Source organism: Enterobacter sp. 50793107 (assembly GCF_001463365.1).
GTDB lineage: Bacteria > Pseudomonadota > Gammaproteobacteria > Enterobacterales > Enterobacteriaceae > Enterobacter > Enterobacter cloacae.
In genome coordinates, this window is record NZ_LNII01000027.1 from 1 (window position 1) to 55,213 (window position 55,213).

Below are 55,213 nucleotides of genomic sequence, written 5' to 3' on the forward strand. Positions count from 1 at the left end.
GGGTTATTATTGGCATTTTCAAATTAGCGCAAAGAATATGTCATGTTGCGCGAACAGGATATATTTTGCGCGTAGTGAGATTTTTCCTAAAAAAGAATTATCTTTGTCATACCCTAAAATTTGGTATCAAAATATGGCAGAGGTTTAAGGATTAATCTTATATAATAAGATTTCTCTGACAAAGGAATGGATCTGATTCAATGAAAAAAGTCATGTCAATAGCGCTTCTGGTGGTTGCCGTTGGGGCTGTTGTAGGTATGAACGTTAACTGGAGTGGCGAACCGGATTATATTCAGTCAGCGGAAGCTCGGGTCGGTTCTTATTTAACCAGCGACTACGGACGCGTGGCGTGTAATAGCAAGCAAATTGATGACGAGCGTTGGGAATTAGGGTGTACCAATCCGTCGAAAAGTAAAACATTCCAGTTTGCTGTTTTCTCAGCAGATAAAGCACCGTATGGCGTCTCGCGTCCATTCTATCTGGAAGCGATTAACGATGATGCAAAACAGAGCGCGGAACAGGGCCTGATGCGCTACCTGCAAATTAATACCAAAGCGGGTTAATGGCTCTGTTTAGCTTTTGTTGAGTTCAGGCATGTTAGGTTGTTATTGATCCGCTGCCCGGCATGGAGTGTCGGGACGTAGACATGAAAATACAAATCTATCCATGCAAGCATTTACCGCCAGATTATGGCGGTTTTTTTTTGCCTGCGAACCGGCCATCAGCGTGGCGGGCGGGCAAACTGTTTACGGTACTGGGCAGGGGAAAGCGCGAACTGCTGGCGGAAATGGTGACGCAGGGTCGCTGCCTGACCAAATCCGGTTTGTTCAGCAATGCTGTCGATGCTGAGACGGCTGCTCTCAAGATAATCTTTCGCCCGTAACAGTCGTTCATTAAGCAGCCAGCGCGCAGGCGTGGTGCCTGTGGCAGCCTGAAAGCGGCGCAGAAAGGTGCGCTGGCTCATGCCGACGCGACGCGCCAGCGAATCCACGCTGTGAGAAATGCTCAGGTGATTGTGCAGGAAGTCGAACAACTGTCCCAGACGCTGGCTCTCCCGCAGCTGTGCCACCGGGCGACTCAACTGCTGCGGCTGGGAGCCATCCCGGTGGGGAGGAATGACCAGACGGCGCGCGACGCTGTTGGCGGTTTCCATACCGTAATCCCGTCGCACCACGTGCAAACAGAGATCGATGCCTGCCGCGCTTCCTGCAGAGGTCAGAATATCGCCTTCATCCTGATACAACACATCCTCGACCACGCCGATCGCCGGATAACGGGCTTTCAGCGCCTCAATATAGCGCCAGTGGGTGGTGGCTTTACGCCCGTTCAGCAGACCCGACGCGGCCAGAACAAACACCCCGGAACAGATAGAAAGCAGCTGGCAACCGCGCGCATTGGCCCGGCGTAAGGCCTCGCAGAGCGCCGCGGGAACAGGCGCATCCATCCCTCGCCAGCCCGGCACAACGATCAGGTCTGCCGATTCCAGCAGATCAAGCCCACCGTCGGTCAGGATGCGGATCCCACCGGTTGCCCGAAGCTCACCGTCATCAATGCCCGCCACCGCAAAACGATACCATTCGTCGCCCAGCTCGGGACGTGGCAAACCGAAGATTTCCACCGCCACGCCAAATTCAAAGGTACACAAACCGTCATAGGCCAGTACCACCACCAGCGGGCGGGAAACCTGTCTTAAGTTTGTCATCTTTTTGCTGTTTTCTGGCATAAGCGGACGCATTCACGTGATCAATTTCTGGATAGAGTAGTGTTAACACAAACGCCAAAGATGAGGAAGGATCATGAGTTATGTTACTGAATTTCCGGCTGCCGAGCCGCAGGAAGCCGTTACCCATTTTCTGCGTCGCCTGAGCGTCGAAACGGACTGTGCCGATGTGCACCATGCGCTGACGAATAACGAGCAGGACTTTGTGTTGCTGCATGTTGTCGGGAAACCTGAGCAGTTTGCCCGTCGTCATGTGCCCGGCGCGATACATATGCCCTGGAGCCAGATCACCGAGGCGCGCATGGCGCAGTGGCCGGCCGATACGCTGTTCGTGGTGTACTGCGCGGGGCCGCATTGTAACGGCGCGGACAGAGCCGCGCTGAAGCTGGCGCGTCTCGGATTGCCGGTGAAAATCATGATTGGCGGCATCACCGGCTGGAAGGACGAACAGTACGCGTTCGCCAGTAGCGAAACCGCTGCCGTGCTGTGAACATGAATAAATTTCAACTGTCGTGAAATTTTCTCGTTTGCCGGGATACAGCAGGTATGTCATCTTTTTTGGACATTTAGACATCCAGAAGTCTAAAACTTCAAGAGATGAATTATCACTGCTGGCAATTATCGCCGGCAGACAGAGGAGATTTCCATGCAGCGACAGCACGCACCATACCGCGCCGATGTAGTCGGCAGTTTTTTACGCCCGGATGCCATCAAACTGGCTCGCCAGCAGTTTGCCCGCGGTGAGATTGATGCCGGGCAGCTTCGCGCGGTGGAAGATGACGCGATCCGCCAGGTGGTCGAACAGCAGTGCGCCTGCGGCCTGCACGTGGTCACCGACGGTGAGTTCCGTCGCGCCTGGTGGCACTTCGATTTCTTCGATGGTCTGCAGGGGGTTGAGCGTTACGATTCACAGCAGGGCATTCAGTTCAACGGCGTGCAGACCAAAGCGCACGGCGTGCGCGTCACCGGCAAGCTGGGCTTTGGCGATCATCCGATGCTGGAAGACTTCCGCTACCTGAAAAGCATCAGCGGCAACGCGCAGCCGAAAATGACCATTCCCAGCCCGAGTGTGCTGCACTTCCGCGGCGGTCGCAAAGACATTGATGCGACGGTCTATCCGGATCTGAATGACTATTTTGACGATCTGGCCACCACCTGGCGCGACGCCATCCGGGCCTTTTATGATGCAGGCTGTCGCTATCTGCAGCTGGATGATACCGTCTGGGCCTACCTCTGTTCGGATGACCAGCGTCGTCAGATCCGCGAGCGCGGGGAAGATGCCGATGAGCTGGCGCGTACCTATGCCCGCGTGCTGAACAAGGCGCTGGAAGGAAAACCAGACGATTTGACCATCGGTCTGCATGTCTGTCGCGGTAACTTCCGCTCCACCTGGATTTCCGAAGGCGGCTATGAGCCGGTGGCCCAGGTGCTGTTCGGCACGGTGAACGTCGATGCCTTCTTCCTGGAGTACGACAATGACCGTAGCGGTGATTTCGCACCGCTGCGCTTTGTCCGCCCGGGCAAGCAGCAGGTGGTACTTGGGCTGATCACCACCAAAAATGGCGAGCTGGAAAACCCTGAAGGGGTGAAGGCGCGCCTGGAGGAGGCGGCCAGATACGTGGCAAAAGAGCAGATCTGCCTCAGTCCGCAGTGCGGTTTTGCCTCCACCGAAGAGGGCAACACCCTGAGTGAAGCCCAGCAGTGGGACAAAGTGCGTCTGGTCACACAGATCGCCAGCGAAGTCTGGTAATCCCGTCGTCACAGCGCTGCATTATAAAAGTGCAGCGCTGTACCATTCTGAGTCGTTCTCTTTACATCCCGCGTTACACATCCTGCAATAGCACGTTATTCATCCTGGCATCCTTTTTGCTCCTGTTTCGCTGAGACATTTTTCCGCGTCCATGCCGTAACGGACGTCTTCGCACAGCGTTCTTTTTCAGGAGTGAAAATATGCACCGTCGTACATTATTAAAAGCCTTCGCGTTGTCTGCGTCAGTCGTTGCTATGGGGATGAGTTTTGGCGCACAGGCGGCCGATACCATCAAAGTGGGGATTATGCATTCGCTCTCCGGCACGATGGCGATCTCAGAAACGCCCCTGAAAGATGTCGCCCTGATGACGATTGACGAGATCAACGCCAAAGGCGGGGTGCTGGGTAAAAAACTGGAGCCAGTGGTGGTTGACCCGGCCTCTAACTGGCCGCTGTTTGCCGAAAAAGCGCGTCAGCTGCTGAGCCAGGATAAAGTGGCCGTGGTGTTTGGCTGCTGGACCTCGGTGTCACGTAAATCCGTACTGCCGGTATTTGAGGAGCTGAACGGTCTGCTGTTCTATCCGGTGCAATACGAAGGCGAAGAGATGTCGCCGAACGTCTTCTATACCGGTGCGGCGCCAAACCAGCAGGCCATTCCGGCGGTGGAATACCTGATGAGCGAAGACGGCGGTAGCGCTAAACGCTTCTTCCTGTTGGGCACGGATTACGTCTACCCGCGAACCACCAACAAGATCCTGCGCGCCTTCCTGCACTCTAAAGGCGTGGAAGACAAAGATATCGAAGAGGTCTATACCCCGTTCGGGCACAGTGATTACCAGACCATTGTCGCCAACATCAAGAAATTCTCCGCAGGCGGTAAAACCGCGGTGGTCTCCACCATCAACGGGGATTCTAACGTCCCGTTCTACAAAGAACTGGCTAACCAGGGGCTGAAAGCAACCGATGTCCCGGTGGTGGCGTTCTCCGTTGGCGAAGAGGAGCTGCGCGGGATTGACACCAAACCGCTGGTCGGCAACCTGGCCGCGTGGAACTACTTCGAGTCCGTTGATAACCCGACCAACCAGGCCTTCGTGGCGGACTATAAAGCCTATGCCAAAGCCCATAAGCTGCCTAAAGCCGATACCGTAGTCACCAACGACCCGATGGAAGCCACCTATGTCGGGATCCACATGTGGGCGCAGGCGGTAGAGAAAGCAGGCACCACCGACGTGGATAAAGTGCGCGCGGCCATGGCCGGACAGTCCTTTAAGGCACCCTCCGGCTTTACGCTCACCATGGATGCCACCAACCATCACCTGCATAAGCCGGTCATGATCGGTGAAATCGAAGGTAACGGTCAGTTTAACGTGGTCTGGCAGACGGAAGAGCCGGTACGCGCCCAGCCGTGGAGCCCGTTCATCGCCGGGAATGATAAAAAGCCCGATCAGCCGATGAAGACCGCCAGCAACTAAGCCATTACTGCAGGGAGAAAAGTCATGAACGCCATGCGCATGATGATCGCTATTGTATGGCTTACCGGACTGCTGCCAGGGATGGCGCAGGCATCGGATGCCGATCAATTTGTTGCCGCCAGACGCAGCCAGCAGGCGGATATGCTGACCCGCTGGGCTCTCGCGCCGGATGCCGCAAGACTGCCGTTACTGCAGGCGCTGCAAAACGAAAATCTGTTTGCCGACAGCCAGAAACATGCCTTTGCGCGACGCAATGGCGAGATGGTGGCGCTGGGAGATTTCCCTGCTGCAGAAGGGCAAACCAAAGCAGTACGCCTGACCAACCGTCTGCGGGTGCTGGCCGCCACGGCCAACGCTACGCATCAGCTTATCAGTGACAACGTCACGCAGCGGCGTGCCGCCGCGCGCCAGTTACAGCGGGATGCGCAGCCGGAAATGATCGGCCTCCTGCAAACGCGGGTAAGCAGTGAAACGGACGATGTGGCGCGCCAGTCGCTGCTGCTGGCGCTGGCTAATCTCCAGCTCGCCAGCCCACAGGCTGACGTGCGTCTTCAGGCTATTGAACGGCTCGGGCAATCTGACGACCCGGACGTGCCATCCCGACTCATGCCATATATCCAGACGCAAACCGAACCGGATGCCCGCGTGCGTGCCGCCGCCGGGGAGAGCCTGAGCCAAATTCAGCACCGTCTGATGTGGGGCGATCTCCTCGGGCAGGCGTTTATGGGGCTGTCGCTGGGCTCGGTCCTGCTGCTGGCGGCGCTGGGACTGGCAATTACCTATGGGCTGCTGGGTGTCATCAACATGGCGCACGGCGAGATGCTGATGCTTGGGGCGTACGCCACGTGGATGGTTCAGCAGATCATGGCCAGCGTCACGCCTCAGTGGCTGGCGCTGTATCCGGTCGTCGCGCTGCCTGTCGCCTTCTGCCTGACCGCAGGCATCGGGATGATCCTTGAACGCACGGTGATCCGCCATCTCTATGGTCGTCCGCTGGAGACATTACTCGCCACCTGGGGTATCAGCCTGATGCTGATTCAGCTGGTACGCATGACGTTTGGCGCACAAAACCTGGAGGTGGCAAACCCGGCCTGGCTGTCAGGCGGGGTGCAGGTGTTTGCCAACCTGACGCTACCGTGGAACCGCATTGTGGTATTGGGCTTTGTGCTAATGGTGCTGTTCTTCACCTGGCTGGTCCTGAATAAAACCCGTCTCGGCCTGAACGTGCGTGCGGTAACGCAAAACCGCAGCATGGCGGCCTGCTGCGGGGTGCCGACCGGGCGTGTCGATATGCTGGCGTTTGGTCTGGGCTCCGGCATCGCCGGTTTAGGCGGCGTGGCGCTCTCCCAGCTGGGCAACGTCGGGCCGGAACTGGGCCAGGGTTACATTATCGACTCCTTCCTGGTGGTGGTTCTTGGTGGCGTCGGACAGCTGGCGGGGAGCGTGGCGGCGGCGTTTGGCCTTGGGATCTTCAACAAAATTCTTGAGCCGCAGATGGGGGCCGTGCTGGGCAAAATCGTCATTCTGGTGGCCATCATTCTGTTTATTCAGAAACGTCCGCAGGGATTGTTTGCGCTGAAAGGGAGGGTCACTGACTGATGAGCCAGCCACTTACCTTAAAACTGGCGCGAAAAGCGCCACGCACAACGCAGATTGCAGGCAGCCTGCTGGTGGCGTGTTTGCTGATATTGCCGTTCTTTGCGATGTTGCCCGCCACCCATCCGCTGGCGCTGTCGACCTGGATGCTGACGCTGCTCGGCAAAATCCTGTGCTACGCCATCGTTGCGGTGGCGCTCGATCTGGTATGGGGATATGCCGGTATGCTCTCGCTGGGCCACGGGATCTTCTTCGCGCTGGGCGGATACGCCATGGGGATGTACCTGATGCGCGAGGCCGCGGGCGATGGGCTGCCCGCATTTATGTCGTTTCTCTCCTGGAGCGAACTGCCGTGGTTCTGGTGGGGAACCCAGCACTTTGCCTGGGCGCTGGTACTGATTGCGATGGTGCCGGGGCTGCTGGCGCTGGTGTTTGGCTGGTTTGCCTTTCGCTCAAAAATCAAAGGCGTTTATTTCTCGATCATGACGCAGGCGCTGACGTACGCGGGAATGTTGCTGTTCTTTCGCAACGAAACCGGGTTTGGTGGCAATAACGGTTTTACCGGTTTTACCACGTTGCTGGGATTCTCCATCACCGCGACCACGACCCGTATCGCGCTGTTTCTGGCGACCGTCATGTTGCTGCTCCTCACGCTTGGCATCGGCTTTGCCCTCGCCAGAAGCAAGTTTGGCCGTATTCTCACCGCCGTGCGCGACGCTGAAAACCGCCTGACGTTTTGCGGCTACGATCCGAAGGGATTTAAGCTGCTGGTATGGACGCTTTCCGCCATGCTGTGTGGCCTGGCAGGGGCGCTCTATGTGCCGCAGGTCGGGATTATTAACCCCGGTGAAATGTCGCCGACCAACTCCATTGAGGCCGCCATCTGGGTGGCGCTGGGCGGCCGCGGCACGCTGGTTGGCCCGGTCATTGGCGCGGCGCTGGTGAACGGCGCGAAGAGTTTCTTCACCGTCGCAATGCCGGAATACTGGCAGCTGTTTCTCGGGCTGATTTTTATCGCGGTAACGCTGTTTTTACCGCGTGGCGTCTACGGCCTGTTTCGTAAGGGAGAGAAATAATGCAGCCAGCCGAAGGATTATTCACTCGCCAGCTGCCCGGGGATCGCTATCGCGAGCAGACGGACCCGGTGCTGCAGCTGGATAAGATCAACGTTAACTTCGATGGGTTTCAGGCGCTGACGGATCTCACGCTGAACATCGGCGTGGGGGAGTTGCGCTGCGTGATTGGCCCAAACGGCGCGGGAAAAACCACGCTGATGGACGTGATCACCGGCAAAACGCGGCCAAAAAGCGGTAAAGCCATTTATGACCAGTCGGTAGATCTGACCCAGCTTGAGCCAGCCGCCATTGCGCGCCAGGGGATTGGCCGCAAGTTTCAGAAACCGACGGTATTTGAGGCGCTGACGGTATGGGAAAACCTTGAGATCGCCATGAAAACCGACAAGTCCGTCTGGGCAAGCCTGCGGGCCAAACTCAACGGCGAACAGCGCGATCGTATTGATGAGATGCTGGTCCTGCTGCGGCTCGCCGGTGAACGCGACCGCCGCGCCGGACTGCTTTCGCACGGACAAAAACAGTTCCTCGAGATCGGAATGCTGCTGGTCCAGGATCCGCATCTGCTGTTGCTGGACGAACCCGCCGCCGGGATGACGGACGCGGAGACCGAGTACACCGCCGAGCTTTTCCGGACCCTGGCAGGCAAGCACTCGTTGATGGTGGTTGAACATGACATGGGGTTTGTTGAAACCATTGCCGATCGCGTGACCGTACTGCATCAGGGACAGGTGCTGGCAGAAGGCTCGCTGCGCGAGGTACAGGCCAACGAGCAGGTAATTGAAGTCTATCTTGGACGCTAAGGAGCCTTGATGTTACAGGTTAACGAACTGAATCAATACTACGGTGGAAGTCATATTCTGCGCGGCGTGAGCTTTGAGGCCATCACCGGCGAAGTGACCTGCCTGCTGGGGCGCAATGGCGTGGGTAAAACCACGCTGCTGAAGTGTCTGATGGGGCTGATCCCTGCGAAAACGGGTGAGGTTATCTGGCAGGGGAAAAAGATCACCCACAGCAAGCCGCACCAGCGGGTGCAGTCTGGCGTGGCGTATGTACCGCAGGGACGTGAGATTTTTCCGCGCTTAACCGTGGAAGAGAATCTGCTCATGGGGCTCTCGCGCTTCTCAGCCCGCGAAGCAAAACATGTCCCGGAGGAAATCTGGCAGCTTTTCCCGGTATTAAAAGAGATGAAGCATCGACGCGGAGGCGATCTCTCTGGCGGACAACAGCAGCAGCTGGCGATAGGTCGCGCCCTGGCGAGCCGTCCGCAGCTGCTGATCCTCGATGAACCTACCGAAGGCATTCAGCCCTCGGTAATCAAAGAGATTGGCCACGTGATCCGCCAGCTTGCAGACCGGGGGGACATGGCGATCCTGCTTGTGGAGCAGTTTTATGACTTTGCGGCAGCGCTGGCAGACAGCTATCTGCTCATGTCTCGCGGCACCATTATCCAGCGAGGACGGGGAGAAAACATGGAGCAGGAGGGCGTTCGCGGACAGGTTGCGATCTGAAATGTTATAATATAACATTCTCATTCTTATAAAAACGGAGTGAGGATACTGTTGTGGCTGCACATATTGGAAAATTTGCGATGACTCTGGGGGCGCTGCTGGTCAGCGGCCAGCTGTTTGCCCACTCACACGGTCACCAGATGACCGAAGCGGAGCAAAAGGCGGCAAACGGCGTGTTTGCGGACAAAGATGTTAAGGACCGGAAACTGTCCGACTGGGACGGCACCTGGCAGTCCGTTTATCCCTTCCTGCTGGATGGCTCGCTGGATCCGGTCTTCAGAAAGAAGGCGCAGAAGGACAATAAAACGTTCGACGAGATCAAAGCCTATTACCGCACGGGGTACGCCACCGATGTGGAGGCTATCGGCATCGAAAATAACGTCATGGAATTCCACAAAGGTAAAGAGGTCAGCCGCTGTCAGTATGATTACAGCGGCTACAAAATTCTGACCTACGCGTCAGGCAAAAAAGGTGTTCGCTATCTGTTTGAGTGTAAGGACGCGGGCAGCAAGGCACCGAAGTTTGTTCAGTTCAGCGACCACACCATTGCGCCAAAAGCCTCATCCCACTTCCACATCTTTATGGGCAATACCTCCCACGAGGCACTGCTGAAAGAGATGGATAACTGGCCGACCTATTATCCAAACGAGATGTACAAAGAGCAGGTGGTGGAGGAGATGTTGCACCACTAGGCTGTTGCTGTTGCCGGGTGGCGGCTACGCCTTACCCGGCCTGCGATCAGGGTTTTGTAGGTCGGGTAAGCGCAGCGCTACCCGACACGCAATCTTCACGCTTCACGCTCATTCCACGCAGGATCATCAGCCAGGCAATGACGATAGCCGCCATCATAATCATAAACAGCGACCAGTGCGGCAAATGGGTCAGGATGATGCCGGTGATCATCGGGTTGGCCGCCGCGCCGAGCCAGCCCAGCGCCTGAGCGGAGAAGTAGCTTGCTTTCATACCCGGCGGGGCGATGTTATCGATCAGCATATATTCACCCGGTGCATAAATAATCTCACCCAGCGTAAAGATGGCGGCGGCGATGCCCCAGTAAATCAGGTTTTCTCCGGAGATCATAAAGCCACCCAACCCCACGATAAAAAACAGGGTGGCGGCCGTCATCAACGGGCGAATATTGCTGGCAGAGATTTTGCGTCCGAGTGCGTACTGCAGCGTTACCACCACGGCGGCGTTGACGGGCAGAACCACGGCGACCACCTTTTCGGCGAAATCACTGTCTGCATGCGCGGCCAGGACATACTGCGAAATACAGCTCGCGAACGACCCGCCGACGTATGACGCGAGCAGGCCAGAGAGCGTATACCAGAACAGCGCGCGGTCTTTCAGCAAAACCGACGGCTGCCACGTTGCCTTCTGCTCCGCGGTATCTAACGCAATGCTTTTTTGCACAAAGAAGTGGATAAACCCCAGCGGCAGGGCGGCACAGAACGCGGCCAGCCAGAACGGCAGCTGCAGGCTGTACATCACCAGAAACGTGCCAAGAGGCGGCCCGATCGTCCAGCCGATGTTCAAAAAACTGTAGTTCAGCGAAAAAACGCGGGCTTTTTCACTGGAGGTCAGCACGTCGGAGAACCAGGCTTTCAGCACCGTCGAGAAAACAGAATAGGCACAGTTGATTAACGAAAAGAACAGCACCACCAGCGTGACGTTATTGACCAGCGGGATCGCCACAAAACCGGCGATAAACGCCACAATCGCGATCAGCATGTAGCGCTTTTTATCGAACTTATCGGCCAGAATGCCAAACCCCAGGCTGAATACCACGCCGATGGTCAAGGCAATAGTCAGGGCATAACCAATATTCTCGACGCTCATGTTAAACACGCGCGTGAGATAAATAGTCATAAACGGCAGCGTAGCGCCACGACCGATGGTTAATAACAATGACGATGCCAGCAGCGCTGCGGTTGAACGCCTGAGAGATGGTTTCATATTCCTGCCCGACAAATGCTTATGCTTTTTTATAGTGTGTCCTAAAAGGAGTATCACGACATAAGAGGCTTGTATAGCGCCCAATTTATCCGTAAGTGCTTCAACTGCCTGCCAGAATTAATGATCTTCTCGCGACGCACTTTTTTCTGTTACCTTGAAGTGTTAACAAATTATTAATAAATCAGGGGCAGGGTATGACGCGTAAAGACGGATTGCTGGCACTGCTGGTGGTCATCGTATGGGGACTTAATTTTGTGGTCATCAAAGTGGGGTTGCATAACATGCCCCCGCTGATGTTGGCCGGTTTGCGCTTTATGCTGGTCGCCTTCCCGGCACTGTTTTTTGTTGCCCGCCCGAAAATCCCGCTAACGCTCCTGCTGGGTTATGGCCTGACCATCAGCTTTGGCCAGTTTGCATTTCTGTTCTGCGCCATTAAGTTCGGTATGCCTGCCGGTCTTGCCTCGCTGGTGCTGCAGGCGCAGGCGTTCTTCACCATCATTCTTGGTGCGTTTGTTTTTGGCGAGCGTTTACAGGGCAAACAGCTGGCGGGGATCACTCTGGCCGTGTTTGGCGTGCTGGTGCTGATCGAGGCCAGCCTGAACGGCCAGCATGTGGCGTTGCTGGGCTTTATGCTGACGCTGGCAGCGGGGCTGAGCTGGGCCTGCGGCAATATTTTCAACAAGCTGATTATGCAGCATGAAACACGCCCGCAGGTCATGTCGCTGGTGGTCTGGAGCGCGCTGATCCCGATTGTGCCGTTTATGGTGGCCTCGCTGATTTTTGATGGCCCGGCGGTGATGCTGACGAGTCTGGTTGAAATCGATCTCACCACTATTCTTTCACTGGTCTACCTGGCGTTTGTCGCCACCATTATCGGGTACGGGATCTGGGGTTCTCTGCTGGGGCGCTACGAAACCTGGCGCGTGGCGCCGTTATCACTGCTGGTGCCGGTTGTCGGGCTGGCGAGCGCTGCGATTTTGCTGGACGAAAAGCTGAGTGCATTACAGCTGCTCGGCGCGGTGCTGATCATGGCCGGGCTGTATATCAACGTGTTTGGCTTACGCGTGCGCCGGGCGGCGCGAGTGCGGAATTAGGGCAGAAAAAAGCCCCGCATCGGCGGGGCAAAACGAATCAGAAGCCGTGCTGATTATAATAAGGCACGCCTAATTCGTCGGATTTATCGCTACCAGACCCCATGTGGTTGAAATCATAAGGGGACTGGCTATGTGCTGACGGCAAAATCATCGTGTCATGATTATTTTGCTGCGTTGCACGAGGGGGTTGCTCCGCGAAGGTCTGGCTGGAAAAGAGCACCAGCAAGGCGAGGGCGGCGGAGGCGGTAACGTTCATGATTTCCTCGGTTACGTCTTTACAGGCGATGATTAACTACAATGTTTTAGCGGATAAAGGTATCGGGATTCACCCGGCACGCTGGTGATACGATACTTATGAGGCGGCACGTCGAAGTAGTTCTTAAACGTACGCGTCAGGGTCTGTTGCGATTCAAACCCGTATCGCTCCGCCAGATAAAGGATCGGTTCATTACTTTCTTTCAGTTTTTGGGCAATTTCCGTCAGCTTGCGGCTGCGAATATATTGACCTAATGAATGACCGGTCTCTTTTTTAAACATCCGTTGCAGGTGCCATTTGGAGTAACCTGAACGCTCTGACACTTTTTCAAGGGAGAGCGGCGATTCCAGGTTATCTTCGATCCAGTCCAAAATGCTATGAATAGTGATAGCGTCAGTATTGCGTCTGGACATCGTCATACCTCTTTTTCTGTTTACGGCAGTATTTTCTTAAGCAAAAGCTCAAGCGTTGCCACTTCCTCTGCCGTTAAGTTTTTTGTTAGTTCCTGATGCAGTGTTTGTCCTACTAATTGATGACATTGTTCACACATATCCGCACCGTCGCTGGTGAGTGTCACCAGGACGCCGCGCTTGTCATTCGGGTTAGGGCTTCGTTCTATCCATCCTTTACAGACGAGACGATCCAGCATGCGGGTCAGCGCGCCCAGATCGACAGAGAGCACCTTTTTTAACTCAACCGGGGTGATACACACCTGGCAGCGAATGGAGCACAGCACTTTAAACTGCGTTGCGGTGATATCCAGCGGCGACAGATAGTCATTCAGCAGGCGGTCTTTTTCTGATTAACCAGATGAATAAGACGACCCAGCGGAACAACGTCGTTGAAGATATCACTGGTGCTTTTCACAATGGTTGCCCTGGCAAGTAGTTTAATCACGGCAGATATTATTGCTCAGGCAAGTATAAGTCAACTGAATGGATCTGCGGATGCCACGAATTGCTAAAACGTTTCATGAACTTTTGTTGAGGTCTTTCAAATCATACAGATAACGCAGGGTTATCGTTCCTTTATGAAAATAATCGTTACGTTGCGTGAATGGCTCAATGTCACACTTTCACCCTATAATTGCGGTGATAAACATGGATAAGGACAACGACGCACTATGTTGGATTTGATAAAAGCAATTGGTCTTGGGCTGGTGGTATTGCTGCCGTTGGCCAACCCGTTAACGACGGTAGCGCTTTTCCTCGGGCTGGCAGGGAATATGAACAGCGCAGAGCGCAATCATCAGTCGATGATGGCCTCAGTGTATGTGTTCGCCATCATGATGGTGGCTTACTACGCCGGTCAGCTGGTGATGAATACCTTCGGGATCTCCATCCCGGGTCTGCGTATCGCCGGGGGGCTGATTGTGGCCTTTATCGGTTTCCGCATGCTGTTTCCGGCGCAAAAAGCGCATGAATCGCCTGAAGCGAAGAGCAAATCCGAAGAGCTGGAGACCGAACCGAGTGCGAATATCGCCTTTGTACCGCTAGCCATGCCGAGCACGGCAGGGCCAGGGACCATTGCGATGATCATCAGTTCTGCCTCAACGGTACGTGACGGCACTACGTTTCCGGACTGGGTCGTGACCGTAGCGCCACCGCTGATATTTGCACTGATCGGCATTATTGTGTGGGCATCATTGCGCAGTTCCGGGGCAATTATGCGCTGGGTCGGCAAAGGCGGTATCGAGGCGATTTCCCGTCTGATGGGGTTCTTGCTGGTATGTATGGGCGTGCAGTTTATTATTAACGGCGTGCTGGAGATTATTAAGACTTACCACTGAGGTCATTGCCGGGTGGCGGGGCTGACGTTATTACGGGTTTGTAGGCCGGGTAAGCGCAGCGCCACCCGGCACAAACAGACGTCACCCGTGCTGCCCCTGTTCCTCCAGCGCCACCGGCCATTTACGGAAGATCAACACCGACCAGATAAGCGCCACCAGTGCCGGAATGGCCCCCAGATAGCCAATCGCCGACATGGACACGTGCAGAATCACCTGATTGCCCACCAGCGCACCCGCGCCAATGCCCAGGTTAAAAATGCCCGAGAACAGCGACATCGCCACGTCTGTGGCATCCGGTGCGAGGGCCAGCACTTTCACCTGCATCCCGAGACCGATAATCATGATCGCCACACCCCAGAACAGGCTGAGGATTGCCAGCTGGCTTTCACTGCCCGCGGCGGGCATCAGCAGCAGCAGACACGCCAGAAGCAAACCGATGGCGCTGCTCACCAGCGCTGAAGCGTGCTGATTGCCAAGCTTGCCGAAAAGAATACTGCCAATAATGCCCGCCCCGCCAAGGAGCAGCAGGAGAAGGGTGGCAAAATTGCCGCTAAAGCCGGCCACCACCTGAACGAACGGCTCGATATAGCTGTAAGCCGTATAGTGGGCGGTGACTACAATTACGGTAAGCAGATAAATGCTCAGCAGCGCCGGGCGACGCATCAACAGCGGCAGGCTTTTCAGCGAGCCGGAATGTTCGCTTGGCAGCTTCGGCAGCAGTTTTACCAGACATACCAGGGTAACCAGCGCTCCCATGCCAATGGCGAAGAACGTGGTACGCCAGCCGAAGTATTGCCCCACGATACGGCCAATCGGCAGGCCCAGCACCATCGCCAGCGCGGTCCCGGTGGCAATCAGGCTCAGCGCCTGGGCGCGTTTCCCCGCCGGTGCCAGCCGGATAGCCAGCGACGCGGTAATCGACCAGAAAACGGCATGCGCAAAGGCGATCCCGACGCGGCTTAACACCAGCACCGTAAAATTCCACGCCAGGAACGACAGCACGTGGCTGGCGATAAACAACGCAAACAGCCCGATCAGTAGCTTACGCCGCTCCATCTGGCTGGTAAGCAGCATAAACGGCAGCGACATCAACGCCACCACCCAGGCGTAAATGGTCAACATAATGCCCACCTGCGCCGTTTCCATCTGGAAACTCTCTGCGATGTCAGACAACAGCCCAACCGGAACAAATTCAGTGGTGTTGAAAATAAACGCGGCAATAGCCAGCGTGACCACGCGTAGCCACGCAACCCTGCGGGAAACTGTGTTCGTTGTCATAGGGATGTCGGAGATTCGTTGCAAAAGAAGAGGAGACGATCTTAAAGCCTTGCACGGCGAAAACTCAACCATTATGTGATGCAGATCTCAATATTTACCTTATGAAAGCGGTAGCCGGAGGCAGGGTTTTCATTGAATATAAAAGAACACTCCAACAAAAACAGGCGGTAAGACAGTGCAGGAGATTGATTTTTATCTGGTCGATGCGTTTAGCAATGTGTCATTTGGCGGAAATCCGGCTGCCGTTTGCCCGCTCAAGGCGTGGCTGCCGGACGAAACGTTACTGAAAATGGCGCAACAGCATAATCAGTCGGAAACCGCATTTTTCGTCTGTACGAAAGGGGGCATTGAGCTACGCTGGTTTACCACGCTGACCGAAGTTAATCTTTGCGGTCACGCCACGCTTGCTGCGGCGTACGTTCTGTTCAATGAGCTGGACTATCCTGACTCGCGGATCCACTTCGAAACAGCCTCTGGCCGCCTGACGGTGAGCCGGGAGGGGGAGTGGCTGACGCTGGATTTCCCGGCATGTCCCACGCATGAAGAGACGCCTCCGCCGGAGATGCTCGCGGCGCTCGGTATCCGCCGCTACGTTGAAGCCCGCAAAGGCCGCGCATGGGTGGTGGTGCTGGAAGATCGCCAGCAGGTTGAAGCACTCGCACCGACAATTTCAGCCATGACGCCTGGCGAACATAAGGTTGCCGTTACGGCGCGGGGCGACGGGGATTACGATTTCGTCAGCCGCTTTTTCTCCCCCGGCGTTGCCGTCTGGGAAGATCCGGTGACCGGCTCTGCACATACCATGCTCATTCCTTACTGGAGCGAAAAATTGGGTAAAACGACGATGTTTGCCCGTCAGGTTTCCGCGCGGGGCGGCGACGTGCGGTGCGAGCTAAAAGGCTCGCGCGTGCTGATGAGCGGACAGGCGTCATGCTATTTGAAAGGCACAGTTTTTCTGCGCTAGATACCTATAACAACAGAGGAAAAGACAATGCAGGAAATTGATTTTTATCTGGTGGATGCCTTCAGCGACAGGGCGTTTGGCGGCAATGCAGCGGCGGTATGCCCGCTGGAGGAGTGGCTTTCGGATGAGACGCTGCTCAAAATGGCGCAACAGCATAACCAGTCTGAGACGGCGTTTTTCGTACGCACCGACACCGGGTTCGAGCTGCGCTGGTTTACCACGCTGCATGAAATCAACCTCTGCGGCCACGCGACGCTGGCAGCGTCCCACGTGATTTTCGAATACCTCGATTATCCGCATACCGAAATCACCTTCACCACGCGCTTCGTGGGTGAGTTGACGGTGAAACGCAGCGGCGACTGGCTGACGCTCAATTTCCCTGCGTGGTCGACCGAGGTGGTCGACAATCCCCCTCCGGGCCTGTTCAGCGCGCTGGGGATAGACCAGGCTAAAGAGGTCCGCGTCGGACGGGATTTCATGGTGGTACTGGAGAGCCAGCAACAGGTGGAGGCCTTAACCCCGGATATTGCAGCGATGGCACCGCTCGGGAAAATGGTCTGCGTGACGGCACCAGGAGAGGAGTATGACTTCGTCAGCCGCTTCTTCTGCCCGGGCGAAGGGGTACCGGAAGATCCGGTCACCGGATCCACGCACAGCATGCTGATACCGTACTGGAGCGAGAAGCTGGGCAAAACGTCGATGAACGCCCGCCAGGTTTCATACCGTGGCGGGGATCTGCGCTGCGAACTGAAGGGCGACCGTGTGCTGATTGGCGGCCAGGCGACGCTCTATCTGAAAGGGCGTATCTTCCTGCGCTAGCTGAGCGAGGCGCCGCCGCATATCACCATCTCCTGGCCCGTGATGGCGGCGGCTTCATCGCTGAGCAAGAAATTCACCAGTCCCGCGACCTCTTCTGGCGTGATAAGACGGCCGATGGGCGGACAGGTAGGCGGTGAACTTTCTCGCCCCGGTGCGCTAAGCATCGGCGTTTGGGTGGCGCCCGGCGCGACCACGTTCGCGGTGATCCCACGCGGGGCCAGTTCCGCCGCCCAGCTTCTGACCATCCCAGTCATCGCCGCCTTGGTGGCAACATACTGTGAACGACCTGCCGCCCCGCGGGAGGTTCTGCTGCCAATCGCCACAAATCGTCCACCGGCGGCCATAGCGGGCGCGAAATGGTTAAACAGGGCTTCGCAGGCCTGGACGTGCAGTTGCCACAGTGACGCGCTAACCCTGCTTTCCAGTTGCCCCAGTGGGGCGGCGGCCATCATCCCGGCGGCGTGGATCACCGCCTGCGGTGTCGCGATGGCGTGCAGGGCGCTGTTCAGTGCATCAGGGTCGGTGATATCCACGCGTAACCCCGTAAAGCCAGGGGTATCCGGCATCACGGCGCGGCGGCTGAGTCCGGTGACCTGCCAGCCTTCCGCCAGTAAACGCTTAACGATGGCCTCACCAATTCCGGAGCTGGCTCCGGTCACGACGGCGTGACGCATGTCAGACCTCCAGCATTGAACGAGGAACTTTAAACACCGCTTTGCGCACGGTCATCGGCGCGCCGCTGGCGCACAGCGCCTGGTGTGGTTCTCCGGGAGAAAAGACCACAAAGTCACCCGCGCCAAGGCGGATCCCGACGCTGTGTGCCGATGAGCTGGCAATGAACAGGTCCGCTTTACGCTCTTCGTCATCCGGCTTGCCAACAGGGCGCGCGCCGGCATAGATGAGTTCTTCTCCCGCCAGCACAACCTGAATATCCGCCCACTGGTGATGGTACTCCGTATGCCGCTCCGCGCGCGGCTGCGTCTGCGCCGGACCAATCTGGCAAAACCAGGGGGCATTGTCCGGCTGCCAGCGGCCGTCATCGCGTTCGCTAAGCGCCTGCAGCGTGCAGTCCGGGCGGGACAGCAGGGCATACAACACCGGCGGTAACCCTGCCAGCGGCAGGGCGTCGAGATGTCCAATAATCATGCTGACTCCTTGACCCACTCGGGCGTCACCCGCACGTATTTTATGGCCTGACGAAAGTAGGTGTAGGCGATATGCAGGCTGCCATCCGGGCTCTGCTTAATGCTCGGATAGGAAAACTCACGGTTCAGTTTCTCCAGAGAGTTGTTAGTCATGCAGTAGCCGTCTCCCTCGTCCAGATGCCGTTGCCACGGCCAGCTTTTGCCTCCGTCCGGCGAAATGGCGACGGTCATCGGCGCACGCGGGGCACCCCAGAAGGCGGTTCGACCGTGGGTCACAACCGGCTCTTTACGGCCATCGCCATCGTCAATTTCATCGTACAGCGAGGTGCGACGCTCCTGCGCCCCGGCGGCGCTCATGAGGTTAAACACCAGCGCCAGCTCGCCACTGGCAAGCGTTGTCACCTGGATAGAGGAGTTGTTGTTAGGTAATACCGTGGGTTCCGGCACGGACCAGCTTTCGCCGTTGTCCGTTGACTGGCTGTAATAAATGTTATCCGCCCAGCGGCTGCGGAACAGGGCAACCAGGGTGCCATTGCGCAGCGGGGTGATATTCATATGGACGCAGCCCAGGCTGTCCGGCACCTCAACATCACGCCAGGTTTTGCCCCCGTCTTCGGAGATTTTCACCGCGCTGATGTCATCGTTACCGACCCATTTCTCACCTGGCCGGGTGCGGCAGTAAAACACCGGCAGCAGCCAGTTCCCGTTCTCCAGCACGACAATCGGCTGACGAATAAAGGTGCCGGGTTTATCGAGCAGGGTCGCGATGGCCCCCCAGGTTTTACCCAGATCCCGGGACTGGCGATAGCGCACAATAGCGGTGTCCTGGTTGCCGGACATCTGCGCGGTCCACAGCAGCCACAGCACGTTATCGGGTGCCAGGAACAAAACCGGGTTCTGTTCGGAGCGCGTGGCATCATCCGACAGTTTTTCTGCCTCACTCCACTGCTGGCTTCCCGGTGACAGGCGCGAACCCCACACAGAGATATCCGCAATACCCTCCTGGGTACCGCCAAACCAGACGCACATCAGCGAACCATCCGGCAGCGGCAGCAGATTTGCCGCGTGGTTTTGTGGGCAGGCGGAAGGCAGCATGGCCGCCTCCACGCGCGTATCCTGTTGTGGGCGAATAATCCCGTCGCGGGTTACGGTTACAGACATATCAGACTCCATTGTTTTCAACGGGGGTTGGCGCTTTACCCTGTGCCTTTCCCGGAATGAGACGGTCGATGACCATGATGACCGCAGGGGTCAGCAGGGCGATGTACATATTGTTAATGCCAAACGGATCGCCCAGCAGATACCAGACAGAGGTCACGACGCAGGCGCCGATCAGCCCAGCATTGGCTCCGCGAGTACTGCGGAAGAACGGGGCGTAGAACGCGATGACCGCCACGACGGAAATCGACAGACGAATGGCGCGGGTAAAGAACGACAGCTTTAGCACTTCAGGCACCAGCAGAACAAAAATCAGCGGCAGGAAACCAATCAGCAGGGAGATCCAGCGGGTAGCTTTAAACTCCTGCTCGGGGGTCGGGTTGCGCATCGGCACGTAGAAATCTTTGACCACCAGGGAGGCAATGGCGAGCGCCACGGTACTGACGCTGACGAAGATGGACGCCACCAGAGAGGTGGTGACCAGACCGGCCAGCCACGGGTTCATATCCTGCAGGAAAATCGGCATCGCATACAGGCTGTCGATCTCCGGATGCAGGTATTTTGCCGCCACGCCAATCACCGCAATGGCCAGCGCGATCGGCAGGCAGAAGAAGAACGCGACCCAGGTGGAGCGTTTAGCCGATTTAACATCTTTGGTGGAGGAGATGGCCTGGATCACAAACTGAGTGCAGAAGATGGAGCCAATGGTGCCGATAAGCCACGCGAAAATGGTCGACGCGCCGATGTTGCCATCCCAGGTCCAGTAGAAGTCCGGCATGTTTTCGATCATCGGCGTGAAACCGCCGGTTTTGGATAACGCAAAACCCATGATGGCCAGAATGCCGAAGTATTTCAGCGCACTGTGCAGCACGGTAACCCACGCCACGCCCTTCATGCCGCCAAAGGCGAAATAGAAGGTACTGACGATAGCCGTAATGAAAGCGGCAACGGGCAGATTGACTTTCAGTACGGTAGAAATGGCTGCTGCGCCACTGACGTAATTCCCCACGTTCACCAGCAGCAGAGCGTAGATCATGATGAGGGAGATAATGTTTTTGGTGCTGTTACCGTACTTTTCAGCAATCGCACCCGAGATGGTGATTTTCCCGGTGTTGTATATGCGTTTTACCAGTAACAGACCAAAAAGCGGAAAGCCAATCGCGGCCCCGATGACGGACCATGACGCAGCAAACCCGTCCTCAAACGCCGCCTGCGCGGTGCCGATGGTGGATTTAGCGCCGATATACTCAGACATCAGCAGGATCCCGAAAATAAACGCCGGCATCGCGCGGGAGCCTTCCATAAAGTCCCCGGAATTTTTACTGCGGATCCGGAAGGTCAGCCAGGTGGTGAACAGGATGTAGACAATGACTATGCCCACAATGATCAGGGTATCTTCAGCGGTAAAATTATTCATCTTTGCCTCTCTTCAGGGCGAGTGAATCCTGGGCACCTCAGGTACCCGGTATTCTTATTGACGAAACCAACGCCGTTTAGCTAAGTGACGTTGTCACTATCTGGCGAATCTGTTGGCACTGCTGCTCGCTAAACGCCACGGCATAGCGACTCTCTCCGACATCCTCGCCCATGATTTGCAGGGCCTTTTTAACCGCGGCAGGGGAAAACGCCACGCTGTACAGCTCGGTACGCAGTCGGGTGACGCGCTCCTGCGCCTGCCGGGAACCTTCAACATCACCCGCGTTAAAGCGTGACCAGATGGCGTTGATCGCCGCTGGCGCCACGTTTGCCAGCCCGGAAATACAGGCTGAACATCCCTCGACGAAGCCCTGATGGATCAGTGAATCTGGTCCGTTCAGCACGTCAAACCCGTCAATGTCGCTTACTGCGTTGAGGAAACCACGCAGGCTTTCATAGCTCCCGGCACTGTCTTTAATACCTGAAATGTTGGGGTGTTCGGCCAGCGCCCGTACCGTGGCGGGCTCAAGGGTGTTGCCGGTCCGCGCCGGAATGTTGTACAGAAAGACCGGTACGGTTAGCGCGTCAGCGACGGCGGTGTAGTGTGCGATGAGTTCAGACTGTTTCAGCGGCACGAAGTAAGGGGTGATGACGGAAACCGCATCCACACCCAGCGCGGCGATCTGTTTTCCCAGCCGGATGGTGTCGCGGGTGGAGATTTCGCCAATATGCGCCACGACGGGCGCGCGTCCGGCGACGGTTTCCACACAGGTCCGGGTGATCGCGATTTTTTCCGCTTCGTTCAGGACAAAGAACTCGCCGTTGGTTCCGCCGCAGAAAATGCCGTTTCCGGCGTCCAGCTGCCGGGCAACCTGCCGCGTTAAGCCGGGAAGGTTGAGTTCGCCTTCCGCGTCAAAGGGGGTGACGATGGCCGTCAGCACACCCTTGATGTTGTTACGCATTTCTTACTCCTTGACTATGCATGTTCAGGAAACAGTGTCCGGTAAATCGCCTGCACCTCGTCGTGATTCACCTGACAGGGGGCATTGTTCATTAACCGTTTAACGTTCATGGCGGCATCGCTCAGGGAAGCGATGTCTTCGCGCGGCACGCCCAGGGACTCAAGGTTGTCCGGCAGGTTGAGCCGACGAACCAGCGCGGCAAAGTACTCCACCAGCGCGTGAGATTTTTCGTCATCGGACAGGCTGCCGTCCGCGCCTGGCACGAGATCCCAGACCTGCGCAAATTTTGTCACGCAGTGGGGACGAACCACCCTCATGCAGGGCGCCAGAAGAATGGCGTTGGCCACGCCGTGCGGCAGGTGATATTTCCCGCCAAGCGGATAAGACAGGGCGTGAACCAGGTGTGTGCCGGCATGCGCAATCGCGACCCCGCCGTAATAAGAGGCCCACAGCATTTCCAGCTTTGCCAGCAGGTTGCCCGGCTCAGCGCAGGCCGTTTCAATGTTCTTCAGCAGCTTAGCGAGCCCGGTCAACGCCGCGTTATCGCTGACCGGGTTGGCGACCGTGGCGGTGAAGCACTCAATCAGATGGCACAGGGCATCGATGCCGGTGGAGGAGGCAATATGCGCGGGCATGCTGGTGGTCAGTTCCGGCAGCAGGGCGACGTAATCGGGCAGCAGGACCGGAGAGATAATACCGACCTTCGTGTTTTGCTCCGGTATCGCCAGAATAGCGTTCGGCGTGGCTTCTGACCCGGTTCCGGCGGTGGCGGGGATCAGAAGCGAGGAGATACGTGCCACCGGTTTTACCCCTGCCAGCAGGCTGTCCAGCCCCGGTGACAGCGGGTGACAAAGCACGGAGAGCAGTTTCGCCACATCCAGTACGCTGCCGCCGCCGATCCCGACCACGACATCAAACGATCCGCTGTTTAACCCCGCGAGCAACTGACTGACATCGTGGTGGGAGGGTTCAGGCGGCACCGTGTCAATCACCGTGACGCGGCGGTTGCCCTCTTCAAGAATTGAACGGATCTGTTTTGCCGCCTCCAGACGCGCAATGTTGCCGTCCGTAACCAGCAAGAGCTGCGCGTTATCGGTGAGTAATGGCCTGATGGCGGCGAGCGCATTTGCGCCGCTAATAATGGTGCTGTTGAGGGTAACCACGCTTTTCTCCTGTCTTTGTGTCCATGATTAAATTCGCTCAATTAAGACGCTTCATGGTCATCGTGTGGCTAAATTTATAATTTATTCGCAAACTGATTAACTTGATCTTGCTCACATATAATCAATCATGATTGAATATAATCATTAACAGGAAAAACGAGCCCGGAGTGGGAATGAAAGAAAACAACCTGTTCAGAGACGTCGTTGTCGTTGCAGATGACTTTACCGGGGCAAACGATGCGGGTGTCAGCCTGGCGCTGAGCGGTAAGAAGGTCAGCGTGGCATTCCACACCCCCTTTACCCAGCCGGTGGATGCACTGGTTATTAATACCGATTCCCGTGCGCTGCGGGCAGCAGATGCGGCCGAAAAAGTGGCCGTACTGGGGGCGGATATTGCGGCTGCGCGCTGGCTCATCAAAAAGATTGATTCCACGCTGCGCGGCAATGTAGGGGCAGAAACAGGCGTCCTTAAGGCAGTAAGCGGCAAACGGCAGGTGATTGTGGCGCCAGCGTATCCCGCGGCAGGGCGGATCACACGCCACGGCAAGTGTCTGGTGAACGGCATTCCGGTGGATGAAACCGAATTCGCCAGCGATCCGAAAACGCCCGTCCCGTCTGCCACGATTGCTGACCTGTTTACCGACGTGAGTTGTCAATCCGTAACGGTAAACACGCTGGCAGCCGAACTGGCGCAGGGAACGGAGTGGCTCATTGTCGATGCCCAGTGTGACGAGGATCTGGACGCCATTATTGCCGCCGCGTTGACCTGCCCGCAGACGCCGCTACTGGTCGGATCGGCCGGGTTATGTGATGCGCTGGCACGCCATCTCGCCCCCGTGAAGCGTCAGCAACTGCTGGCGGTGGTGGGATCAATGAGTGAGATCGCTCAACGTCAGATTGCGCTGGTCGCTGCAGAGCCTGCGGTTTCGTCGGTATTTATTGATGTTAATGATGTGCTGAAGGGGGAGACGGCGAGCGCGCTCATGCGCATCACGCAGGCCCTTAAGGCGGGCCGTCACTGCATCGTTCATACCTGCCCGGACCATGAGGCGCGACATCAGGTTGAACGGCTTTGCGCGCAGTATCAAATGACCCGGACCGAACTGGGTGAAACGATCTGCGCCTTCCTGGGGAAGATTACCCGAGAGGCACTGACGGCATGTCCGCCGGATGCGTTGTATGTCTCAGGCGGCGATGTGGCAATGGCCGTCGCCAGTGCGCTTGATGCGCAAGGATTTGAAATTACAGGGCGCGTCGCAGGATGCGTCCCTTACGGCAAATTTCTGGGTTGTGCCTGGCACCAGCCGGTAATGACCAAAGCAGGGGGCTTCGGAAAAGAAGAGACGCTGCTTGAGGTGTTGCATTTTATCGAGGAGAGACTGAGTGACTAACATTATTGCTGTAACCATGGGTGACCCGGCGGGCATTGGCCCGGAGATCATTATCAAATCCCTCACCGGGAGCGAATTAACGGGAGCCCCGGTTGTCGTGGTGGGCTGTGCCCGCACGCTCAGGCGGGTGCTGGATGATGGTATTGTGGGGCAGGCTGACATCCACATCATCAGGCAGGTCAGCGAAGCCCGTTTCGCCCCCAACGTGATTAACGTGCTGGACGAACCGCTGGCCGACCCTGATGCCCTGAAGCCCGGCGTAGTCCAGGCTCAGGCGGGGGATTTAGCCTATCGCTGCGTGAAGCGCGCGACGGAACTGGCGATGGCGGGGGACGTAAAAGCGGTTGCCACGGCGCCACTGAATAAAGAAGCGCTGCATCTGGCCGGACATCACTACCCCGGGCATACCGAGCTGCTGGCCCATCTGACGCACAGCAAAGACTACGCTATGGTGCTGTACACCGATCGGCTGAAGGTCATTCATATCACGACCCATATTGCGCTGCGTAAATTCCTTGATACGCTCAATCAGGATCGGGTAAAAACCGTCATCGGCATTGCGGATACCTTCCTGAAACGGGTGGGCTTTAGCGCACCTCGTATTGCGGTCGCGGGCGTGAACCCGCATGCGGGAGAAAATGGCCTGTTTGGCGATGAAGAGATCACGATTGTTGGCCCGGCCGTTGCAGCGATGAAGGCGCAGGGGGTCAACGTCACCGGACCGTGCCCGCCGGATACGGTATTTATGCAATGCCACGAAGGAATGTATGACATGGTCGTTGCGATGTATCACGATCAGGGGCATATTCCGCTAAAATTGCTCGGCTTTTACGACGGGGTGAATATCACCGCCGGATTGCCGTTTATCCGCACCTCTGCAGACCACGGAACCGCGTTCGATATTGCATGGACCGGTAAAGCCAGGTCGGAGAGCATGACGGTGTCTATTCAGTTGGCTATGCAAATTACACGGGAATAATATGAAGGGATATAACCGGTTAGAGCAGATAATGGATTACCTCAAAGGGCACAACCTGGTCACGGTGGATCAGCTGGTGGCGATCACCGATGCCTCACCGGCGACGATCCGCCGCGACCTGATTAAGCTTGACCAGGAGGGCGTCATCAGCCGAACCCACGGCGGCGTGACTCTTAACCGGTTTATTCCTTCCCAGCCGACCACGTCCGAAAAAATGCAGCGCAGCCTGGCAGAAAAACATGCCATCGCCAGCGCGGCCGCGAGCTTTGTGAAAGCGGGGGATGCCATTGTGCTGGATGCCGGTACCACAATGATTGAACTCGCGCGTCAGCTCACGCATCTGCCGCTTCGCGTCATCACCAGCGATCTGCACATTGCGCTGTTTCTCTCTGAGTTTAAACAGATTGAAGTGACGATCATTGGCGGCCGTATCGATGATTCGAGCCAGTCCTGTATTGGTGAGCACGGGCGTCGGCTGTTGCAGAATGTCTGGCCTGATGTGGCTTTTGTCAGCTGTAATGGCTGGGATATTACCCGCGGTATCACGTCGCCTACGGAAGAGAAGGCCGCGCTGAAGCGGGATTTAATAGCCAATGCAAAACGCCGGGTGCTGCTGGCAGACAGCTCTAAATACGGTGCCTGGTCGCTGTTTAATGTGGCGCACCTGAACACCCTGACGGATATCGTCACCGACAGCAGGCTGGATGAAGCGGCCCGGACCCAGCTGGAACAGTTTGAGACCCGCCTGACGCTGGCGTCATGACATAAGTTAAAACTATGAAGTCCGAACAGATGGCAGACGCTATGTTGAAGCCTGGCCTCACAAAAAAAAGCCAAGGAGCCTGCCATGTATTCCATTACCTCTGAATCTGCCCGTCATCCGGACATCCTCAAGCTGATCGCGGCGCTTGACCGTTATCAGAGCGAACTCTATCCCGCTGAAAGCAATCATCTGCTCGATCTGGCTGCGCTGCCTGAAGCCTCGCTTATCCTGATGATCATTCGCGACCCGCAGCTGCAGGCCGTGGGATGTGGCGCCGTGGTGCTTAATGGCGACGGTACCGGGGAGATGAAACGGGTCTATATCGATCCGGCCCATCGCGGGCAACATCTGGGTGAGAAGCTGCTTGCTGCCCTTGAGGATGAAGCCCTGAGTCGTCACTGCCACACCGTGCGCCTGGAGACAGGGATCAAGCAACACGCCGCCATTCGCCTGTATGAACAGTGCGGATATGAACGCCGTCCGGCGTTTGCGCCGTATGTAGACGATCCGCTGAGCCTGTTTATGGGGAAGGCTCTGGTTGTCGACGTTCGTTTAGCAGCGCTATAAACGCTTCGAGCTGGCGGGTCATCGCCCCACGACGCCACACCAGCCAGGTGGTCAGCCAGCGCCAGTTCTCCGCCAGCGGCCACGCCTCTACCTGATGATGCCCCGGCATGCTCTCCAGCATGGAGCGGGGCATTAGCGCAATACCCGCCCCTGCAATCACGCAGGCGAGCATACCGTGATACGACTCCATCTCATGGATCCGCCCGGGCGTGGCGCGGTCTGCGTGAAACCAGCTTTCCAGATGACGTCGATACGAACAGTTTGCGCGAAACGCGTAGACGTCGCTGCCGCTTACCTGCGCGGCGCGCGTCACCTCCGCATGTCCGGCGGGGGTGACCAGCATCATCTCTTCCCGGTAAACCGGCATGCCTTCCAGCTCCGGGTGTGAAAGTGGCCCGTCGACAAACGCCGCGCTTAAGGTGCCTTCCAGAACGCCGTCAATCATCGTTCCGGACGGGCCGGTAGAGAGCGCGAACTGAATGCGCGGATAGCGCTGGTTAAACGCCGCCAGACTTTCCGGGATCCGCACGGCGGCGGTGCTCTCCAGGGCGCCAAGGGCAAATAACCCCTGCGGCTCATCACCGGCGACGACCATGCGCGCCTCGTCAACCAGCGCCAGGATCTGCTTGCTGTAGCGCAGAAAGTTGTGCCCGGCGGGAGATAAGCGCAAACGCTGGCTCTCCCGGATAAACAACTCAACGCCGAGATCGGCCTCAAGCTGGCGGATGCGGGTGGTGAGGTTAGACGGAACGCGATGCACTTTCTGCGCCGCCTGGGTAATGCTGCCGGTCAGGGCAACGGCGTTAAACATTTCAAGCTGAGTTAAATCCATAGCATTCTCGATTCGTGAATAAGGTGGTTAGTATTATTCATTTTTAAGAAATAGCAGAGTGGGCCACAATCAATCAACCGATATTACGTGGAGAACATCATGACTTATTCATCTGCTACGCATGCCCTCTCTGTTAACCCGGCGACAGGCGAGACGCTGGCCACATATCCCTGGGCCACATCCGAAGAGGTCGAACAGGCAATCACCCTGGCTGATGCCGGTTTTCGCCAGTGGCGAGGAGAAAGCGTCTCTCACCGGGCACAAAAGCTGCGCGACCTGGGGGCAGCACTGCGCCAGCGTGGGGAAGAGATGGCGCAAATGATCTCCCGGGAAATGGGCAAGCCGATTGTGCAGGCGCGGGCGGAAGTGGCCAAATCTGCGGGTCTGTGCGACTGGTATGCGGAACATGGCCCGGCGATGCTGCGTGCGGAGCCCACGCTGGTGGAAAACCAAAACGCGGTCATTGAATACCGTCCGCTGGGGCCGATTCTTGCGGTGATGCCGTGGAACTTCCCGCTCTGGCAGGTACTGCGCGGTGCGGTGCCGATCCTGCTGGCAGGTAACAGCTATCTGCTCAAACACGCACCGAACGTCCTGGGTTCTGCTGCGCTGATTGGGCAAATCTTTGCTGATGCCGGTATTGCGCAAGGCGTCTTTGGCTGGGTGAATGCCACCAATGATGGCGTGAGCCAGACGATCAACGATCGTCGTATTGCAGCGGTAACCGTCACCGGTAGCGTGCGTGCAGGTGCGGCAATAGGGGCGCAGGCGGGAGCGGCGCTGAAAAAATGCGTTCTGGAGCTGGGCGGCTCCGATCCGTTTATCGTGCTGAATGATGCCGATCTGGATCTGGCCGTTCGCGCGGCCGTCACGGGACGTTATCAGAACACCGGGCAGGTTTGCGCGGCGGCAAAGCGCTTTATTATCGAAGAGGGTATTGCCGATGACTTTACCCGGCGTTTTGTTGCGGCGGTTACGGCGCTGAAGATGGGAGCACCGGATCGGGAAGAGAATGATATTGGCCCGATGGCGCGTTTCGATCTGCGTGACGAATTGCATCAGCAGGTGCAGGCCACGCTCGCGGAAGGGGCCACGCTGCTGCTGGGCGGCGAGAAAATCAGCGGGGAGGGCAACTATTACGCGCCAACCGTGCTGAGCCATGTCACCCCGACAATGACCGCCTTCCGTCAGGAGCTGTTTGGTCCGGTTGCGGCGATTACGGTGGCGAAGGATGCGGAACATGCCCTGCAGCTTGCCAACGACAGCGACTTTGGTCTCTCTGCCACGGTGTTTACCGCCAACGAAGCGCTGGCCGGAAAATTCGCCCGCGAGCTGGAGTGCGGCGGGGTGTTTATCAATGGCTTTAGCGCCAGTGACGCGCGCGTGGCCTTTGGCGGCGTGAAGAAAAGTGGTTTTGGCCGTGAGCTTTCCCACTTTGGTTTGCACGAGTTTTGTAACGTGCAGACGGTGTGGAAGAACAGAGTGTAACCGCCATCCTTACAGAGGCCCTGACGACGAGGGCCTCTGTCATTTCTCTGCAATGGTTCTGTCATTTTCGTTTCGTAGACTCGCACGCGTCTAACGTCTTGTTACTGAAGAAAATTATGAACCTAACGCAAATTTATCGTCGTATTGCGCAGCGCATTATCCCCCGCCAGTTTGGCCTGCTGACCGGTATCTTTTGTATTATCGGCCTCTTTTCCGCCCTGCAACTCTCCTCGTCGTTCCTGCTCAATGCCTCCCTTAAGGAAGCGCAACGCAACGAGCAGCAAAACCTGCTGGCGTATCAGCAGCAGAGCAAGCTGGATCTGGCTCGCGTTTCCCTGCTGGCCGCAAGCGATCTGCTTAACCGCTCCGGCGTCTGGTTTATGCAGGATAAAGAGACCGGCTCCGAGGGCAGCTGGCATAGCCTGATGGACGACGCGCAAAAGGCGCTGGCCGTTTCGCAGCAGGCGTGGAATGCCTGGCTGGCGCTTAATCCGCCAAAAGATGACGCCCTGGTTAACAGCTATCAGCTTTTTTACGGCGCGATAAAAGAGCAGGCGGAAGGGCTGGTGAAAACCAACACCATCGATGCGTTTTTTGCCGTGCCGGCGCAGGCGTTTTAGACCGACTTTAATGACAACTATGCCCGCTATCAGCAAGCAAGCGAGAAGCAGGCGCTCAAAGGGCGTCAGTCGTTGATTGCGCAGCTCTCCGGTCTGCAAACGCTGTTCCTGCTTGCGCCTGTTCTGTTGCTCGCTATTGCGTTTGCCGTCTGGTTCGGGATGTCCCGGTGGGTGATTACCCCGTTGCGGCGCTTGATTGCGCATATCAACCGGCTGGCCGCGGGCGATCTCTCCGGTACCCCTCCTGGCGTGACGCGTTTTAACCGTGAAATTGCCCAGCTCAGCGACAGTATTGCCACCATGCAGAACGGGCTACAGCAGCTGGTGACCCAGGTCAGCGATGCGACCACCGCCATGGTGGAAAATATTGGCGCACTGGCGCAGGGCAATCAAAAGCTGTATCACCAGTCGGCGCGTCAGGCCAAAGAGCTGGAAGACGTGACGGCGCATATCGCGACTCTGGAAACCCACGTAGAAGGCAACACGGGCTATGCGAAGCTTGCCAGCTCGCGGGCGGATGAGGCGCGCCAGGCCGCGGCGGGAGGGGATCAGATGATGTCGACCGTCAATGCGTCGATGCAGGCAATCGTCGACCGATCCTCAGAGATGCGGGGGATCGTGGCCATGATCGACAGCGTCGCCTTTCAGACCAACATTCTGGCACTGAATGCGGCAATTGAAGCGGCTCACGCGGGAAACCAGGGGCGCGGGTTTGCCGTTGTCGCTCGTGAAGTGGGGCTGCTGGCGAGGAAGAGCAGCCATTCGACGCAAACCATTCAGGAGCTTATCAACCGTTCCCTTCAGGGGATCGAAGACGGGTCACGGGCCGTTAACCGTCTGGAAGATAACCTGCAGCAGGTGACGGGGCTGGTGGGAACATTAAGCAGTTTGCTGAATGAGATCTCCGCGGCCACGCTGAGTCAGGGGGAGAGTATTCATCAGATGACGCGCCAGCTTCAGGCGCTCAATCAGGTGTCGCGGCAGACCGACAGCCTTGTCTCTGACGCGTCCGATGCCTCTGAGCGCCTGCACAAACAGTCGGATCTTTTATTGCAGGCGGTTTCGCGTTTTCGTCTCAGTGCCTGACGCAACACATAAGCGTCTGTTATACTCGCAGCCCGTTTTAGCCTGAGGGCAAGGAGCAAAGAGAGTGGCTGCGGTCATCCATAATGAGATGCTGGACGAGATTCTGGCGCAGGTTCGTCCGTTACTTGGAAAAGGAAAGGTTGCCGACTATATTCCGGCCCTTGCCTCGGTCAGCGGGAATAAGCTGGGAATTGCAATTTGTACGATAGACGGTCAGCGTTACCAGGCCGGTGACGCCACGGAACGTTTTTCCATCCAGTCTATTTCGAAAGTGCTGAGTCTGGTTGCGGCCATGCGACAGTACGAGGAAGAGGAGATCTGGCAACGGGTGGGTAAAGATCCCTCCGGGCAGCCGTTTAACTCTCTGCTTCAGCTTGAGATTGAACAGGGTAAACCGCGTAACCCCTTTATCAACGCCGGGGCGCTGGTGGTCTGCGATATGCTGCAAAGCCGTCTCAGCGCGCCACGCCAGCGCATGCTTGAAATTGTTCGCCAGCTCTCAGGCGTTGACGATATTGCTTATGATTTAGTGGTCGCCCGTTCGGAGTTCGAGCACTCTGCGCGTAACGCCGCCATTGCCTGGTTGATGAAATCGTTCGGCAATTTCCATAATGATGTGGCGACCGTACTGCAAAACTATTTCCACTACTGCGCGCTGAAAATGAGCTGCGTGGAGCTGGCGCAGACCTTCCTGTTCCTTGCTCACCAGGGGCACGCACCGCATCTCGATCAGGAGGTGGTTTCACCTATGCAGGCGCGTCAGGTCAATGCCCTGATGGCGACAAGCGGGATGTATCAGAACGCGGGCGAATTTGCCTGGCGCGTCGGTCTTCCGGCTAAGTCGGGCGTCGGGGGTGGGGTGGTTGCCATTGTACCGCATGAGATGGCTATTGCTGTCTGGAGCCCGGAGCTGGATGAGACGGGTAATTCACTGGCCGGTGTGGCGGTTCTGGAGAAACTGACCCAACGCCTGGGACGTTCCGTTTACTGATGTCTGACCTGGATCCTCTTTTTTCTCGTCTGGCGCGATCGACCTTTCGGTCGCGCTTTCGCTTAGGCACAAAAGAACGACAGTACTGCTGGGACAAAGGTGCCGATACCATTGACCAGCATGCTGCCGACTTTATTGCGAAGCGTCTTGCCCCCGCGCACCCCGTCAACGACGGTAAACAGACCCCCATGCGCGGCCATCCGGTGTTTATTGCCCAGCACGCAACCGCCACCTGCTGTCGCGGCTGTCTGGCGAAATGGCACAACATTCCGCAAGGTGTTCAGCTCACCGCGCAGCAACAGCACTATATCGTCGGCGTGATCCACCACTGGCTGGTGTTGCAGATGAACGCCTGATGTTGATGGGTGCTGATCCTGTTGTAATTGTGTTATAGATGCACGCTATGAGATCCCCCGCGTGGTGACGGGTCAGTTAGTTGCCATAAGTTATTATATGGAATGATATTTAATGCGTTCAGACCCCGCTGCCTTCACGCTTTTTCGCCCTGAATCGCCGCTGCGTAATGCGGCGGGTATCTTTATTCTCACCACCTTGTTCTACTTTATCGGTGCGGAATTACGTCTGGTCGAAGCCTTGTCGCTGTTCTGGCCGCTGAATGGCGTGATGGCGGGCGTCTTTGCCCGTTATATCTATCTCAATCGCCTGCATAACTACGCGGTGTCGTATGTCGCCATGCTGATGTACGACGCGGTCACCACCAACTGGGGAATGGCCTCGGTGGTCATCAACCTGTCGAATATGGTCTTTATCGTCGTTGTCGCATTGCTGGTGGTGCGTGATAAACGGTTGATGAAGAAAACCCCCGATCCCATTAATGCCCTGCGGCTGTTCAATTATTGTCTGATCGCCGCCTTATTGTGTGCGCTGCTCGGCGCGACCGGGTCGGTGGGGATCGACAGCCATACCTTCTGGCCGCTGTTTGCCGACTGGTTCAGCGAGCAGTTCTCAACCGGCGTGCTCATTTTACCCTGCATGCTCACGGTCAGTATGCCGACGCGGGCATTCAGGCTGCGTCTGGAGCAACTTTTACCGGTCATTGCGCTGATTGTTTCGGTGATGGCATCGGTGGTGATTGGCGGGGCGGGAAGCCTTGCCTTTCCGCTGCCGGCGCTGATCTGGTGTGCGGTCCGCTACTCCTTGCCCGCGACCTGTCTGCTGACGTTTCTGACCGGCGGTCTGGAGATCGTTCTGGTCGCTAACTCCATTATCAATATCGCCGTGGGCACGCCGCTCTCTACCCCGATGATGTTCTCCGCACGGCTGGGGATTGCTACCATGGCGATCTGTCCGGTTATGGTCTCCGTCAGTATGGCGGCCATTAATTCGCTCATCCGTCAGGTGTCGTTGCGCGCGGATTATGATTTTCTGACCCACGTTTATTCACGCTCCGGGCTCTATGAGGCGTTAAAGCGGGAAGAGGCGCAGCGGCAGACACGTTTTCTGACCGTGATGCTGCTGGATATCGATTACTTCAAAAGCATCAATGATAACTATGGGCATGAGTGTGGCGACCGCGTGCTGGCCGGGTTTGCCCGCGAGGTCCAGCAGGTTGTCGGAGACGATGGTATGGTGGCGCGTATGGGCGGAGAAGAGTTCGCGGTTGTGGTGAACACCGGTGACGCGCAGCACGGCTTTGCGCTGGCGGAACGTATCAGACTCACCATTGCCGCTCATCCGTTTACCTGGCGCCAGCAAACGCTCTATCTGACCGTGAGTATTGGTCTCGGGAGCGGGAAGGCGGCGTCGTGGCAGTTGACCGAGGTATTCAACAGGCTGATGGCCGAAGCAGACGATCATCTCTATCGTTCCAAAAAAGCGGGGAGAAATCGCACCAGTGCGCGTGTGTCAGACGATCCCATTACTCCGACCCCGGAGGGTGAAACCTGAGCGCAGCCTGCATTCTGCCGGGGATGAATCATAACGAATAGCAGATAAATTGCTTGCTAGGTATTTTTAACGTCAATAAGATACCGCAAGAAAGCTATCGGAAAATTCGCAGAATGAATGCAGCTGACAAACTCAGTAGACCCTCTCATGTACCAGGAAGCCGGTTTGTCAAACGTATGTATCTGATGCGTATTCTCGGCACGTTTCTCTGTTTTATTCCCATCCTCTCTGTGCTGATTGAACAGAATCGTTCAATCTGGCTGATGTGTTTGCTGGCGTTGAACGCGTTTATCTGGCCTACGCTTGCCTGGTATCGGGCGCGAAATTCGGCCATGCCGCTGGTGACTGAGCATCAGAATCTGGTGCTGGACGCCGGGGCGGGGGGATTCTGGATCGCCATGATGGCGGTTAATCCGCTGCCGTCGGTGGTCATTGCCACCATCATGCTGACCGACCGGCTCTCGGCAGGGGGCGTTACGCTGATGAGAAAGGCGGCCATCACCATGGTGGGCGTTTTTCTGGTGACCTGGCTGACGCAGGGAATGGCGGTGGATATGTACGTTTCGCAGCGCACCATGTTTGCCACGCTGCCGCTGATTGCAATTTATCTGCTGGCACTGAGCATATTAACGGACAGCATTGCGCTGCGCCTGCGGATCAAGAGCCGGGAGCTTGAGCGGATCGCGATGATGGATCCGCTACTGGATATCGCGAACCGACGTCTGCTCGAAAAGCGCATTGACCACGAACTGAATAAACTGCGCCAGACGTGCCGGGAATCGGCCCTGATGTTCATCGATATCGACAATTTTAAAGACGTTAACGATCGTTTTGGCCATAAGGTTGGGGATGCATTGCTGGCGGCCGTCTCGCAAATACTGCATTTGTCGACACGCCCGAACGATACCCCCGCACGCCTTGGCGGTGATGAATTTGTGGTGTTGCTGCCGGATACCACCCTTGAAGAGGCGCAAGTTGTCGCCAGACGCATTATGGATGCGGCTGCAATGAAAAAGGAGGTGGCTCAGGAGACGGTGCATTGCACGCTCAGCATCGGTATCGCCTGTGCCACGCGAGAAATGATAAGCGTAACCGACTGGCTACAGGCCGCGGACAACGCCCTGTACCGCGCCAAGCGGGACGGTAAGAACAGAATATTCGCGCACTGACAATGTCTCTGTTTAGGCTACGCTTTGAGTAACGCTTTGCGTCAGGAGACGTTATGAAAACACCTGCAACCCCAGCAAATGAAATGGAACGTCTGAACTCGCTGCGCGAGTCAGGCCTGCTTGAGATCGACAGTTCCCCGGCGTTTGACCGACTGACACGTCTGGCAAAACGCTTCTTCCAGGTTCCCCTGGCGATGGTCAATCTTATTGATGAACACTCGCTGATTGTGAAGTCGGCCGATGGTCAGGCGCCTGACACCGTTCCGCGTAATATCTCGTTTTGCGGCCATACGATCCTCAGCGAAGCGCCGCTGGTGGTTGCCGATATGCGTCAGGACGATCGATTTGCCGATAATCCGCTGGTGGCCGGTGAGCCCGGCGTAAGGTTCTATGCCGGTTTTCCACTGCGTTTACGTGACGGGGCGAGCGTGGGATCGCTGTGCCTGATTGATTATTCTCCTCGTGAATTTTCCGCAGCCGATCTTGCCGTGCTGGGCGATCTGAGCGCACTGGCGGAAGACGAGTTTGCTGCCGTCAGCGCGGCGACAACCGATGAATTAACCGGTCTGTTTAACCGTCGGGGCTTTAACCAGCTGCTCCGGTTCACGCTCTCCGTAGCCAGACGCCGGGCGGAGCCGTTAACTCTGGGCTGGCTGGATCTGGATCGCTTCAAAGAGATTAACGATCGCTACGGACATGAAGAGGGCGACAACGCGCTGAAAGTGATGGCGGAACTGATGCGCACCTCTTTCCGTGAAGCGGATTTGCTGGTTCGCTTTGGCGGCGATGAGTTTGCCGTGCTGTTTGCCGATACCGACGAGCAGGGGGCCTGGATTGCCATGCAGTATCTGGCCGAGCAGGTTGAACAGTACAATGCGCGCAGGCTGCATCCCTGGTCACTCCATTTTTCCTGGGGGCTGAGCGAGTTCGATCATAACGGCAACGATCTGCAGCAGTGGATGAAAGACGCGGATGAAAAAATGTATGCCATGAAGCAGCAGCGCAAGCGCGCAACATGACATAACAAAAGCCTATGTCTGATGTGATTGCGTTACGTAAATGTTAAATGCACAGTGAGCGTATTCAACGTAAGGAAAACCCATGAATACCTCACTGCAGATCAAAACCCTCACCCGGGACGATATTCTCACCCACCTCGATGCGCTGGCCGATATCCTTGAAAATTGTGTCAGGGGCGGCGCTTCCGTCAGTTTTATGTTGCCATTCAGTACCGATAAAGCTCGTGCTTTCTGGCAGGATATTGCCGGGAGCGTAGGGCGTAACGAACGCGTTGTGCTGGCCTGCATCGATTCTCAGGATGGCGTGATTGGCACCGTGCAGCTCATTACCGATCAGCCGGAAAACCAGCCGCATCGTGCCGATGTGGCAAAGCTGCTGGTGCATGAAAAAGCGCGTCGTAAAGGTGCCGCGATGGCGCTAATGGAGGAGCTGGAAGTGCAGGCCAGAGCAAGAGACATCTCGGTGCTGGTGCTGGATACCTCAACCGGCAGCGGAGCGGAGACCTTCTACCAGCGTGCTGGCTGGCAAAAAGTGGGGGAGATCCCGCGTTATGCGCTAATGCCGGATGGCGCGATGACTGCCACATCGGTCTTCTATAAGTTCTTGTGATTATTTCCCTCAATGATGCGATGAATTGATCAAAAGCGGGGTTCTGGTCGAAAACCTTTGGTAAGTTATCATACCAATTTAATCAGGTTGTACGACTAATCATAAAAGGACCCCATTGTGAACACACTTAACCGTCGTGATTTCCCCGGTGCTCTCTACCCCGAACGAATCATTCAGTTTGGCGAGGGCAATTTCCTGCGTGCGTTTGTCGACTGGCAAATCGACCTGTTAAACGAACATACCGATCTCAATGCCGGCGTCGTGGTCGTACGCCCAATTCAAAGCGACTTCCCGCCGTCATTAAGCACTCAGGATGGCCTGTATACCACGATCATTCGTGGTCTGAATGAGCAGGGCGAGGCGGTCAGCGAAGCGCGTCTTATCCGCTCGGTGAATCGGGAGATCAGCGTCTACAGCCAGTACGATGAATTTCTGAAACTGGCGCACAATCCGGAGATGCGTTTTGTCTTCTCCAACACCACCGAGGCGGGGATTAGCTGGCACGCGGGCGATCGTTTCGAAGATGCGCCAGCGGTGAGCTATCCAGCGAAGCTGACGCGGCTGCTGTTTGAGCGCTTCAGCCATTTTAACGGCGCAGCGGACAAAGGCTGGATCATCATTCCGTGCGAGCTAATAGACTATAACGGCGAAGCGCTGCGCGAACTGGTGCTGCGCTATGCACAGGCATGGGCACTGCCAGCGGAATTTATTCAGTGGCTGAATGCGCATAACAGCTTCTGCTCCACGTTAGTTGACCGCATTGTAACGGGGTATCCGCGCGACGAAGCGGCGACGCTGGAAGCCGGGCTTGGCTATCACGATGCGTTCCTGGATACCGCTGAACATTTCTACCTGTTTGTTATTCAGGGGCCTGAATCCCTGGCCAGCGAACTGCGTCTGGACAAATTCCCGCTAAACGTGCGGATTGTGGATGACATTAAGCCGTACAAGGAGCGCAAAGTGGCGATTCTCAACGGCGCGCACACAGCGCTGGTGCCGGTGGCGTTCCAGGCGGGGCTGGATACGGTGGGCGAGGCGATGAATGATGCCGACATATGCGCGTTCATCGAAAAAGCGATCTATGAGGAAATCATTCCGGTCCTGGATTTGCCGCGTGATGAACTGGCGTCTTTTGCCAGCGCCGTTACGGGTCGTTTCCGCAATCCGTATATCAAGCATCAGCTGCTGTCGATTGCCCTTAACGGCATGACCAAGTATCGCACGCGCATTCTGCCGCAGCTGTTGGCGGGGGCGAGGGCATCTGGCACGTTGCCCGCTCGCCTGACGTTCGCGCTGGCCGCACTGATCGCGTTCTACCGTGCAGAGCGTAACGGGGAGAACTATCCGGTGCAGGATGACGCGCACTGGCTTGCTCGTTACCAACAGCTGTGGGCGCAGCATCACGATAAACAGATCACCACCCGCGAGCTGGTCGCCTCCGTTTTAAGCGTTACTGAGCACTGGGAGCAGGATTTAACTCAGGTTGAGGGTCTCGTCGGGCAGGTTTCGCGCGATCTCGACGCGATTCTGCAACAGGGGATGCGGGCCGCAGTAAAACCGCTTTGTTAAACCATATCCGGCTTCGGCCGGGTATTTTATATCTCATTAGTTACAACATACTATTACCTCGTTTATGTAAAACAGGCTGTAGCACCGTGCGGTTTATTGCTTATCAGGTGATAAAATGCAATCTCTTATTAACAAGCTTGCAACCGTGACAGGGATCACGTTTAATAACGCGGCTCTTTCCTTTCCTGAAGCTGACTATGATTGTTCGTCCCAAACAGCACTGGCTACAACTGATTTTCGTCTGGCACGGTTCGGTACTTCCTAAAATCTATACCCGGTTGTTACTTAACTTCCTGCTATCCATCGCCGTTATTCTGATGCTGCCGTGGTATACCTCGCTGGGCATCAAATTTACCGTTGCGCCGTTCAGCATCCTGGGTGTGGCCATCGCTATCTTTCTGGGGTTCAGAAACAACGCCTGCTATTCACGCTACGTTGAGGCTCGCCAGCTGTGGGGGCAACTGATGATAGCGGCACGCTCGTTATTTCGCGAGGTTAAAAACACCTTGCCGAATGATAAACATCTGGGTGAGTTCGTCCGCCTGCAGATCGCCTTTGCCCATTGTCTGCGCATGACCCTGCGTCGTGAAAAGGGGGAAGGGCAACTGGCGCGCTATCTGGCGGCGGAGGATTTACGCAACGTCATGGCCGCCAATTCCCCGGCGAACCGTATTTTGCTGATCATGGGTGAATGGCTGGCCGTCAGACGCCGTAACGGAGACCTTTCCGATATTCTGTTCCACAGCCTGAACAACCGTCTCAACGATATGTCGATTGTCCTGTCAGGCTGCGAGCGCATCGCCACCACGCCCGTGCCATTTGCTTATACGCTTATCCTGCACCGTACGGTCTATCTGTTCTGCATCATGCTGCCGTTCGCGCTGGTCGTGGACCTGCACTACATGACGCCGTTTGTCTCTGCGCTGATTTCGTATACCTTTATTTCGCTGGATACGCTGGCAGAAGAGCTGGAAGATCCGTTTGGTACCGAAGACAACGACCTGCCGCTGGACGCCATCTGCAACATGATGGAACGCGATCTGCTGCAGATGAACGATGAAGAGAACATTCCGGAAAGACTGATGCCGGATAAGTATTATCAGCTGACCTGACGGGCGTTCCACTCGTCCCGGGTGATTTCCCACAGCTCAGAATCGAGCATACCGCTGACGTACGCTTTCTTTTCCGTTCTGATAAGCCGCATGCCGCTACTGTCTGAAATACGACGGGAGCGGCTATTGGCGGCCGCCTTCGGCGCGCGCAATACGGGTTTGTTCAGCGTGTTAAACCAGTAATCCGTTGCCGCAATGCTGGCTTCGCGCATATATCCCTTTCCCTGAAACTCCGGCGCCAGCCAAAACCCGCGGTTGTTATCTTCCACATCGTACAGGCAGATAACCCCCATCAGTTCGTCCGGCGCTTCACGACGGCGGATGCTCCAGAACCAGGCAATCCCTTTCGCCATATCCGGCAGCGCCACGTTGTTGACATAGTTTTCCGCGCCGTTATCCGGGTAGGGCCAGGGCACGGAAGAGACCAGATAGCGGACGATCTCCCAGCACGGATAGCGCTTTTGTATCTGAACGGCATCTTCGGCAACCAGCGGTTTTAGAAGCAAGGGTTCTGTCGTGAGCGTCGGTATCGTCATCCGCAGATCTCCATATTTAAGCGTTATGATTTTGTTTGCGTTCTGGTATTTTCATCTCTATCACATTCAGTTGAGGCGTGCTGAGTTTATACCCTACCAAAAATAGGCATCATTTCTTCAATGGCGAAATTTTAATGCGCTTGTGGTCTCTTTTAACCGGACGTGTTTTCCAGGATCTCCTGCAGCATGGCAAAGAGATAGAAGAGGCCATTGCCCGTCGTGATACCCGTGTTTTGAATCATTCCACCCCCGAGCTGGAAGGGTATTTTTCTCGCCCCCTCAGCGAGCTTCCGCGTCAAAATCCTTACCCGGTAGCGGCGCTGTTACCTCTTTTTTTAGTGGCGTTTGCGTTAAACCTTCTGCCTTTTCTCAGCGCGTTGCAGGGTTTGTCACCTTTACATCATGCACTGTGTTTTTTCGTACCATCATTAATAATGACAGGCGCGCTCATTGTAATCAGCGTGCTTCTGGCCCGAGGGGTAACGTCAGGATTGTTGGGGTTTATGGCAGTGTTCATCATTCTGCTGGTCATAACTCTCGTTCAGGTTCTGCATCTTCTGTTTTCTCATAGCGGAAACCTTTGGCCACTGGTCACCGCATCCTTCGCGCTGATACTTTGTCGGATGGTAATGAATAGCAGCGGCTTTGTGCTGTTTACCCTCTATTGTCGCACTCAGCGTCTTGCCAGAGTTGCACGTGAAATCCGGTTAAAAAGCCATTAAAGAGGTGATATGACGTTACGAAAAGCGCATCCGCAGGAAGCTGAAATACTCTGGAATATTCGCAATCAGGCGATTCGTCACGGCTGTAAAACCAGTTACGACGCGGACGTCATTGCGCGCTGGACGCCCGACGACATGCCGGAGCATTACCGGCAAATGGTCATTGAATACCCTTTTTACGTGGTGGAAGATGAAAAGGGCGACATTGCGGCAACTGGCTATCTTGATCTGGATACCCACTGTCTGGAGGCGATATTCACCTTGCCGGCGGCATCCGGAAAAGGCATGGCGACCCGGATTGTCGAGGCGCTCAAACAGGAGGCCCATAGCCGGGGGTTAACCCGCCTGACGCTCGATGCAACGCCTAACGCCCGGTCGTTTTACCAGAAGCTGGGGTTTGTCACGCTGAGCGAAAAGTATCATCACTCGCGCATGGCGGGCGCTGATTTACGCTGTTTTGAAATGGCGATCAACTTGTAATGTGAGGAACGCATGGCTGTCACGGTAAGACCTTTAAGCGCAGACGATTACGCCCAGTGGCGACCGCTATGGGACGGGTATACCCATTTTTATGATTGTTTTCTTGATGAATCGGTTACCGCATCGACATGGGAGAGGGCGCTCTCAGCGCATTCACCGATGTTCTGCCGCGTAGTAGAGAAAGACGAAAAGATCATTGGTTTCGCGATGTGCATTCTCCACGAAGGCACATGGTCAACGGCCCCCGTTTGCTACCTGGAAGATCTGTTTGTCGATGCCACCGAACGCGGTGCGGGGGCCGGGAAGGCGCTCATTGATGCCCTGATAGCCGAAGGCAAGCGCGAAGGGTGGTCGAAACTGTATTGGGTCACCCGGGAGAACAACCCGGCGCGTAAACTCTATGACAAATACGGCGAAGCTGACGATTACGTACGCTACCGCCTCTCGCTGTAAGCCTGAATCACCTGTGTTTGTATCACACTGTATCTGCGTACCGGATACATACACAGGATTGCAATAAACCCCCTTTCGCACATATCCGCTATACAAACGCGTGTTGTTATATCCCCGTCAACTGTTCTTAACCGGAGATACCAACATGTTCAGCAAACTCGCGTATTCAACCCTGGCGTTAACCGTTTCTCTTGGCACCGTCATGTCCTGTCAGGCCGAAGTCACCGGCAAAGATGTTGCCGCAGCCTTCGATCACCCTCAGCAAATTAACGCTGGCGATCTGAATATCGGCTATGTCGATATCGGACCAAAAGAGGGACAGCCGGTGATTCTGTTACACGGCTGGCCCTACGATATTCACAGCTATGTCGAAGTCGCACCCGCGCTGGCGGCAAAAGGCTACCGGGTCATTGTGCCTTCGCTGCGCGGCTACGGCACCACGCGCTTCCTGTCAGCAAGCACGCCGCGTAACGGCCAGCCTTCGGCCATGGCGAAAGATATCGTTAACCTGATGGATGCCCTCAACATTAAGCAGGCTGTTTTTGCGGGATACGACTGGGGCGCCCGTACGGCGGACATTGTCGCGGCGCTGTGGCCTGAACGCGTCAAATCCCTTGTTTCGGTAAGTGGCTATCTCATCAGCAGCCAGCAGATTGGTAAACAGCCGCTGCCGCCAAAAGCAGAGCAGCAGTGGTGGTATCAGTTCTATTTCGCAACAGAACGCGGTGCCGAAGGCTATGCCAAGAATACCCATGACTTCGCCCGTCTGATCTGGTCTCAGGCCTCACCAGACTGGAAGTTTTCCGATGCGACCTTTAACGCCAGCGCAAAATCCCTGGATAACCCCGATCACGTCGCGGTTACGCTCAGCAACTATCGCTGGCGTTTAGGCCTCGAAAAAGGCGAGCGTAAATACGACAGCTACGAACAAAAGCTGGCGACATTGCCAAATATCACCGTTCCGACAATCACCATCGAAGGCGGCAACAACGGGGCGCCACATCCTGCGCCGCAAGCCTATGCCGGTAAATTCACCGGTAAATATGAACACCGCACCTTTGGGGCCACCGTGGGGCACAACCCGCCGCAGGAAGATCCGCAGGATTTCGTCAAGGCGGTTATCGACGCGGATAAGCTGTGATATGTGCTATTTTCAATACGTTACCCCTCAGTCAGGAGATCCCGGTGGAGCATATTGATCATATCCTTGTCGTCGATGACGACAGGGATATTCGTGAATTGATTGTCGACTATCTCGTCAAGTCCGGCTATCGCGCCTCTGGCGCGGCGAACGGCAAAGAGATGCGGGCCGTGCTAGATAGACAGCATGTCGATCTGGTGGTGCTGGACGTGATGATGCCAGGCGATGACGGATTAACGCTCTGCCGGGGACTGCGCAGCGGTAAACATAAAGATCTGCCGATCCTGATGCTGACCGCGCGCAACGAAGAGACAGACCGGATCCTGGGGCTGGAAATGGGGGCCGATGACTATGTCGTGAAGCCCTTTGTTGCGCGCGAACTGCTGGCGCGTATCAAAGCCATTTTGCGCCGTTTTCGCACCATGCCACCCAATCTGCAGGTGACCGAGGCCGGGCGCCTGGTGATGTTCGGCGACTGGCAACTGGACACCGTTGCTCGTCACCTGATCGACAGCGAGGGGATGATTGTGGCACTCAGCGGGGCGGAATACCGTCTTCTGCGCGTGTTCCTTGACCATCCTCAGCGTGTGCTGAGCCGCGATCAGTTGCTTAACCTGACCCAGGGGCGAGATGCTGAACTCTTTGAGCGCTCGATTGACCTTCTGGTCAGCCGGGTTCGTCAGCGGCTGAATGAAGATGCCCGCACGCCGGCCTACATCAAGACCGTTCGCAGCGAAGGGTACGTTTTTACCATGCCGGTGATCATCAAAGAGGCCAATGAATGAGGCTCTGGCCACGCTCGTTACTGACGCGACTGCTGATCATCGTGATGCTGGGGCTCCTGCTGGCCAACGCGCTCAGCCTCACGCTGGTCATGCTTGAGCGAATGCGCAGCGCCCGCACGGTGATGCTCGGCAACCTGGAATATGACGTTTCCACCAGTGTGGCCATCCTCGACCGGCTTCCCGCAAAGGAGCGTCCAGCCTGGCTGGAACGACTGGCGCGGGGGAACTATCGCTACATTCTGGGAACCGGCGAACCGGGGCCTGCACCGCATGACAAACGCTCGCAGGATGCCATCCGCACCCTGACAGAGGCGCTGTCGGCAACCTGGCCACTGACGTTTACTGCCGTGCCGGGGCCGGTTTCCCATATTCAGGCCCACCTTACGCTGAGCGATGGTTCGCCGCTGACCATTGACCTTATCCCCCGAATGCCTCCGGTCGCCAGCTGGCTGCCTGTAGTGCTTGTGTTGCAGCTACTGCTTCTGGCGTTCTGCTCATGGATTGCCGTGCGTCAGGTTATTCGACCCTTTTCTCAGTTTACCCGGGCGGTGGATTCCCTCGACCCGGCAGCAAGCTCGCCAATGACCGAGGCAGGGCCAGTCGAGGTGCAACGGGCCGCGCACGCCTTTAATGCCATGCAGGCGCGTATCCAGTCTTACCTGCGCGAGCGTGCGCAGATCCTGGCCTCCGTATCGCACGACCTTCAGACCCCGATAACGCGCATGAAGTTACGCGTCGAAATGGCGGACCAGCCGGAACTGCGGGACAAGTTGCTCAACGACCTGGACAATATGACGCGCCTGGTGCGGGAAGGAATAGCGTATGCCCGGTCATCAGAATCTCTGGAAGAGACCTCGCTCAAGCTGGAGTTGAATGCCTGGATAAACAGCATCGCCAGCGATTACCAGGACATCGGGAAAAACGTGCAGCTTCAGGCAACCGATGCCCGTCTGCCCGTGGTCACGCGTCCGCAGGCGCTACGCCGGGTGATGACCAATCTGCTGGATAATGCGCTGAAATTTGGCGACTACGCCGTCATTACGATTCATTCAGATGCCCATCATGTTACGATCGCTATTCGCGATGGGGGGCCGGGGATACCGGACGCCGAACTGGAGGCGGTATTGCAGCCGTTTTATCGGGTGGAAACCTCACGAAACCGCGACACCGGGGGCACCGGATTAGGGCTGGCCATCGCCGCCCAGTTGACTGCGCAGTTAGGCGGGAAATTGCATCTGGCGAACCACGCCGAGGGTGGGCTGGACGTTTCGATTACGCTGCCGCGCGGGTAATTGTACGGTTTTGTATCGGACAGCCTTCATGATACGCGCACAGACAATTCGCGCTGATTTGCACACATACTGAACATATCAACACGGTGAAATAACCTCACTGCAGCTTCGCAGGGCATCTGTAATGTGAGGTCACTATGTTTCTGATAATCGCTTTTCTGGGCGGGATGATAAGCCTGCTCAGCCCATGCACACTCCCGGTTATTCCACTGCTGTTTGCCGGGTTCCAGGGGCAACGACGGCATATTCTGGCGTTGCTCGCGGGGATGATTGTAATGTTCACCCTCGTGGCACTGGTGGCTACCGCAGCCAGCAACTGGATCGCCCAGGCGACGATAGCAGGGCGCTGGGTCGCACTGGTTGTACTGGCAATAGCCGCGCTGGCACTCATTTTCCCGACATTCGCCCAGCGTATTGCCGGACCGGCCGTCAGCGCAGGTAATCTCCTCAACACACGCAGCGGGCAGACGCGCGGTACTCTCTCCGCGTTTCTGGCCGGGCTGGCCGTTGGGTTGCTCTGGTCGCCGTGCGCCGGACCGATTCTGGGTGCCATCTTCAGCCTGAATATTGCCGGTCACTCCGCCATTGCCACGGGGGCACTGCTGGCCGCTTACGGCAGCGGATGCGCGCTGATGCTGGGGCTGCTGGTTATCGGTGGTCGCGCGCTGATGGCACCCCTGCGTGCCAGATCGGCATTGATGGAAAGGTTACGCAAGGGGGCGGGCGTGGTGATGTTAGCGACCGTTGCGTTTAACGCCACCGGGATGACGTCCGTTCTGAAAGGCGCCAACGGGGTCGCAGACCGTCTGGAAAATTCGCTCCTGACGCTGGCCAAACCCGCAACGGCACCGGTGAAGCTTCAGCCGGTGGTGATGACCGAGCCAAGCAGCCAGTTACCCTCCTTAAGCGGCGGAACAGGATGGGTTAATGGTGACCCTGTCACGTCTGACTCTCTGCGGGGGAAGGTAGTATTGATTGATTTCTGGACGTGGGACTGCATCAACTGTCAGCATACGCTCCCGCACGTTCGCGACTGGGCCAAAAAGTACCAGGCGCAAGGTCTGGTGGTGATAGGTGTGCATACGCCGGAATACCCGTGGGAAAAACCGCTCGCCTCGGTACAAAAAGCGGTGACGAAATGGCAGCTCCCGTATCGGGTGGTCACGGATAATAACTATAAGATCTGGAACGCCTTCGGGAATCAGTACTGGCCCGCACACTACTATTTCGATGCCAAAGGGCAACTGCGCTACACCTCCTTTGGCGAGGGCAATTACGAACAGCAGGAAAAAGTCATTCAGCAGTTGCTGAAAGAGGCTCGCTCCTGAGCCGACTTACGGCTGACGTTGAGCAACGATAAACAAGCGTGGAAATGCCAGCAGTATCTGCCCGTTTTCCTGAAGCGGATACTGCTCTTCCAGCAGTTCATGGTAGCGTTTCAGGAACTGCTTCTGCTCGCTTTCATTCAACTCCTGTAACCACGGACGCAGCCCCGTGGCGCTGACCCAGTCAATAATCGCCTGATGCGACCCCATTTTATGGAAATAGGTCGTGCGCCAGATATCCACGTCGCAGCCTGCCTCCGTCAGAATATCGTAATACGCATGGACACCGGGCAGAGGTTCACGACCACGATCCGGATAACCTTGTTCAACAGCCACTTCACGCATCGAAACGTGTGTCGGTTCAAGCCAGTTATCCGGCATCTGGATCGCCAGCACGCCGTTTAGCTTCAGCAGCGAAACCAGATGCGGCAGGAGATCGTAATGGTCAGGGATCCACTGTAGCGAGGCATTCGCATAAATCAGGCCCAGCGGCTGGCCTGGCTTGTACTGCCGGATATCGGCCTCAACAAAGTGGCAATCGGGCAACGCCTGGCGCGCCTCTTCGAGCATCGCCGGTGAGTTATCAACACCAGTGATGTGGGCGGAAGGCCAGCGATGCTTCAACAGCGCGGTGCTGTTTCCCGGTCCGCAGCCTAAATCAACGATGGTGGACACCTCATCCAGTGGAATTCTGGCGAGCAGTTCAGCAGCAGGGCGCGTGCGTTCGGCACCGTATTGCAGATAAAGCGAAGGGTTCCAGTCGGCCATTTTTGCCTCTCCGTGTTGAATTCATCAGCAAGAATAGCACAGGCAGAGACCCGCACTGGGGCAGGTCTCAACCGACGCAGTGACTACAGAACGCCTTTCAGCGCGATATGGTAAAGCAGCATAATCGTTTTGCCGTCGACAATCCTGCCGGTATCAATACCGCGCAAGGCCTCATCCAGCGGCATTTCTAGCACGTCGATATCTTCTCCCTCTGACTTGATGCCGCCGCCTGCGCTGGCCCGATCCTGCGGGTGATACTCTGCGATATAAAAATAGAGTTTTTCCGTGACGGAGCCTGGGCTCATGTAGGCTTCAAAGACTTTCTCAACACGGGAGACACGATATCCGGTCTCTTCTTCCGCTTCCGCCTTGATGCGGCTTTCGGGATCCATGTTATCCAGCAGCCCGGCAGCGGCCTCGATAAGGTCGTCCTCATGGCCATTGATAAAGACCGGAAAGCGGAACTGGCGCGTCAGGATCACCGTTCTTTTATCACGGTTATAGAGCAGTATCGTGGCCCCGTTTCCCCGGTCATACACTTCGCGGCTTTGCCGCTGCCATTCACCGTCGCGTCGCTGCAGCTCAAAGGTGTACTTTTTGAGGATGTACCAGTTATCCGACAGGGTTTCATTTTCAATGATGCGCACATCTGCACGTTTCGATTGCACGTTTGCTGCTCCTTACGTAGAGTGATCGTCATAAACAGCATTATCATGCACATTCAAGATAAAGCGTGCAATATCAGGAATCCACAATGCTCACCAGTCAGCGAAAACAATTAATCCTCGAGAAGCTTGCCGCTGAAGGCCAGGTCCAGTCTAAAGCGCTCAGCGCACATTTCGCGGTGTCAGAAGACACCATTCGTCGTGATCTCCGCGAACTGGCGGCGGAAGGGCGTTTGCAGCGTGTCCATGGCGGTGCGCTGCCGGCCTCGTCGGCCACTGTGCCGTTTGCCGAGCGTAAATCGGTGAAGATGGACGCGAAAAAAAATGTGGCCCGCAAAGGCGCAAAGCTCATTTCCCCTGGGCAGGTGGTGATTGTCGACGGCGGCACCACCACATCGGAACTGATCGCGTATTTACCGGCGGATTTACGCATTACCGTGGTCACACACAGCCCGAGCATTGCCCTTGGGCTCGTCGAGCATCCTTCGATTGAAGTGATCCTGATCGGAGGACGTCTGTACAAACATTCCATCGTGACGGTAGGCGCAGCGGCCATTGAAGGCATCGACAATATCCATGCGGATCTGTTCTTCATGGGGGTTACCGGCATCCATCCTGAAGCCGGGCTTACCACCGGCGATTTCGAAGAGGCGTGCATCAAACGTGCATTTTCCGGCAGGGCCGCCGAGACAGTGGTCCTGGCATCGCCAGAAAAAATTAACACCGCGTCATCGTTTGTGATTGGCGAGCTATCGCTGGCCAATACGATTGTCGTGGAAGATGATACCGATCGCGCCTGGATTAGCGCGGTAAGGGAGAAGGGCGTCTCCGTGGTGACGACATCAGATCCAGAATAACCCTTGAACCTGCCTGTGATGAGCAGGCAGGTTCAGGCGCGTCCTCAGGCCTGAGGGATGCTTTCTAACGAGGTGTAAACGTTCAGCCCGAGCTTACGGGCAACCTCGATATCCATATCAGCTCCCTTAGACGCACCGGCAATACGATAAATCGCGTCGCATTTCCCAATGAGCCGGTGTGCAACGGGATAGAGCATCGCTTCACTGATTTCATCCCCAATGGACGTTGAACCCGCGGCCTTTGCCAGCGGTAGCGCAAGCCATTCACCAATCACCGGAACGTGGCCACGCTGGTATACGGCTAATGCTGCGTTTTCCAGACGGGCAAGGTTTTCATCCATTTTGGCCTGGTCGCCATCAGTCCCGCTGCGCCAGGGGCCCGCGATTAAAATCAACTGTTGTGTCATACATACCTCGTTGCGTGATGGTGCATGAATTTGCACGTTAATAATTGAAGTATCGGTTTTCAGCTCTGAAACGTATCTTAATAGGCACCATCGTGCAAATACAAGCAGTATCATGCATAATGGTGATGTTGCATAAGCGCGACGCTGGTCTATGCTCAACATGCAGAGACTCGCCATTCTCTGGGGCAATTGAAAAATAACAATAAGTTGCGTTTCAGGGGGTGGAAATGAATAAGGTCCTGCTCGCATTATTATCCTGCGTGCTCTCGGTCATCTCATTTACTGGCGTCGCCGCCGAGCCACGCCAGGAGCCTACTGAGCAGGAGCGGGCCCGAACCGTTTATATTTTTCATCAACCGATTGTGATGTTGCAGGCCAAATTTGGTCTCACGACGCCTGAAGAACGCGTGTTACGTATTCGCCATACCCTGCGCAATTTCACGCAGCAGGACGTACGTGAGCCGCTGAAAATTGTTCCCGTCACCCGTTACAACCAGCAGGGAAGGCTGATTGTCATGAACAATAAGCCTGTTTTATTGCTTACGCAGGCGGACCTGGATGAGGGGGACGATTTGACTCTCGACCAGGCCGCTCAGCGCGTGCTGGCGCGGATGGAGGCGCAACGTACGGCGCTTCGCGATCAATATGACACCGGCTGGCTGGCGCTCTCCGCCGGTAAAACGGTCGTCGGGCTGCTGGTTCTGTCTCTTTTCTGGTACGGGGCGTGGCGGTCGTGGCGCTGGGTTCGCAATGTCTGCCGTCGCCGCATTCTTGAAAACCGCAGCGTTATCCCGCAGAGCTGGCGTAAGTTTGTCGGCGCAATTGAGGCTCGTTTGTATGCTTTGCTGATGATTTTACTGGGCATTCTCGGATTGTATCTCTGGCTGAGCTGGGCGTTCAGCTTGTTCCCCTGGACACGCGTCTGGGGTGCATCGTTAGGCGACTGGACCATGCGCGTTCTGCGGGATATTGCGCTGTCGATTGTCTCAGCCATGCCGGGAATTATGATTGTCCTGATCATCTTTGTGATTACCGCCTTTATTCTGAAGCTCCTGAAGGTGTTGTTAAATCAGGTGGAAGCAGGGCGCCTGCAGCTGCCGGGCATTCATCCTGAAACCGTGGGAGCTACGCGTAAACTGATTTCTGTCGTGGTGTGGTTATTTGCCCTCTCTGCGGCCTATCCGTTTTTACCGGGAGCGAATTCGCTGGCGTTTAAAGGCATTAGCGTCTTCTTTGGCCTGATGCTTACCCTGGGTTCGGCAGGCGTGATGAACCATGCTATGAGCGGACTGGTACTGATCTACTCACGAGCGTTGAGGAAAGGAGACGTTATACGGGTGGCGGATAACGAAGGGCTGGTCACGGAGATAGGCATGCTGGCGACCAAGATCATCACCCGCGAGAATTATGTTGTGACCGTACCCAATGCGGTGGTGGTGAGCGGAAAAATCACCAATCTGAGCGTACAGAATCCTGACGGTGGCGTGAACCTGACGATTGGCGTGACGATTGGCTATGACACGCCGTGGCGACAGGTTCATGCCATGCTGGAGATGGCGGCGAGACGGTCGAAATGTGTTGATCCTTCGCAGCAGCCCCTGGTGCGTCAGCTGGGGCTGATGGACTGGTACATTGCCTATGAGCTGCAGGTAAAATTGCAGCCCGGACAGTCACTTGCCGAAGCCCGCAATGAGCTCCACAGTAACATTCAGGACGTCTTCAACGAGTTCAACGTGCAGATTATGTCGCCAAACTTCGTGATGCAGCCGGAAGGTGCGGTCGTCGTCGCGGAAGAAAACTGGTTCGCAGCACCGGCAAAGAAACCCGCACAAAAGCCATCATGAATCAGTCCGGTGCATGACAGACCGCCTCGATATTATGGCCGTCAGGCGGCCATCATCCTTTTGTGCAATCCTGTCCAATGCCGAAACGGACAAATGGCATATTCAAAACGTCAGGGTTCGAACTTCTGAAATACACCATTCCCGTACGGTTATCCATCGGCTTATATTTTTTCAGCATCTCCAGTTCGATACCGGTACTCATAAATGATTTGCCGTTTTTATCAAACAGGAAGAAACACATTTTATTGTCTTTGCCCGGCTCAATACTTTTATCAGACGCGTTATTCAATGTCACCTTGTAGCTAACCATGTACTGCGCTTCGCCAGTTGTGCTATCCCATTGACTTCCCTGGGATTGCTTTTCAGCAAAAAGAGTAATACCGCCCTGAGACGCTTTCTGAGCTGCCAGGGCAGTTCCGGCTGCAGAAACCGCTAAAGTAAGACATACTGCTTTAATTAAGTTACAACGCATTTTTGCTTCCTCCTGTTAAAATACAGAGCCGCTAAATGGCGGACCGTTTCCGCCCAACAAATGTCCAACGCAGGTAGTCATAAAGCCAGTTAAAGAGCATCGTGTATGGCAGAAAAAACAGTACCAGACCGATCTCGACAAAAAATGCCTCAGTGACTGTTAAATTCAGCATTACCATCGCGACAGGAATTAATGTAATGATAAGTCCTGTTTCAAAGCAGACAGCATGGATTGCACGCACGAGAAATGTTCGTTGAAACGCATATTTTTTCTGCAAGGCGTCAAAGAATTTATTAAACACAAAATTCCATGCCGTGGCGGCAAGTGCAGATATCACGGACAACGAACCCGACTGAAGCACCGACACGTTCATCAGCCACGCAAGTGACAGCGCAATGATGACATTGGCCGTCACTTCGAAAAGAACCGCATGCAAAACGCGTTCTTTAAAACTTTTATCCAGTTCAATTTCCATTTACTTAGTGCGGCTTTTTAAAAAAACTGAAGTATATCAGACGTGCTTCAACTTTCTTTAAACGTGAAGGTTAGAATGGCTGTCAGGCCCCGGTTATTCGGGGCCTTGCTCTATGTTCTGAGGAAAAGATGTAAAATCAACCCGATTACCGCACATGCGGCAATTACGTGTGTGACTCTATATTTGAACCGGAATAGTGCGATGGCGGCAGCAAAAGCAATGACCGCTGCTATCCAGTCCATTTTGCCGTCAAATCCCTGTGGCCAGAGCACGTGGTAGCCAAAAAAGAGTGCCAGATTCAGGATCACGCCAACCACCGCTGCGGTAATTGCCGTGAGTGGCGCGGTAAAATTAATATTGTTGTGCGTCGTTTCAATAAAAGGCCCACCGGCCAGGATAAACAGAAACGATGGCAGAAACGTAAACCAGGTCGCCAGCACGGCCGCTACAGCGCCTGCCAGGAAAAGCTGATCCGGTCCATACGCCATATTCACATAGCCACCAACAAATCCCACAAATGCCACAACCATGATAAGCGGCCCCGGCGTGGTTTCACCCAGTGCCAGACCATCAATCATCTGCGTTGGCGTGAGCCACTGATAATGACCAACCGCGCCCTGGTAGATATAAGGCAGTACCGCATAGGCACCCCCAAATGTCAGCAGCGCCGCCTTGGTAAAGAACCAGCCCATCTGGGTAAACGGGTGCATCCAGCCAAGGCTCAGATAGAGCATCGCCATTGGCGTTGCCCATAAAAAAACACCGGCAATGATAATCAGGGTCAAGCGTGACCATTTGAAAACCGTATGCGGAGCCGCTGGCGTATGGTCATCAATAATGGCAGCACCGTAGGATTTTCGGCTGGCGTCATGGGCGTTACCCTGACCAAAATGGTCGGGGTAAAGGCGCCCACCCACATAACCCATCATTGCGGCTGACAGGACAATAACGGGAAAAGGGACATTGAGGGCGAAAATGGCGACAAACGCGGCGGCAGCGATTGCCCACTGCGTGCGGTTACGCAGCGCCCGCGAACCGATACGGTGCGCAGCCTGCACAACAATCGCCGTAATTGCCGGTTTTATGCCGTAAAAGAGACCGGCCACGACAGACAAATGGCCATACGCCACGTAAATCCACGACAGGACAATAAGGATAAAAAGGGAAGGGAGCACAAACAGTGTCCCGGCAACCACGCCGCCCCAGGTGCGGTGCATCAGCCAGCCAATATAGGTCGCCAGTTGTTGCGCCTCCGGGCCCGGAAGCACCATGCAGTAATTCAGTGCATGCAAAAAGCGCTGTTCGGATATCCAGCGTCGGTTTTCAACCAGCTCCTGATGCATTATCGAAATCTGCCCGGCCGGCCCGCCAAAGCTGATGAATCCCAGCTTCAGCCAGAATAAAAAGGCTTCACGGAAACTGACATGCGGAGGTGGAACGCCCGGTTCGTCGTCGACCGGAGGCAGATTGCTGTTCATGAGTTTCTGAACCTGTTTTTGAATTCTGCTGAGAGAAGGATCCGCTAAGCATATGCCATATTTATGAAAGATGAGTGATGATGGCTACGTCAGCAAACTGAGATAAGAGATTCTAAAGACAGCGGCCGTGTTAACGGTATTTCTTTTTAATTTTCCATGCCTTATAGGAAAGAAACGGCGGCTGAAAAAAAACAAATGATGAACAAAGCGATCAACATCGCAACGCCCGTGGATACTACATTTTCTCTGGACGCGATGATAAGAACTATGAGGTAAACAGCAGCAAGCAATATGGTCAATAACAACGCTGCGTTAAAACGTCTGGACAAGTCAGATATCACCATATCCAGAGAAAGGGCATCTTTTGTTATGTACTTACGCAACTTCTGAAGCTCCGAGGATGTAAATCCAGATGCCAGCAGCTTTGCTTCGGTTATCGACATGTTTTCTCCATCAGCGCTGTACTCTGTGTAATCAAGACTATCAACCAGGTAGCTCAGTGGGTAGCGTTATGTACAAACTCGTAAATGATTTTACAACAGCTATCAGTAGCCAAGGGAACACAATGACGGCCACGGAATGCTGGATTCGCCCTGAATCAACCTTGGTGCGCATAATGTATATTATGTTAAATCGCATGCTGTGGTAAATAAGTTCATAAGACACTCCCACTAACTGATAAATCAATACGTTAGGATTTCTGATCTCCCTCTCGTTTCTTGCATTAGTTCATGCTGTGATCCATTGCATTTCTTTTTTGATTAACACCTAAATATCACCTGCATCCGGGATGACTCTCCCAAAGCATTATCACTTTTGGCTTCGCGTTTACACACCCGTTTACAGCTTTGCCGGGAGAATTATCGAACGCTTACATCAAACAAATTTTCGCAACATAGTCACAGCAGCCAAGGATTTCAGAGTTTGTCTGGGGCAATGGTGCTCAGCCTGTATGGAATAATCCCCCCCCCTCTTCTGCCCAAAAGCAGATACTGGAAAGACCGTCCTGAAAAACCAGACGGCAGACGGGCTGTATTACGCAGTCAGGTACTTGAGCTACATGGTATCAGCCACGGTTCAGCCGGAGCAAGAAGCATCGCCACAATGGCAACCCGGAGAGGCTACCAGATGGGACGCTGGCTTGCTGGCAGGCTCATGAAAGAGCTGGTGCTGGTCAGCTGTCAGCAACCGACTCACCGGTATAAACGTGGTGGTCATGAACATGTTGCTATCCCTGACTACCCTGAACGGCAGTTCGCCGTGACCGGGCCAAATCAGGTGTGGTGCGGTGATGTGACCTATATCTGGACGGGTACGCTTACAGCGAAGCTTCTAGCCTTCTCCTTCGGGATTGTCGAGCTCTCCCTGCATATCGCCGTAACGGCTGCGTTTGCGGATGATCCTGTGGCTCAGAAAGATAAAACCGTCATTGACATGGGTGATTCTGGTATACTCAACAAATAGAATTTCCAATATACTTACGTGACCAATCTGACACCAAAAAATCAAGAGTCGTGTTGTTTGTTGTTTCATTTAAAGCAAAGAGATCACCTTCCGATTTATATTTACTATAATTACTTAGCAATCTATTGACATGTGTATTTGTGATATCTGTAAAATTTCTTTGGTTTATAGCAGCAATGTTATTTAAAATTCCGTCAATGAGTTCAATATTCATGCTTTGAGTTAAAGTCACCCCTGCATTATTGTTATTTATGATAGACTTAATGTTGCTTAAGTCTTTTTCATATAGATGCAACGAGTCAGTGAAATGACGTTGGGTCCCAACTTTTATATCTATTCTAGATGCCATGTAATAATGCAAAACTTGAAAAACAAAAAAGTTATATGGAACCCCCCAGTATATGTCATTTGATCTGTTTATTACAGTAAGGTCTAACTCCCCATTTCTTATTTTTAACATTACCGATGTGTTACATGGAATATCTTTTGATTTTGTATTTATCAAATCGCTCGGGGAGTACATACTCAAGACACATCGACGTGACTGAGGGTTGGTTTTTAATTCTTCAATCGCAAAATCGATCTGGTCAAATCCATATTGTTGTCGAAGTCTGTATCCATAAGCCCCATTAAGTGTTTTTCCATCATCTGAAAAATCACCATATGTCTTGATATAGTAATCAAGATATGCAAGATCATTAAAACCGCCGATCACCCAAGCCGCTTCTGCGATAGCAAAAAAAGGATTTAGCGCTCTTCTATTTAGAGTTATTAAATTCAACTTATCAGAAGGAAGTTGAAATACAGCTGGTCCAAGATCGTAAAC

Annotated in this window: 56 protein-coding genes and 4 pseudogenes; 37 read left to right on the forward strand and 23 right to left on the reverse strand. The window is 55.4% G+C overall.

All coding sequences use genetic code 11. The features are described from left to right. Window positions 1-200: 200 nt before the first annotated feature. Window positions 201-563, forward strand: a complete 363-nt coding sequence (locus APU11_RS04395; protein ID WP_023619540.1) for a hypothetical protein — start codon at window positions 201-203, stop codon at window positions 561-563. Between the two features lie 158 nt (window positions 564-721). Here APU11_RS04395 and ftrA read toward each other — a convergent pair whose 3' ends face one another. Next, a complete protein-coding gene (gene ftrA / locus APU11_RS04400; protein WP_040020929.1) occupies window positions 722-1,723 on the reverse strand; it encodes a transcriptional regulator FtrA in 1,002 nt (333 codons plus the stop codon). Window positions 1,724-1,796: 73 nt separating this feature from the next. Here ftrA and APU11_RS04405 point away from each other — a divergent pair, with 73 nt between their 5' ends. From APU11_RS04405 to zinT, 8 genes are all read left to right on the forward strand, one after another. Further along, window positions 1,797-2,210, forward strand: a complete 414-nt coding sequence (locus tag APU11_RS04405; protein ID WP_058651339.1) for a rhodanese-like domain-containing protein — start codon at window positions 1,797-1,799, stop codon at window positions 2,208-2,210. A 156-nt stretch (window positions 2,211-2,366) separates the two neighbouring features. Then, window positions 2,367-3,470: a cobalamin-independent methionine synthase II family protein gene (locus APU11_RS04410; RefSeq protein ID WP_020688608.1), complete on the forward strand. Its 1,104-nt coding sequence runs from the start codon at window positions 2,367-2,369 to the stop codon at window positions 3,468-3,470. Window positions 3,471-3,670: 200 nt separating this feature from the next. Beyond that, window positions 3,671-4,942, forward strand: coding sequence for an urea ABC transporter substrate-binding protein (gene urtA, locus APU11_RS04415; protein WP_058651338.1), 1,272 nt, complete (start codon window positions 3,671-3,673; stop codon window positions 4,940-4,942). A gap of 24 nt (window positions 4,943-4,966) precedes the next feature. Continuing rightward, a complete protein-coding gene (urtB, locus tag APU11_RS04420; protein ID WP_058651337.1) occupies window positions 4,967-6,541 on the forward strand; it encodes an urea ABC transporter permease subunit UrtB in 1,575 nt (524 codons plus the stop codon). Next, a complete protein-coding gene (gene urtC, locus APU11_RS04425; protein ID WP_058651336.1) occupies window positions 6,541-7,614 on the forward strand; it encodes an urea ABC transporter permease subunit UrtC in 1,074 nt (357 codons plus the stop codon). Before urtB ends, urtC begins: the two co-directional genes overlap by 1 nt. Next, the gene (gene urtD, locus APU11_RS04430; protein WP_058651335.1) at window positions 7,614-8,411 is read left to right on the forward strand and encodes an urea ABC transporter ATP-binding protein UrtD; all 798 of its coding nucleotides are present in this window, start codon (window positions 7,614-7,616) and stop codon (window positions 8,409-8,411) included. The genes urtC and urtD overlap by 1 nt, the downstream gene beginning before the upstream one ends. A 9-nt stretch (window positions 8,412-8,420) precedes the next feature. Beyond that, window positions 8,421-9,119 (forward strand): urea ABC transporter ATP-binding subunit UrtE, encoded by a 699-nt coding sequence (urtE, locus tag APU11_RS04435; protein ID WP_020688612.1) that lies wholly within the window; start codon window positions 8,421-8,423, stop codon window positions 9,117-9,119. 53 nt (window positions 9,120-9,172) lie between these two features. Further along, the gene (gene zinT, locus APU11_RS04440) at window positions 9,173-9,811 is read left to right on the forward strand and encodes a metal-binding protein ZinT (RefSeq protein ID WP_013096631.1); all 639 of its coding nucleotides are present in this window, start codon (window positions 9,173-9,175) and stop codon (window positions 9,809-9,811) included. Between the two features lie 46 nt (window positions 9,812-9,857). On the opposite strand, the gene ydeE is transcribed toward zinT, so the two are convergent. Continuing rightward, window positions 9,858-11,075 carry an efflux MFS transporter YdeE gene (gene ydeE / locus APU11_RS04445; RefSeq protein ID WP_058651334.1) on the reverse strand — a complete coding sequence of 406 codons (1,218 nt, stop codon included), beginning with the start codon at window positions 11,073-11,075 and terminating at the stop codon, window positions 9,858-9,860. Window positions 11,076-11,269: 194 nt separating this feature from the next. Here ydeE and eamA point away from each other — a divergent pair, with 194 nt between their 5' ends. Further along, window positions 11,270-12,169, forward strand: coding sequence for an O-acetylserine/cysteine exporter (gene eamA, locus APU11_RS04450; protein WP_013096629.1), 900 nt, complete (start codon window positions 11,270-11,272; stop codon window positions 12,167-12,169). A 37-nt stretch (window positions 12,170-12,206) separates the two neighbouring features. On the opposite strand, the gene marB is transcribed toward eamA, so the two are convergent. From marB to marR, 3 genes and pseudogenes are all read right to left on the reverse strand, one after another. Continuing rightward, on the reverse strand, window positions 12,207-12,425 hold the full coding sequence (gene marB, locus APU11_RS04455; protein ID WP_013096628.1) for a multiple antibiotic resistance protein MarB: 219 nt from the start codon (window positions 12,423-12,425) through the stop codon (window positions 12,207-12,209). Between the two features lie 32 nt (window positions 12,426-12,457). Further along, window positions 12,458-12,838: an MDR efflux pump AcrAB transcriptional activator MarA gene (gene marA / locus APU11_RS04460; RefSeq protein WP_008502237.1), complete on the reverse strand. Its 381-nt coding sequence runs from the start codon at window positions 12,836-12,838 to the stop codon at window positions 12,458-12,460. Window positions 12,839-12,858: 20 nt separating this feature from the next. Next, window positions 12,859-13,292, reverse strand: a pseudogene (gene marR / locus APU11_RS04465) (multiple antibiotic resistance transcriptional regulator MarR). A gap of 256 nt (window positions 13,293-13,548) precedes the next feature. Between marR and APU11_RS04470 the strand changes: the two are divergent. Next, complete coding sequence (locus tag APU11_RS04470) at window positions 13,549-14,214, forward strand: MarC family NAAT transporter (RefSeq protein ID WP_013096626.1); 666 nt, start codon at window positions 13,549-13,551, stop codon at window positions 14,212-14,214. An 81-nt stretch (window positions 14,215-14,295) separates the two neighbouring features. On the opposite strand, the gene APU11_RS04475 is transcribed toward APU11_RS04470, so the two are convergent. Then, window positions 14,296-15,492: a sugar transporter gene (locus tag APU11_RS04475; RefSeq protein WP_029883786.1), complete on the reverse strand. Its 1,197-nt coding sequence runs from the start codon at window positions 15,490-15,492 to the stop codon at window positions 14,296-14,298. A 175-nt stretch (window positions 15,493-15,667) separates the two neighbouring features. Here APU11_RS04475 and APU11_RS04480 point away from each other — a divergent pair, with 175 nt between their 5' ends. Together APU11_RS04480 and APU11_RS04485 are read left to right on the forward strand one after the other, a co-directional pair. Beyond that, window positions 15,668-16,456 (forward strand): PhzF family phenazine biosynthesis protein, encoded by a 789-nt coding sequence (locus APU11_RS04480; protein ID WP_020688617.1) that lies wholly within the window; start codon window positions 15,668-15,670, stop codon window positions 16,454-16,456. Window positions 16,457-16,483: 27 nt separating this feature from the next. Next, on the forward strand, window positions 16,484-17,275 hold the full coding sequence (locus APU11_RS04485) for a PhzF family phenazine biosynthesis protein (RefSeq protein WP_045294029.1): 792 nt from the start codon (window positions 16,484-16,486) through the stop codon (window positions 17,273-17,275). Here APU11_RS04485 and APU11_RS04490 read toward each other — a convergent pair. The 6 genes from APU11_RS04490 to APU11_RS04515 all read right to left on the reverse strand — a co-directional run bounded on the left by APU11_RS04490 (window position 17,272) and on the right by APU11_RS04515 (window position 23,119). Further along, window positions 17,272-17,949, reverse strand: a complete 678-nt coding sequence (locus tag APU11_RS04490; protein ID WP_045294031.1) for an SDR family oxidoreductase — start codon at window positions 17,947-17,949, stop codon at window positions 17,272-17,274. The genes APU11_RS04485 and APU11_RS04490 overlap by 4 nt on opposite strands. Before the next feature lies 1 nt (window position 17,950). Then, window positions 17,951-18,421, reverse strand: coding sequence for a YhcH/YjgK/YiaL family protein (locus APU11_RS04495; protein WP_058651333.1), 471 nt, complete (start codon window positions 18,419-18,421; stop codon window positions 17,951-17,953). Continuing rightward, window positions 18,418-19,581, reverse strand: a complete 1,164-nt coding sequence (locus APU11_RS04500; RefSeq protein WP_058651332.1) for an exo-alpha-sialidase — start codon at window positions 19,579-19,581, stop codon at window positions 18,418-18,420. The genes APU11_RS04495 and APU11_RS04500 overlap by 4 nt, the downstream gene beginning before the upstream one ends. 1 nt (window position 19,582) lies before the next feature. Beyond that, window positions 19,583-20,995: a sodium:solute symporter family protein gene (locus tag APU11_RS04505; protein WP_060578331.1), complete on the reverse strand. Its 1,413-nt coding sequence runs from the start codon at window positions 20,993-20,995 to the stop codon at window positions 19,583-19,585. A gap of 76 nt (window positions 20,996-21,071) precedes the next feature. Then, window positions 21,072-21,956 carry a dihydrodipicolinate synthase family protein gene (locus APU11_RS04510; protein WP_058651330.1) on the reverse strand — a complete coding sequence of 295 codons (885 nt, stop codon included), beginning with the start codon at window positions 21,954-21,956 and terminating at the stop codon, window positions 21,072-21,074. Between the two features lie 14 nt (window positions 21,957-21,970). Then, a complete protein-coding gene (locus tag APU11_RS04515; RefSeq protein WP_058651329.1) occupies window positions 21,971-23,119 on the reverse strand; it encodes an iron-containing alcohol dehydrogenase in 1,149 nt (382 codons plus the stop codon). Between the two features lie 173 nt (window positions 23,120-23,292). Here APU11_RS04515 and APU11_RS04520 point away from each other — a divergent pair, with 173 nt between their 5' ends. The 4 genes from APU11_RS04520 (at window position 23,293) to APU11_RS04535 (ending at window position 26,819) form a co-directional block, all read left to right on the forward strand. Next, a complete protein-coding gene (locus APU11_RS04520; protein WP_048972136.1) occupies window positions 23,293-24,510 on the forward strand; it encodes a four-carbon acid sugar kinase family protein in 1,218 nt (405 codons plus the stop codon). Then, window positions 24,503-25,489, forward strand: coding sequence for a D-threonate 4-phosphate dehydrogenase (locus tag APU11_RS04525; protein WP_029883778.1), 987 nt, complete (start codon window positions 24,503-24,505; stop codon window positions 25,487-25,489). The genes APU11_RS04520 and APU11_RS04525 overlap by 8 nt, the downstream gene beginning before the upstream one ends. A gap of 1 nt (window position 25,490) precedes the next feature. Further along, on the forward strand, window positions 25,491-26,252 hold the full coding sequence (locus APU11_RS04530) for a DeoR/GlpR family DNA-binding transcription regulator (protein ID WP_058651328.1): 762 nt from the start codon (window positions 25,491-25,493) through the stop codon (window positions 26,250-26,252). Between the two features lie 84 nt (window positions 26,253-26,336). Beyond that, window positions 26,337-26,819 (forward strand): GNAT family N-acetyltransferase, encoded by a 483-nt coding sequence (locus tag APU11_RS04535; RefSeq protein WP_060578332.1) that lies wholly within the window; start codon window positions 26,337-26,339, stop codon window positions 26,817-26,819. Here APU11_RS04535 and APU11_RS04540 read toward each other — a convergent pair. Then, the gene (locus tag APU11_RS04540) at window positions 26,773-27,651 is read right to left on the reverse strand and encodes a LysR family transcriptional regulator (RefSeq protein ID WP_013096613.1); all 879 of its coding nucleotides are present in this window, start codon (window positions 27,649-27,651) and stop codon (window positions 26,773-26,775) included. The genes APU11_RS04535 and APU11_RS04540 overlap by 47 nt on opposite strands. 99 nt (window positions 27,652-27,750) lie before the next feature. On the opposite strand from APU11_RS04540, the gene sad reads away from it, so the two are divergent. The 10 genes and pseudogenes from sad (at window position 27,751) to APU11_RS04590 (ending at window position 39,223) form a co-directional block, all read left to right on the forward strand. Further along, window positions 27,751-29,139 carry a succinate-semialdehyde dehydrogenase gene (gene sad / locus APU11_RS04545; RefSeq protein WP_060578333.1) on the forward strand — a complete coding sequence of 463 codons (1,389 nt, stop codon included), beginning with the start codon at window positions 27,751-27,753 and terminating at the stop codon, window positions 29,137-29,139. Window positions 29,140-29,255: 116 nt separating this feature from the next. After that, window positions 29,256-30,845: pseudogene (locus tag APU11_RS04550) on the forward strand (methyl-accepting chemotaxis protein). Window positions 30,846-30,909: 64 nt separating this feature from the next. Further along, window positions 30,910-31,836: a glutaminase B gene (glsB, locus tag APU11_RS04555; protein ID WP_058651325.1), complete on the forward strand. Its 927-nt coding sequence runs from the start codon at window positions 30,910-30,912 to the stop codon at window positions 31,834-31,836. Next, window positions 31,836-32,192 carry a DUF4186 domain-containing protein gene (locus APU11_RS04560; RefSeq protein ID WP_013096609.1) on the forward strand — a complete coding sequence of 119 codons (357 nt, stop codon included), beginning with the start codon at window positions 31,836-31,838 and terminating at the stop codon, window positions 32,190-32,192. The genes glsB and APU11_RS04560 overlap by 1 nt, the downstream gene beginning before the upstream one ends. Window positions 32,193-32,304: 112 nt before the next feature. Further along, window positions 32,305-33,744, forward strand: a complete 1,440-nt coding sequence (locus APU11_RS04565; RefSeq protein ID WP_058651324.1) for a GGDEF domain-containing protein — start codon at window positions 32,305-32,307, stop codon at window positions 33,742-33,744. A gap of 176 nt (window positions 33,745-33,920) precedes the next feature. After that, on the forward strand, window positions 33,921-34,913 hold the full coding sequence (locus APU11_RS04570) for a sensor domain-containing diguanylate cyclase (RefSeq protein ID WP_013096607.1): 993 nt from the start codon (window positions 33,921-33,923) through the stop codon (window positions 34,911-34,913). A 53-nt stretch (window positions 34,914-34,966) separates the two neighbouring features. Further along, on the forward strand, window positions 34,967-35,932 hold the full coding sequence (locus tag APU11_RS04575; protein ID WP_013096606.1) for a sensor domain-containing diguanylate cyclase: 966 nt from the start codon (window positions 34,967-34,969) through the stop codon (window positions 35,930-35,932). An 82-nt stretch (window positions 35,933-36,014) separates the two neighbouring features. Continuing rightward, window positions 36,015-36,542, forward strand: coding sequence for a GNAT family N-acetyltransferase (locus tag APU11_RS04580; protein ID WP_045294055.1), 528 nt, complete (start codon window positions 36,015-36,017; stop codon window positions 36,540-36,542). A 117-nt stretch (window positions 36,543-36,659) separates the two neighbouring features. After that, window positions 36,660-38,111: a tagaturonate reductase gene (locus APU11_RS04585; RefSeq protein ID WP_058651323.1), complete on the forward strand. Its 1,452-nt coding sequence runs from the start codon at window positions 36,660-36,662 to the stop codon at window positions 38,109-38,111. Between the two features lie 197 nt (window positions 38,112-38,308). Further along, complete coding sequence (locus APU11_RS04590; RefSeq protein ID WP_058651322.1) at window positions 38,309-39,223, forward strand: bestrophin family protein; 915 nt, start codon at window positions 38,309-38,311, stop codon at window positions 39,221-39,223. On the opposite strand, the gene APU11_RS04595 is transcribed toward APU11_RS04590, so the two are convergent. After that, window positions 39,211-39,759, reverse strand: a complete 549-nt coding sequence (locus APU11_RS04595) for a GNAT family N-acetyltransferase (RefSeq protein WP_060578334.1) — start codon at window positions 39,757-39,759, stop codon at window positions 39,211-39,213. The genes APU11_RS04590 and APU11_RS04595 overlap by 13 nt on opposite strands. A 134-nt stretch (window positions 39,760-39,893) precedes the next feature. On the opposite strand from APU11_RS04595, the gene APU11_RS04600 reads away from it, so the two are divergent. The 7 genes from APU11_RS04600 to APU11_RS04630 all read left to right on the forward strand — a co-directional run bounded on the left by APU11_RS04600 (window position 39,894) and on the right by APU11_RS04630 (window position 45,960). Then, the gene (locus APU11_RS04600) at window positions 39,894-40,481 is read left to right on the forward strand and encodes a hypothetical protein (protein ID WP_058651320.1); all 588 of its coding nucleotides are present in this window, start codon (window positions 39,894-39,896) and stop codon (window positions 40,479-40,481) included. 9 nt (window positions 40,482-40,490) lie between these two features. Further along, window positions 40,491-40,961, forward strand: a complete 471-nt coding sequence (locus APU11_RS04605; RefSeq protein ID WP_038419430.1) for a GNAT family N-acetyltransferase — start codon at window positions 40,491-40,493, stop codon at window positions 40,959-40,961. A 12-nt stretch (window positions 40,962-40,973) separates the two neighbouring features. Continuing rightward, complete coding sequence (locus APU11_RS04610) at window positions 40,974-41,414, forward strand: GNAT family N-acetyltransferase (protein ID WP_038980697.1); 441 nt, start codon at window positions 40,974-40,976, stop codon at window positions 41,412-41,414. A 145-nt stretch (window positions 41,415-41,559) separates the two neighbouring features. Next, window positions 41,560-42,555 carry an alpha/beta hydrolase gene (locus APU11_RS04615; RefSeq protein ID WP_040020898.1) on the forward strand — a complete coding sequence of 332 codons (996 nt, stop codon included), beginning with the start codon at window positions 41,560-41,562 and terminating at the stop codon, window positions 42,553-42,555. Between the two features lie 44 nt (window positions 42,556-42,599). Continuing rightward, the gene (locus APU11_RS04620) at window positions 42,600-43,340 is read left to right on the forward strand and encodes a response regulator (RefSeq protein WP_040020899.1); all 741 of its coding nucleotides are present in this window, start codon (window positions 42,600-42,602) and stop codon (window positions 43,338-43,340) included. Beyond that, window positions 43,337-44,632 (forward strand): HAMP domain-containing sensor histidine kinase, encoded by a 1,296-nt coding sequence (locus APU11_RS04625; protein ID WP_058651319.1) that lies wholly within the window; start codon window positions 43,337-43,339, stop codon window positions 44,630-44,632. The genes APU11_RS04620 and APU11_RS04625 overlap by 4 nt, the downstream gene beginning before the upstream one ends. 137 nt (window positions 44,633-44,769) lie before the next feature. Beyond that, window positions 44,770-45,960, forward strand: a complete 1,191-nt coding sequence (locus APU11_RS04630; protein WP_047024822.1) for a cytochrome c biogenesis protein/redoxin — start codon at window positions 44,770-44,772, stop codon at window positions 45,958-45,960. A 6-nt stretch (window positions 45,961-45,966) separates the two neighbouring features. Here the strand turns inward: APU11_RS04630 and tam are convergent, their stop codons facing one another. Together tam and APU11_RS04640 are read right to left on the reverse strand one after the other, a co-directional pair. Next, window positions 45,967-46,725 (reverse strand): trans-aconitate 2-methyltransferase, encoded by a 759-nt coding sequence (gene tam / locus APU11_RS04635; protein ID WP_058651318.1) that lies wholly within the window; start codon window positions 46,723-46,725, stop codon window positions 45,967-45,969. 83 nt (window positions 46,726-46,808) lie between these two features. After that, window positions 46,809-47,393, reverse strand: a complete 585-nt coding sequence (locus APU11_RS04640; RefSeq protein ID WP_020688643.1) for an NUDIX domain-containing protein — start codon at window positions 47,391-47,393, stop codon at window positions 46,809-46,811. An 86-nt stretch (window positions 47,394-47,479) separates the two neighbouring features. Between APU11_RS04640 and APU11_RS04645 the strand changes: the two genes are divergently transcribed. Continuing rightward, window positions 47,480-48,247 carry a DeoR/GlpR family DNA-binding transcription regulator gene (locus tag APU11_RS04645; RefSeq protein WP_023619584.1) on the forward strand — a complete coding sequence of 256 codons (768 nt, stop codon included), beginning with the start codon at window positions 47,480-47,482 and terminating at the stop codon, window positions 48,245-48,247. A 44-nt stretch (window positions 48,248-48,291) separates the two neighbouring features. Here the strand turns inward: APU11_RS04645 and APU11_RS04650 are convergent, their stop codons facing one another. Beyond that, window positions 48,292-48,654: a DUF4406 domain-containing protein gene (locus tag APU11_RS04650; protein ID WP_023619585.1), complete on the reverse strand. Its 363-nt coding sequence runs from the start codon at window positions 48,652-48,654 to the stop codon at window positions 48,292-48,294. A gap of 227 nt (window positions 48,655-48,881) precedes the next feature. On the opposite strand from APU11_RS04650, the gene APU11_RS04655 reads away from it, so the two are divergent. Beyond that, the gene (locus APU11_RS04655; RefSeq protein ID WP_060578335.1) at window positions 48,882-50,498 is read left to right on the forward strand and encodes a mechanosensitive ion channel domain-containing protein; all 1,617 of its coding nucleotides are present in this window, start codon (window positions 48,882-48,884) and stop codon (window positions 50,496-50,498) included. A 52-nt stretch (window positions 50,499-50,550) separates the two neighbouring features. Here the strand turns inward: APU11_RS04655 and APU11_RS04660 are convergent, their stop codons facing one another. The 4 genes from APU11_RS04660 to APU11_RS04675 all read right to left on the reverse strand — a co-directional run bounded on the left by APU11_RS04660 (window position 50,551) and on the right by APU11_RS04675 (window position 53,366). Continuing rightward, window positions 50,551-50,970: a DUF4354 family protein gene (locus APU11_RS04660; protein WP_058650721.1), complete on the reverse strand. Its 420-nt coding sequence runs from the start codon at window positions 50,968-50,970 to the stop codon at window positions 50,551-50,553. 31 nt (window positions 50,971-51,001) lie between these two features. Then, entirely contained in the window at window positions 51,002-51,445 is a 444-nt protein-coding gene (locus APU11_RS04665) for a PACE efflux transporter (protein ID WP_013096588.1), read from the reverse strand. A gap of 110 nt (window positions 51,446-51,555) precedes the next feature. Beyond that, window positions 51,556-52,923, reverse strand: a complete 1,368-nt coding sequence (gene chrA, locus APU11_RS04670; protein ID WP_038980712.1) for a chromate efflux transporter — start codon at window positions 52,921-52,923, stop codon at window positions 51,556-51,558. Between the two features lie 161 nt (window positions 52,924-53,084). Beyond that, window positions 53,085-53,366, reverse strand: coding sequence for a hypothetical protein (locus APU11_RS04675; protein WP_048972123.1), 282 nt, complete (start codon window positions 53,364-53,366; stop codon window positions 53,085-53,087). Between the two features lie 544 nt (window positions 53,367-53,910). Between APU11_RS04675 and APU11_RS04680 the strand changes: the two are divergent. After that, window positions 53,911-54,237 (forward strand): annotated as a pseudogene (locus APU11_RS04680) (IS3 family transposase); the annotation flags it as partial. Here APU11_RS04680 and APU11_RS28730 read toward each other — a convergent pair. Together APU11_RS28730 and APU11_RS26455 are read right to left on the reverse strand one after the other, a co-directional pair. Next, window positions 54,237-54,387: pseudogene (locus tag APU11_RS28730) on the reverse strand (hypothetical protein); the annotation flags it as partial. The pseudogenes APU11_RS04680 and APU11_RS28730 overlap by 1 nt on opposite strands. Further along, on the reverse strand, window positions 54,377-55,213 hold an 837-nt coding region (locus tag APU11_RS26455), incomplete at its 5' end, for a thymidylate synthase (protein WP_239691327.1). The pseudogene APU11_RS28730 and the gene APU11_RS26455, both read right to left, overlap by 11 nt.

What these genes read in the sequence shown, in the direction of transcription:
- APU11_RS04395 (WP_023619540.1), top strand. Translation starts at nt 201, where the DNA reads ATGAAAAAAGTCATGTCAATAGCGCTTCTGGTGGTTGCCGTTGGGGCT.
- ftrA (WP_040020929.1), bottom strand. Translation starts at nt 1,723, where the DNA reads ATGCCAGAAAACAGCAAAAAGATGACAAACTTAAGACAGGTTTCCCGC.
- APU11_RS04405 (WP_058651339.1), top strand. Translation starts at nt 1,797, where the DNA reads ATGAGTTATGTTACTGAATTTCCGGCTGCCGAGCCGCAGGAAGCCGTT.
- APU11_RS04410 (WP_020688608.1), top strand. Translation starts at nt 2,367, where the DNA reads ATGCAGCGACAGCACGCACCATACCGCGCCGATGTAGTCGGCAGTTTT.
- urtA (WP_058651338.1), top strand. Translation starts at nt 3,671, where the DNA reads ATGCACCGTCGTACATTATTAAAAGCCTTCGCGTTGTCTGCGTCAGTC.
- urtB (WP_058651337.1), top strand. Translation starts at nt 4,967, where the DNA reads ATGAACGCCATGCGCATGATGATCGCTATTGTATGGCTTACCGGACTG.
- urtC (WP_058651336.1), top strand. Translation starts at nt 6,541, where the DNA reads ATGAGCCAGCCACTTACCTTAAAACTGGCGCGAAAAGCGCCACGCACA.
- urtD (WP_058651335.1), top strand. Translation starts at nt 7,614, where the DNA reads ATGCAGCCAGCCGAAGGATTATTCACTCGCCAGCTGCCCGGGGATCGC.
- urtE (WP_020688612.1), top strand. Translation starts at nt 8,421, where the DNA reads ATGTTACAGGTTAACGAACTGAATCAATACTACGGTGGAAGTCATATT.
- ydeE (WP_058651334.1), bottom strand. Translation starts at nt 11,075, where the DNA reads ATGAAACCATCTCTCAGGCGTTCAACCGCAGCGCTGCTGGCATCGTCA.
- eamA (WP_013096629.1), top strand. Translation starts at nt 11,270, where the DNA reads ATGACGCGTAAAGACGGATTGCTGGCACTGCTGGTGGTCATCGTATGG.
- marB (WP_013096628.1), bottom strand. Translation starts at nt 12,425, where the DNA reads ATGAACGTTACCGCCTCCGCCGCCCTCGCCTTGCTGGTGCTCTTTTCC.
- marA (WP_008502237.1), bottom strand. Translation starts at nt 12,838, where the DNA reads ATGTCCAGACGCAATACTGACGCTATCACTATTCATAGCATTTTGGAC.
- APU11_RS04470 (WP_013096626.1), top strand. Translation starts at nt 13,549, where the DNA reads ATGTTGGATTTGATAAAAGCAATTGGTCTTGGGCTGGTGGTATTGCTG.
- APU11_RS04475 (WP_029883786.1), bottom strand. Translation starts at nt 15,492, where the DNA reads ATGACAACGAACACAGTTTCCCGCAGGGTTGCGTGGCTACGCGTGGTC.
- APU11_RS04485 (WP_045294029.1), top strand. Translation starts at nt 16,484, where the DNA reads ATGCAGGAAATTGATTTTTATCTGGTGGATGCCTTCAGCGACAGGGCG.
- APU11_RS04490 (WP_045294031.1), bottom strand. Translation starts at nt 17,949, where the DNA reads ATGCGTCACGCCGTCGTGACCGGAGCCAGCTCCGGAATTGGTGAGGCC.
- APU11_RS04495 (WP_058651333.1), bottom strand. Translation starts at nt 18,421, where the DNA reads ATGATTATTGGACATCTCGACGCCCTGCCGCTGGCAGGGTTACCGCCG.
- APU11_RS04500 (WP_058651332.1), bottom strand. Translation starts at nt 19,581, where the DNA reads ATGTCTGTAACCGTAACCCGCGACGGGATTATTCGCCCACAACAGGAT.
- APU11_RS04505 (WP_060578331.1), bottom strand. Translation starts at nt 20,995, where the DNA reads ATGAATAATTTTACCGCTGAAGATACCCTGATCATTGTGGGCATAGTC.
- APU11_RS04510 (WP_058651330.1), bottom strand. Translation starts at nt 21,956, where the DNA reads ATGCGTAACAACATCAAGGGTGTGCTGACGGCCATCGTCACCCCCTTT.
- APU11_RS04520 (WP_048972136.1), top strand. Translation starts at nt 23,293, where the DNA reads ATGAAAGAAAACAACCTGTTCAGAGACGTCGTTGTCGTTGCAGATGAC.
- APU11_RS04530 (WP_058651328.1), top strand. Translation starts at nt 25,491, where the DNA reads ATGAAGGGATATAACCGGTTAGAGCAGATAATGGATTACCTCAAAGGG.
- APU11_RS04535 (WP_060578332.1), top strand. Translation starts at nt 26,337, where the DNA reads ATGTATTCCATTACCTCTGAATCTGCCCGTCATCCGGACATCCTCAAG.
- APU11_RS04540 (WP_013096613.1), bottom strand. Translation starts at nt 27,651, where the DNA reads ATGGATTTAACTCAGCTTGAAATGTTTAACGCCGTTGCCCTGACCGGC.
- sad (WP_060578333.1), top strand. Translation starts at nt 27,751, where the DNA reads ATGACTTATTCATCTGCTACGCATGCCCTCTCTGTTAACCCGGCGACA.
- APU11_RS04560 (WP_013096609.1), top strand. Translation starts at nt 31,836, where the DNA reads ATGTCTGACCTGGATCCTCTTTTTTCTCGTCTGGCGCGATCGACCTTT.
- APU11_RS04565 (WP_058651324.1), top strand. Translation starts at nt 32,305, where the DNA reads ATGCGTTCAGACCCCGCTGCCTTCACGCTTTTTCGCCCTGAATCGCCG.
- APU11_RS04570 (WP_013096607.1), top strand. Translation starts at nt 33,921, where the DNA reads ATGTATCTGATGCGTATTCTCGGCACGTTTCTCTGTTTTATTCCCATC.
- APU11_RS04575 (WP_013096606.1), top strand. Translation starts at nt 34,967, where the DNA reads ATGAAAACACCTGCAACCCCAGCAAATGAAATGGAACGTCTGAACTCG.
- APU11_RS04580 (WP_045294055.1), top strand. Translation starts at nt 36,015, where the DNA reads ATGAATACCTCACTGCAGATCAAAACCCTCACCCGGGACGATATTCTC.
- APU11_RS04590 (WP_058651322.1), top strand. Translation starts at nt 38,309, where the DNA reads ATGATTGTTCGTCCCAAACAGCACTGGCTACAACTGATTTTCGTCTGG.
- APU11_RS04595 (WP_060578334.1), bottom strand. Translation starts at nt 39,759, where the DNA reads ATGACGATACCGACGCTCACGACAGAACCCTTGCTTCTAAAACCGCTG.
- APU11_RS04600 (WP_058651320.1), top strand. Translation starts at nt 39,894, where the DNA reads ATGCGCTTGTGGTCTCTTTTAACCGGACGTGTTTTCCAGGATCTCCTG.
- APU11_RS04605 (WP_038419430.1), top strand. Translation starts at nt 40,491, where the DNA reads ATGACGTTACGAAAAGCGCATCCGCAGGAAGCTGAAATACTCTGGAAT.
- APU11_RS04610 (WP_038980697.1), top strand. Translation starts at nt 40,974, where the DNA reads ATGGCTGTCACGGTAAGACCTTTAAGCGCAGACGATTACGCCCAGTGG.
- APU11_RS04615 (WP_040020898.1), top strand. Translation starts at nt 41,560, where the DNA reads ATGTTCAGCAAACTCGCGTATTCAACCCTGGCGTTAACCGTTTCTCTT.
- APU11_RS04625 (WP_058651319.1), top strand. Translation starts at nt 43,337, where the DNA reads ATGAGGCTCTGGCCACGCTCGTTACTGACGCGACTGCTGATCATCGTG.
- APU11_RS04630 (WP_047024822.1), top strand. Translation starts at nt 44,770, where the DNA reads ATGTTTCTGATAATCGCTTTTCTGGGCGGGATGATAAGCCTGCTCAGC.
- tam (WP_058651318.1), bottom strand. Translation starts at nt 46,725, where the DNA reads ATGGCCGACTGGAACCCTTCGCTTTATCTGCAATACGGTGCCGAACGC.
- APU11_RS04645 (WP_023619584.1), top strand. Translation starts at nt 47,480, where the DNA reads ATGCTCACCAGTCAGCGAAAACAATTAATCCTCGAGAAGCTTGCCGCT.
- APU11_RS04650 (WP_023619585.1), bottom strand. Translation starts at nt 48,654, where the DNA reads ATGACACAACAGTTGATTTTAATCGCGGGCCCCTGGCGCAGCGGGACT.
- APU11_RS04655 (WP_060578335.1), top strand. Translation starts at nt 48,882, where the DNA reads ATGAATAAGGTCCTGCTCGCATTATTATCCTGCGTGCTCTCGGTCATC.
- APU11_RS04660 (WP_058650721.1), bottom strand. Translation starts at nt 50,970, where the DNA reads ATGCGTTGTAACTTAATTAAAGCAGTATGTCTTACTTTAGCGGTTTCT.
- APU11_RS04665 (WP_013096588.1), bottom strand. Translation starts at nt 51,445, where the DNA reads ATGGAAATTGAACTGGATAAAAGTTTTAAAGAACGCGTTTTGCATGCG.
- chrA (WP_038980712.1), bottom strand. Translation starts at nt 52,923, where the DNA reads ATGAACAGCAATCTGCCTCCGGTCGACGACGAACCGGGCGTTCCACCT.
- APU11_RS04675 (WP_048972123.1), bottom strand. Translation starts at nt 53,366, where the DNA reads ATGTCGATAACCGAAGCAAAGCTGCTGGCATCTGGATTTACATCCTCG.